General features: G+C 59.9%; 42 protein-coding genes and 1 pseudogene. 41 read left to right on the top strand and 2 right to left on the bottom strand.

Annotated elements, in window-relative coordinates:
- From LAT62_RS05645 to LAT62_RS05550, 20 genes and pseudogenes are all read left to right on the top strand, one after another.
- Positions 1-450 (top strand): annotated as a pseudogene (locus LAT62_RS05645) (hypothetical protein); the annotation flags it as partial.
- Positions 451-452: 2 nt separating this feature from the next.
- On the top strand, positions 453-3542 hold the full coding sequence (locus LAT62_RS05640; RefSeq protein WP_293380258.1) for an efflux RND transporter permease subunit: 3090 nt from the start codon (positions 453-455) through the stop codon (positions 3540-3542).
- Between the two features lie 99 nt (positions 3543-3641).
- Positions 3642-4001 (top strand): hypothetical protein, encoded by a 360-nt coding sequence (locus LAT62_RS05635; RefSeq protein WP_293380255.1) that lies wholly within the window; start codon positions 3642-3644, stop codon positions 3999-4001.
- Positions 4002-5330 (top strand): MFS transporter, encoded by a 1329-nt coding sequence (locus tag LAT62_RS05630; protein ID WP_293380252.1) that lies wholly within the window; start codon positions 4002-4004, stop codon positions 5328-5330.
- A 127-nt stretch (positions 5331-5457) separates the two neighbouring features.
- Entirely contained in the window at positions 5458-5895 is a 438-nt protein-coding gene (locus tag LAT62_RS05625; protein ID WP_293380249.1) for a hypothetical protein, read from the top strand.
- A 108-nt stretch (positions 5896-6003) separates the two neighbouring features.
- Entirely contained in the window at positions 6004-6651 is a 648-nt protein-coding gene (gene ccmA, locus LAT62_RS05620; RefSeq protein ID WP_293380246.1) for a cytochrome c biogenesis heme-transporting ATPase CcmA, read from the top strand.
- On the top strand, positions 6648-7307 hold the full coding sequence (gene ccmB / locus LAT62_RS05615) for a heme exporter protein CcmB (protein WP_293380243.1): 660 nt from the start codon (positions 6648-6650) through the stop codon (positions 7305-7307). The genes ccmA and ccmB overlap by 4 nt, the downstream gene beginning before the upstream one ends.
- Before the next feature lie 43 nt (positions 7308-7350).
- Positions 7351-8118 (top strand): heme ABC transporter permease CcmC, encoded by a 768-nt coding sequence (ccmC, locus tag LAT62_RS05610; protein ID WP_293380240.1) that lies wholly within the window; start codon positions 7351-7353, stop codon positions 8116-8118.
- A gap of 1 nt (position 8119) precedes the next feature.
- The gene (gene ccmD / locus LAT62_RS05605; RefSeq protein ID WP_293380237.1) at positions 8120-8296 is read left to right on the top strand and encodes a heme exporter protein CcmD; all 177 of its coding nucleotides are present in this window, start codon (positions 8120-8122) and stop codon (positions 8294-8296) included.
- Positions 8293-8766: a cytochrome c maturation protein CcmE gene (gene ccmE / locus LAT62_RS05600; RefSeq protein ID WP_293380234.1), complete on the top strand. Its 474-nt coding sequence runs from the start codon at positions 8293-8295 to the stop codon at positions 8764-8766. Before ccmD ends, ccmE begins: the two co-directional genes overlap by 4 nt.
- A 3-nt stretch (positions 8767-8769) precedes the next feature.
- A complete protein-coding gene (locus LAT62_RS05595) occupies positions 8770-10725 on the top strand; it encodes a heme lyase CcmF/NrfE family subunit (protein WP_293380232.1) in 1956 nt (651 codons plus the stop codon).
- The gene (locus tag LAT62_RS05590) at positions 10725-11252 is read left to right on the top strand and encodes a DsbE family thiol:disulfide interchange protein (protein ID WP_293380229.1); all 528 of its coding nucleotides are present in this window, start codon (positions 10725-10727) and stop codon (positions 11250-11252) included. Before LAT62_RS05595 ends, LAT62_RS05590 begins: the two co-directional genes overlap by 1 nt.
- On the top strand, positions 11252-11779 hold the full coding sequence (locus LAT62_RS05585) for a cytochrome c-type biogenesis protein (protein ID WP_293380226.1): 528 nt from the start codon (positions 11252-11254) through the stop codon (positions 11777-11779). The genes LAT62_RS05590 and LAT62_RS05585 overlap by 1 nt, the downstream gene beginning before the upstream one ends.
- Positions 11779-13005, top strand: a complete 1227-nt coding sequence (gene ccmI / locus LAT62_RS05580) for a c-type cytochrome biogenesis protein CcmI (RefSeq protein ID WP_293380223.1) — start codon at positions 11779-11781, stop codon at positions 13003-13005. Before LAT62_RS05585 ends, ccmI begins: the two co-directional genes overlap by 1 nt.
- Positions 13006-13109: 104 nt before the next feature.
- Positions 13110-16607 (top strand): chromosome segregation protein SMC, encoded by a 3498-nt coding sequence (gene smc / locus LAT62_RS05575; RefSeq protein ID WP_293380220.1) that lies wholly within the window; start codon positions 13110-13112, stop codon positions 16605-16607.
- Positions 16608-16645: 38 nt separating this feature from the next.
- The gene (gene zipA / locus LAT62_RS05570) at positions 16646-18142 is read left to right on the top strand and encodes a cell division protein ZipA (protein WP_293380217.1); all 1497 of its coding nucleotides are present in this window, start codon (positions 16646-16648) and stop codon (positions 18140-18142) included.
- Between the two features lie 7 nt (positions 18143-18149).
- Positions 18150-20195 (top strand): NAD-dependent DNA ligase LigA, encoded by a 2046-nt coding sequence (gene ligA, locus LAT62_RS05565; protein WP_293380214.1) that lies wholly within the window; start codon positions 18150-18152, stop codon positions 20193-20195.
- Positions 20192-20626 carry a hypothetical protein gene (locus LAT62_RS05560; protein ID WP_293380211.1) on the top strand — a complete coding sequence of 145 codons (435 nt, stop codon included), beginning with the start codon at positions 20192-20194 and terminating at the stop codon, positions 20624-20626. The genes ligA and LAT62_RS05560 overlap by 4 nt, the downstream gene beginning before the upstream one ends.
- Positions 20613-20888: a YheU family protein gene (locus LAT62_RS05555; RefSeq protein WP_293380208.1), complete on the top strand. Its 276-nt coding sequence runs from the start codon at positions 20613-20615 to the stop codon at positions 20886-20888. The genes LAT62_RS05560 and LAT62_RS05555 overlap by 14 nt, the downstream gene beginning before the upstream one ends.
- A 20-nt stretch (positions 20889-20908) precedes the next feature.
- A complete protein-coding gene (locus tag LAT62_RS05550) occupies positions 20909-21382 on the top strand; it encodes a DUF2489 domain-containing protein (RefSeq protein ID WP_293380205.1) in 474 nt (157 codons plus the stop codon).
- On the opposite strand, the gene rdgC is transcribed toward LAT62_RS05550, so the two are convergent.
- The gene (rdgC, locus tag LAT62_RS05545; protein WP_293380202.1) at positions 21352-22263 is read right to left on the bottom strand and encodes a recombination-associated protein RdgC; all 912 of its coding nucleotides are present in this window, start codon (positions 22261-22263) and stop codon (positions 21352-21354) included. The genes LAT62_RS05550 and rdgC overlap by 31 nt on opposite strands.
- 86 nt (positions 22264-22349) lie before the next feature.
- Between rdgC and LAT62_RS05540 the strand changes: the two genes are divergently transcribed.
- Complete coding sequence (locus tag LAT62_RS05540) at positions 22350-22952, top strand: rhomboid family intramembrane serine protease (protein ID WP_293380199.1); 603 nt, start codon at positions 22350-22352, stop codon at positions 22950-22952.
- 34 nt (positions 22953-22986) lie between these two features.
- Here LAT62_RS05540 and LAT62_RS05535 read toward each other — a convergent pair whose 3' ends face one another.
- Positions 22987-23850 carry a LysR family transcriptional regulator gene (locus LAT62_RS05535; protein WP_293380196.1) on the bottom strand — a complete coding sequence of 288 codons (864 nt, stop codon included), beginning with the start codon at positions 23848-23850 and terminating at the stop codon, positions 22987-22989.
- A gap of 106 nt (positions 23851-23956) precedes the next feature.
- On the opposite strand from LAT62_RS05535, the gene leuC reads away from it, so the two are divergent.
- The 20 genes from leuC (at position 23957) to gltX (ending at position 48529) form a co-directional block, all read left to right on the top strand.
- Positions 23957-25381 (top strand): 3-isopropylmalate dehydratase large subunit, encoded by a 1425-nt coding sequence (gene leuC / locus LAT62_RS05530; protein WP_293380193.1) that lies wholly within the window; start codon positions 23957-23959, stop codon positions 25379-25381.
- Between the two features lie 2 nt (positions 25382-25383).
- Positions 25384-26025 carry a 3-isopropylmalate dehydratase small subunit gene (leuD, locus tag LAT62_RS05525; RefSeq protein WP_293380190.1) on the top strand — a complete coding sequence of 214 codons (642 nt, stop codon included), beginning with the start codon at positions 25384-25386 and terminating at the stop codon, positions 26023-26025.
- Positions 26026-26205: 180 nt separating this feature from the next.
- Positions 26206-27285 (top strand): 3-isopropylmalate dehydrogenase, encoded by a 1080-nt coding sequence (leuB, locus tag LAT62_RS05520; RefSeq protein ID WP_293380187.1) that lies wholly within the window; start codon positions 26206-26208, stop codon positions 27283-27285.
- A gap of 7 nt (positions 27286-27292) precedes the next feature.
- Positions 27293-28414 carry an aspartate-semialdehyde dehydrogenase gene (gene asd, locus LAT62_RS05515; protein WP_293380184.1) on the top strand — a complete coding sequence of 374 codons (1122 nt, stop codon included), beginning with the start codon at positions 27293-27295 and terminating at the stop codon, positions 28412-28414.
- A 371-nt stretch (positions 28415-28785) separates the two neighbouring features.
- On the top strand, positions 28786-31602 hold the full coding sequence (locus LAT62_RS05510) for a FimV/HubP family polar landmark protein (protein WP_293380181.1): 2817 nt from the start codon (positions 28786-28788) through the stop codon (positions 31600-31602).
- A gap of 69 nt (positions 31603-31671) precedes the next feature.
- A complete protein-coding gene (truA, locus tag LAT62_RS05505) occupies positions 31672-32586 on the top strand; it encodes a tRNA pseudouridine(38-40) synthase TruA (RefSeq protein WP_293380178.1) in 915 nt (304 codons plus the stop codon).
- Positions 32583-33233: a phosphoribosylanthranilate isomerase gene (locus LAT62_RS05500; RefSeq protein WP_293380175.1), complete on the top strand. Its 651-nt coding sequence runs from the start codon at positions 32583-32585 to the stop codon at positions 33231-33233. Before truA ends, LAT62_RS05500 begins: the two co-directional genes overlap by 4 nt.
- Entirely contained in the window at positions 33226-34437 is a 1212-nt protein-coding gene (gene trpB, locus LAT62_RS05495) for a tryptophan synthase subunit beta (protein ID WP_293380172.1), read from the top strand. The genes LAT62_RS05500 and trpB overlap by 8 nt, the downstream gene beginning before the upstream one ends.
- 75 nt (positions 34438-34512) lie before the next feature.
- Entirely contained in the window at positions 34513-35325 is an 813-nt protein-coding gene (gene trpA, locus LAT62_RS05490; protein WP_293380169.1) for a tryptophan synthase subunit alpha, read from the top strand.
- A 43-nt stretch (positions 35326-35368) separates the two neighbouring features.
- Complete coding sequence (gene accD, locus LAT62_RS05485; RefSeq protein ID WP_293380166.1) at positions 35369-36232, top strand: acetyl-CoA carboxylase, carboxyltransferase subunit beta; 864 nt, start codon at positions 35369-35371, stop codon at positions 36230-36232.
- Positions 36222-37475, top strand: a complete 1254-nt coding sequence (locus tag LAT62_RS05480) for a folylpolyglutamate synthase/dihydrofolate synthase family protein (RefSeq protein WP_293380163.1) — start codon at positions 36222-36224, stop codon at positions 37473-37475. The genes accD and LAT62_RS05480 overlap by 11 nt, the downstream gene beginning before the upstream one ends.
- Before the next feature lies 1 nt (position 37476).
- Complete coding sequence (locus tag LAT62_RS05475) at positions 37477-38010, top strand: SPOR domain-containing protein (protein ID WP_293380160.1); 534 nt, start codon at positions 37477-37479, stop codon at positions 38008-38010.
- 25 nt (positions 38011-38035) lie between these two features.
- Complete coding sequence (locus LAT62_RS05470; RefSeq protein WP_293380157.1) at positions 38036-38524, top strand: CvpA family protein; 489 nt, start codon at positions 38036-38038, stop codon at positions 38522-38524.
- Positions 38525-38606: 82 nt separating this feature from the next.
- Complete coding sequence (gene purF, locus LAT62_RS05465; protein WP_293380154.1) at positions 38607-40124, top strand: amidophosphoribosyltransferase; 1518 nt, start codon at positions 38607-38609, stop codon at positions 40122-40124.
- 52 nt (positions 40125-40176) lie between these two features.
- Positions 40177-41355, top strand: a complete 1179-nt coding sequence (locus LAT62_RS05460) for an O-succinylhomoserine sulfhydrylase (RefSeq protein ID WP_293380151.1) — start codon at positions 40177-40179, stop codon at positions 41353-41355.
- A 31-nt stretch (positions 41356-41386) separates the two neighbouring features.
- Positions 41387-42292: a MoxR family ATPase gene (locus LAT62_RS05455; RefSeq protein ID WP_293380148.1), complete on the top strand. Its 906-nt coding sequence runs from the start codon at positions 41387-41389 to the stop codon at positions 42290-42292.
- 1 nt (position 42293) lies between these two features.
- The gene (locus LAT62_RS05450; RefSeq protein ID WP_293380145.1) at positions 42294-43283 is read left to right on the top strand and encodes a DUF58 domain-containing protein; all 990 of its coding nucleotides are present in this window, start codon (positions 42294-42296) and stop codon (positions 43281-43283) included.
- Entirely contained in the window at positions 43280-45322 is a 2043-nt protein-coding gene (locus LAT62_RS05445) for a DUF3488 and transglutaminase-like domain-containing protein (protein WP_293380142.1), read from the top strand. The genes LAT62_RS05450 and LAT62_RS05445 overlap by 4 nt, the downstream gene beginning before the upstream one ends.
- A gap of 3 nt (positions 45323-45325) precedes the next feature.
- Complete coding sequence (locus LAT62_RS05440; protein ID WP_293380139.1) at positions 45326-46951, top strand: diguanylate cyclase; 1626 nt, start codon at positions 45326-45328, stop codon at positions 46949-46951.
- An 81-nt stretch (positions 46952-47032) separates the two neighbouring features.
- On the top strand, positions 47033-48529 hold the full coding sequence (gene gltX, locus LAT62_RS05435; protein WP_293380136.1) for a glutamate--tRNA ligase: 1497 nt from the start codon (positions 47033-47035) through the stop codon (positions 48527-48529).
- Positions 48530-48644: the final 115 nt, after the last annotated feature.

Raw genomic sequence — 48644 nt, 5'->3', positions numbered from 1 at the left:
GTTTTCGCTCAATTGCCTGCTCATCATGCGCCCCTGCTGGAGGTCGGCATGCAGGCCACACTTGAAGCGGACGACGGCGCGGAGAAGACACTGAGGCTGCAGGGTTGGGAGCCGGTATCGCGTGGCGGCAGTCTGCGCCTGCGCTTCGCTGTCGAAGACCCGGACTCGCTGGCCGTGGCAGACCGCCATCATCGCCTGCGTCTCGCCTTGCCCGAAGTCTCCGATGTGGTTCCGGTGCCGGTCAATGCGCTGTATGAAAATCGATTTGTCTATTGGGTGGACGAGGATGTGTTGCAGCGGATCGAGGTGGAGGTGATCGGCTTTCGCGGCAATGGCACCACGACACAGGCCCTGATTCGCAGCGATGAATTGTCGGAAGACGATCGCCTGCTGCTGACCCGACTGGCCAATGCAGTCAGCGGGTTGCCGGTACTGGTCAGGGAGGACTGAGCATGACCGCAATCATTGCTGCGTTTGCCCGCCATCGGGTAGCGCCGAATGTTCTGATGTTTGTTGTCATACTGCTGGGCCTCTGGGCTCTGGAACGTCTGAATACCCAGTTTCTGCCGGACTTTGAGCTGAGCATCATTCAGGTTAGTACCGACTGGCCGGGCGCCAGTGCCGAGGATGTGCAGGAAAGCCTGACCATTCCGCTGGAAAACAGCCTGACCGGGATTGCGGAGATCGACACCCTCGAGGCGCGCAGCTTCGAGGGTGGTATGGCGATGGATATTGCTCTGGTCGAAGGCGTTGATGATCCGGACCGGGTGCAGCGGGATATTGAACGGGCGTTTGCCACGGTTGATCTGCCTTCCGGAGCTGACAGTCCGTTGGTAACGCCCTTCGTGTTTTTCGAGCGGGTTGCCGATGTACTTTTATATGGTGATCTGACGTTTGAGGAATTGCGCTACTGGACGCGCCAAGCCGAACTCAGCCTGGGCAATGCCGGCATCGCGCAGGTTGACATAGAAGGTGTGCCCGAGGCGGAGCTGCGCGTTCAGGTGCCGCCACAGCGCCTGCTCGATGCCGGGCTGACGGTTGGCGAGCTCGCCGATCGACTGGCCGCAGCCAATGTGAATGCGCCGGCGGGCCTGTCGGGTGAAGGATTTCTGGCCGCCCAGTGGCGGGTGCAGAATCGTGCTCTGGACATTCTTGGGCTGGAAAGCCAGGTGGTGCCGGTAAGCAACGCTCTCGGGTTTGCCCGTATCGACGATCTGGGCATGGTGAGCAGAGTCTATGTGGATGACCAGGTGCGTGTGTTCTATGACGGTCAGCCGGCATCCCGACTGTCCCTCAGCCGCACGCGCGGAGAAGACACCCTGCAGGTGGCGGAAACCCTCAACACTTGGCAGGAAAGCTTTGCATCCGAGTTGCCGGAGGGCATCTCGATGCATGTGTACAACGAGGACTGGCGCTTTGTGCAATCGCGCATCTCCATTATTCTGGAGAGCGGGTTGGGCGGCATGGTACTGGTGCTGCTGGTGCTGTTCATCTTCCTGAACCATCGGGTCGCCTTCTGGGTGGCGCTGGGTATTCCCATCTCGTTTCTGGCGACGCTGGTCTTGATGGAACTCACAGGCAACTCGATCAATCTGATTTCCCTGTTCGGCTTTCTGGTGGCCCTGGGTATCATTGTCGACGATGCCATAGTGGTGGGGGAGCAGACCTATACCGAGGTGGAAAAAGGGGCCGACCCCGAAGATGCGGCCGTGGCCGCAGCACGGCGTATGCTGCCGGCAGTGCTGGCCTCGAGTGTGACCACTATCGCCGCCTTCCTGCCGTTGCTGCTGGTCACGGGTCAGGCAGGCACCTTCACCATCAGCGTGCCGCTGGTGGTCATATTCGCCATCGTGGCATCGCTGATCGAGTGTTTTTTCATTTTGCCCGGCCACCTGGCACACAGCCTCAAGTCGCGCCGTGACGGCGCCAATCCACCCTGGGCGCCGCGGCGCTGGTTCGAGCAGGGTTTTAACTGGGTACGTCAGGTGCCGTTTCGCAGCCTGGTGCGTTTTGCCGTGGACAATCGCATGACCACCTATGCGACGGCTCTGGTTTTTCTGGTGCTGTCGGTCATGCTGATCGTGACCGGCCGGATCGTCTTCGTGTTTTTCCCTGATATTCAGCAGGAGCAGGTCACGCTGGAAGTCGACTTTGCAGAGGGCACGCCAGTAGAACAGGTGGACGAGTTTCTGGCGAACATGCAGCAGGCTCTGCTTGACGTGGAAGAGCGCTACCCGTTCCCGGTCGTCGATACCATGGTGCGTGAGCTGAATCGGGGCGCCCCGGAAAAAGGCGCCCTGTTTGTGTCCTTTGACGGCGCCACGGATCGGCCGGTCAGCAACGAGCAGATTCTGCGCGAATGGCGGGAGAGCGTGCCGGCCCCGCCGGGCATCATCGGTTTGCGCTTTGAACAGCCATCGCAGGGGCCGAGTACCAATGCGGTCAGTGCCCGCCTGCGCGGTGATGACCTGGACGAGTTGAAAGCCGCTTCGGATTGGTTGCAGGGCGAGTTGCGCCGCTTTGGCGGCTTGCGTGAGATCCGCGACAACCTGCCACTGGGCAGTGAGCAATTGGCTCTGCAACTGCGTCCGGATGCTCTGGCGCTCGGCCTAAGCCCGCAGGCTCTCAGTGACCGGGTCAATGAGGTAACGACAGGACGCACCGCCCAGGTGGTGCAACAGCAGGGTGATGACCTGACCGTCAGAGTCCTTTTGCTGGAAGAAAATACCCGCACCTGGTCCGACTTGCAGAATGTGCCGATCAGCCTCGGCAACGGCGAGTGGCAGCCGCTGTCGGCACTGGTCAATGTGGAGTATTCACGGGCCATAGACCAGTTCAACCGGATCAATGGCGAGCTGGCTGCCGAAGTGACGGCCGAACTGGGATCGGATGATCTGACCCTGGGCGATGTGAATCGCTGGCTGCAGAGCGACGCCATACCGGAGCTGGAAGACCGGTTTGCGGTCTTTGCTTCGCTGGAAGGTGATCAGGCCGGGCAGGCCCAGTTTCTGCAGGATGTGCAGTTCGGGGCCATTCTGGGGCTGATCCTGATCTTCGGGGCTCTGGCCTGGGTTTTCGAAAGCTGGGTCTGGCCGCTTGCCGTGCTTTCCGCGATTCCGTTTGCCCTGACCGGGGCTATTGCCGGCCACTGGATCATGGGGCTTGAGCTGTCGGCACTCAGTATCTACGGTCTGTTCGGGCTATCAGGTATCGTGATCAACAACGGCATTGTCCTGGTGTTGTTCTATCGAGACCTGAGAGCCTCCGGCATGCCGGTTCAGGAGGCGGTTGTCGAGGCCTCGGTGCGGCGTTTCCGGCCGGTTATCCTGACCTCGCTGACCACCATTGCCGGGCTCAGCTTCCTGCTGACCGAAACGTCTTTCGATGCCCAGTTTCTGATTCCACTGGCCGCCGGCATTGTATTCGGCCTGGCCTTCGGGACACTGATCATGCTGCTGCTTGTACCGGCACTGTTGACCAGCATCGAGCTCTGGCGCGAGCGTCTGCAGCGCTGGTTTGGTCGAGAGGGCAGGCTGGCGTGAAGCGATGAGGCCCGGAATTGGTTTCCGACGTTTGCCGGATGGCGAGCATGACGTTAAGGTGGGGAGCCATCACGACACGTTGCTTTTGGATAAATTGGCATGATCAATGGTTTTACACGCTGGGGGTACCGGCTGCGCGTCCTGGGGCCGGTATTTCTGCTATGCACGATAGGAACTGCTGTCGTGTTGGGGCTGGGTACCCTCAATGATTGGGGTGAAGTACTCTATCCGGCCCTGATCGGCTTCATGTGGAGCCTGCTCGGGCTCTGTTTTGTCTGGTGGTTTCAGCCACCCGGCCCCAACGCCGTCTTGCTGACCACCGCCTGGGGACGGTTCAAGGCCAAAATAGGCCGCTTCTTTTCCCTGCTCAAGTGCTGGATTTTCTTGATTCTGCTGCTGGGTACCATAGGGCTCACGGTGCGTTTCATTCTGCTCTGGCAGCAGGGTATCCCGCTGTAGATGTCGTCCTTCACAGATCCGGAGCCGCTGACGCGGGCCTACGAACGAATTGTCGGTGATGAGGATGCCCGGGTCTGCAAGGACATTCCCGATGCCGCCTGTCGTCACCAACCGCGCAATTTCTTTGGCTATCTCCTGGCCAACCTGTTCAGCAAACTGGCTGATGAGTTGTCATCGGCACGTTTGATCCTGCCCTGGTTGTTGGGCGCTCTGGGCGCGCCTTCAGCACTGGTCGGGTTTCTGGTGCCGATCCGGGAGGCGGGTGTCCTGCTGCCGCAGTTGGTGGTCGCCGCCTGGGTTCGGGGAATGCCCCGGCGCAAGCCGGTCTGGCTGCTGGGTGCACTGCTGTCGGGTGTGGCACTGGGCGCAATGGTTCTCGTTGGCATGGTTTTCGAAGGCACGTTAGCCGGGTTTCTGATTCTGGCCGCGTTGGTGGTCTACAGCCTGGCGCGAGGGCTCTGCTCGGTCGCGGCCAAAGATGTGCTGGGCAAAACCGTGTCCAAAGAGCGCCGCGGCACCCTGATGGGCTATGCCGCTGGGGCGAGTGGCGCGCTGGTCGCGGTGTGGGGTGTGTTGCTGTTGCTGGTTGATAGCGCGCAACCCGATGCCTGGTGGCTGTTTCTTATCCTGGGTGTCGCGGCTATTTGCTGGCTCGTTGCGTTGCCGTTTTTCAATCTCATCGTGGAAGAGGAGGGTGCCACCGAAGGCGGTGGCAATGCCTTGACGGTGGCCCTGACAAGCCTCGGCATTTTGCGCTCCGACCCGCAGTTTCTGCGCTTTGTGCTGGGCCGCTCAGCTCTGCTGGGCGTTGCGCTGGCGGCGCCCTTCCTGGTATTGCTGATCCAGCAGAATGACGGCACCCTGGCCGAGTTGGGCGCTCTGGTTTTGCTGGGCGGACTGGCCTCCATGATCAGTGCGCCCATCTGGGGGCGCTGGGCTGATCGTTCCAGCCGCCGAGTCATGCAGGCTGCGGCGCTGCTGGGTGGCGGCTTGTGCCTGCTGATTGCGCTGTTGTCGGCCTGGCAGCCGGACTGGTTGACCGCCTGGGGTGTGTTGCCACTGGCCTTCCTGCTGCTGTCACTGAGTCACAGTGGCGTTCGCCTGGGCCGCAAGGCCTATCTGGTTGACATGGCCACGCAGGACAACCGGGCCACCTATGTTGCGGTCAGCAACACCGTGGTCGGGGTGCTGATGCTGGTTGGTGGCCTGATTGGGTGGCTGGGTGACGCACTGGGTATTGCCTGGGTGCTGGGCTTGCTGGGGCTGCTGAGCCTCAGTGCCATCGTGCTGCTGCAGGCTTTGCCCGAAGTCACGGAACCTGACGCCTGACGATGCCCCTGGGCCCTTGGGGTCGGCGCCATTGGACATGCGCCGGGGGATAGGCCACCATGGTCCGGTGGTCAGAAAAGACCGCGCTGCCGCACAATGACAAAGCACACACAACAAAACAGGCCACATGTTCAAACGATACATTCCTGCGAGTATCTATAGCGCGCTGACAGTGCTGGGTCTGGCCATGCTGGCCGACGGTGCCCTGGGTCCTGACTGGGTGTTCTGCACCTGGACCAGCGCTCTCTGCGTTGGCGATCTGGGTCGGGTTGGCATTACCTTGCTGGCGCTCTATGGAAGCCTGGGCATGGCCATTGCCGGGGCTTTCGGGTTCATGCTGTATCGCGTCCTCAGGCTTGGCGGCGCACGCGTAACCGTGAACCACGATGACCGGCTACTGGTTAGTCGGGCCATCGGTGAGATCCGCGATCTCTGTCAGCAGGGTGAATATGGCAAGGCATTGTTTCTGGTCGAAACACTGCGGCGCAAGTATCCGGACAACCGGCAGTTGCGAGAGCTCGAAAAACGCCTCAACAAGGCTCTGGATCAGCGCAGCCAGACCTGAACATCACGTTTACGGCTCTATCATCACCTTTACGGCTCTATCATTGGCTTTCGGGCCCCCCGCCATTAGAATACGGCAGCCGAATGATCTGCCCCCGGAGATTGCCTGTTGTCCTCATCCGCCCGTCAGAACCACAATGATCCCGTACTTCGGGCGCGTGATCTGATCTGTGAGCGGGATGACCGTCTGTTGTTTCGTGACCTGCAACTGACGCTGACAGATGGCTCGGCGTTGCGTATAGCAGGGCGCAACGGCACCGGCAAGACCACATTGATGCGTGGGCTGGTGGGGCTGAACATCCTGCTGGAAGGCTCGATTGACTGGCGCCAGACGGACGCCAGTCCCTGGCTGTATGTCGGGCACCGGCCCGGCATCTCCGCGCATCTGACGGTACTCGAAAACCTGCGTTTTCTGGCGCGCCTGCGTGGTCTGGATCCTGATCAGGCGGCACTCCGGCAAGCGCTTGCAGCGGTGGACCTGCAGGCCTTTGATGACAGTCCGGGGCAGCAGCTGTCCGCCGGTCAGCAGCGCCGCGTCCTGCTGGCGATGCTCTATCTGCCCGGACTGCCGGACTGCTGGGTACTGGACGAACCCTTTACCGCACTCGACAAGCAGGGGGTGCTGGCGCTGGAGCATCACCTGGGCGCGCATTGCGCCAAGGGAGGCAGCCTGCTGTTTTCAACACATCATGAGCCGACCGTGTTCGACTATGCCACGGTGACTCTGGGTGAACACATGACAGAGGGCGCCACATGATGTTTCTGTTGCGCCGGGAGTGGCTGCTCAGCTGGCGCCGCCGCTCTGAACTGATCAACCCGCTGGTGTTCAACCTGATGGTGGTCGCCCTGTTCCCATTGGGTATCACGCCTGACCCGGACGAACTGGCGGTGCTGGCGCCTGGCATACTCTGGGTGGCGGCCTTGCTGGCGACCCTGCTGTCACTGGATCTGATGTTCCGTTACGATCATCAGGACGGCTCACTGGAGCAGGTTGCCACCAGCGGTACACCCCTGGCGGCCCTGATCCTGGCCAAGATACTCAATCACTGGCTGTTTACCGGGCTGGCACTGACCCTGATGTCGCCGTTGCTGGGGCTGATGCTCAACCTGCCGATCAGCCTGATGCCCCTGACCCTGCTGGTGCTGGCGCTGGGCACACTGGTGTTCAGTACCATAGGGGCGATCGGTGCCGCTTTGGTGGCCGGCTTGAGGCGCAGCGGGCTGCTGCTGTCATTGCTGGTCATTCCTTTATATATTCCTGTGCTGATTCTCGGTACAGGCAGCATCAATGCCGCGCTGGCCGGTGTGTCGTTTGTGGCACCCCTGTCGGCTCTGGCAGCGCTGGCCTGCATGGCGCTGGCATTGGCCCCCTGGGTGGCCGCCGCGGCCCTGCAGCTTTCGATCAATGACTGAGAGAGGACCTGCTGGCAGCAGGCCCGGGAGGACAAGACAGCAGATGGCGTTTTCGATGACTCCGGTGTGGCGCTGGTTCCACCGCTGGACTTCGCCACCCAACTTCTATCGTATCGCCCGGCCCTGGGCGCTGGGGTTGATGTTGGTCGGCGGGGTGGCCCTGCTGGTGGCCTGGATCTGGGGGCTGGTCTTTGCACCGGAAGATTACCTGCAGGGCAACAGCTACCGGATTATCTTTGTTCACGTGCCATCGGCCAGTGCGTCCCTTGCCATGTACCTGAGTATGGCCATTCTGGCGGTCATCAGTCTGGTGTGGAAAATCAAACTGGCCGACATGGTGCTGCGCCAGTGCATTCCGGTCGGTTTGACACTGACCGCGCTGGCCCTGATCTCCGGTGCCATCTGGGGGCGGCCAACCTGGGGAGTCTACTGGATCTGGGATGCGCGCCTGACCTCCATGCTGGTGCAGTTGTTCCTGTTTATCGGCATGTGGGCCATTCATACGGCCATTGAACAGCAGAAACTGGCCGACAAGGCGACCGCCATTCTGGTGCTGGTCGGCTTCGTCAACCTGCCCATCATCAAGTGGTCGGTGGACTGGTGGAATACCATGCATCAACCCGCCACCATCCGCATCACCGGAGAAACCACCATGGTCTGGGAAATGCTGGCACCCCTGCTGCTGAGCATGGCAGCCACCTATTGTGTGGTCGCCGCGCTGGTGCTTTACCGCACCCGCTGGGAAATTCTGTATAGAGAACGCAAAACACGCTGGGTCCAGGATGAGCTGGGCCTGCGGGGGCAGGCATAATATGGGCTACTTCGACAGCTTCTCCGATTTCATCCGCATGGGGAACCATGGGGTGTTCGTCTGGTCCGTATACGGGATCACAGTGTTCACAATACTGGGCCACTGGTTGGGTCTGCGCTTGCAGAAACGCCGTCTGGTCACTGAAATGCAGCGATTGAAAAAACGAGGACAGCTATGAATCCGGCGCGCCGACAGCGTTTGATACTTATTCTGATTGCAGTCACGCTGTTTACGGTGTCTGTCATTCTGCTGCTGATTGCCAATCGCCATCAGGTCAATCTGTTCTACAGCCCGACGGACATTGTGGAGGGCGAGGCGCCCTATGATCGCAGCTTCCGAGCCGGGGGCGTGGTCGTACATGATAGCGTCTGGCGCGATCATGAAACGCTGGCGGTGACCTTTACCGTGTCCGACACCATCAATGAAGTCACCATGAGCTACGTCGGTATTCTGCCCGACCTGTTCAAGGAGGGGCAGGGCGTTGTGGCTACCGGCCATCTTGACGATTCGGGTGTGTTCCGGGCCAGCGAGGTGCTGGCGCGTCATGACGAGAACTACATGCCGCCCGAGGTGGCGCGGGCGCTTGAAGAAGCCCATCGCCGGGGTCGGATTACCGACAGTCAGCTCGATACCATCAGGGAGAACTGAAGCATGTTGCCGGAGTTTGGTTTCCTGGCGCTTATTTTTGGCCTTCTGTTCAGCATCGCCCTGGGTGTCCTGCCCCTGGTCGGCTACTACCGTCAGCACGCCGGCCTGATGCGGCTGGCGCGGCCGCTGGGCCTGGGGTCCATGGCGTTTCTCGTGGTGTCCTTTGCTACCCTGACCTGGCTGCATCTGGCGGACGACTTCACCGTGCGCTATGTGGTGGACCACTCCAACTCCAACATGCCCTGGTATTACAAGGTCAGCGGCGTCTGGGGCGGGCATGAAGGGTCCATGTTGCTGTGGGTGATGATCCTGAGTTTCTGGATTGTTGCCGTCGCCGCGTTCAGCAAGAAACTGCCGCTGGACATGCTGGCCGTGGTCATGAGCGTCATGGGTCTGGTGCTGGCTGCCTTCAACGCCTTTCTGGTGTTTACGTCCAATCCCTTTGCCCGGGTGTTGCCCTTTCCGCCGGCCGATGGCCGCGATCTGAATCCGCTGCTGCAGGATCCGGGCCTCATTTTCCATCCGCCCATGCTCTACATGGGGTATGTCGGGCTGTCGGTGGCATTCTCCTTTGCCATCGCTGCCCTGCTGATAGGCCGGCTCGACAGTGCCTGGGCGCGCTGGTCCCGGCCCTGGACCAATGTCGCCTGGCTGTTTCTGACGCTGGGTATCGCGCTGGGCTCCTGGTGGGCCTATTACGAACTGGGCTGGGGCGGCTGGTGGTTCTGGGATCCGGTCGAGAACGCTTCCCTGATACCCTGGCTGCTCGGCACGGCGCTGATTCATTCGCTGGCCGCGACCGATAAGCGCGGGGTCTACAAGGGCTGGACGGTGCTGCTGGCCATAGCGGCGTTTTCCACGACCCTGCTAGGGACCTTCCTGGTGCGCTCCGGGGTGCTCAACAGTGTGCACTCGTTCGCCAATGATCCGTCCCGCGGCTTCTTCATTCTGATGATCTTTTTCCTCTTCACCGGCGGGGCGCTGCTGCTCTATGCCATTCGACTGCCAAAACTGCAGGTCAATGTGCGTTTCGAATGGTGGTCACGCGAGATGTTCCTGCTGGGCAACAACCTGGTGCTGACGCTCTACACCATCATCATCGTGTTGCTGACCTTTGCGCCCGTGGTCAATGACCTGCTGGGCATGCGCACCATTTCTATCGGGCCGCCCTGGTTCAATGACATCACGACTGTGCTGGCGCCCTTGCTGGTGATTTTGCTCGGGGTGGGGCAGTGGATACGCTGGAAGAAACATGATGAAAAGCCGATTTTGCGCTGGGCTGCCTGGGCGTTTCTGCTCTCGGTTGCCCTGGCCGTTGTCTGCAACTGGCTGTACGCAGGCCATATCAACTGGCGCGTCGTGCTGGGGCTCACGCTGGCCTGGTGGCTGGCGCTCAGTACCCTGAAAACCCTGTATGACAGTACCCGCAATGCGCCCAACCCCTGGCGTGGCCTGCGCAAGCTGAGCCGCTCCTACTATGGCATGATCCTCGGGCATGTCGGCCTGCTGGTCATGATCGTCGGCGTGACCATGGCCACCCAGTACGAAGAGAGCCGCGATGTGCGCATGTCGCCCGGCGACAGTCACACGCTGGGCAACTGGACCTTTACCTACCGGGAATATGACGAGCGCCCGGTGTCCAACTACGAGACCCAGATGGCCTTCTTCGACCTGTCGCGCAATGGTCGCGTGGTCGGGAACCTGCTGGCTGAAAAGCGGTTCTATCCGGTAGCGGGCCAGTTGATGACCCAGGCGGGCATCCTGGGGCAGCTCAATCGGGATCTCTATGTCTCCATGGGTGAGCCCATGTCGGCAGATCAGGAGACCTGGTCAATGCGCCTGCATGTAAAACCCTTTGTGCGCTGGATCTGGCTGGGCTCCATCATCATGTCGCTTGGTGCTGGCCTGGCCATCATGGATAAACGTTATCGTCGAATCAAACTGGGAGGGTCCGCCTGATGCGGTGGGTAGTGTTCGTTCCGTTTTTTGGCGTGCTGGTGGCGGCAACTGTGTTCGGCTACATGCTGTCGCAGGGCGAAGATCAGGGCAGTGCGCCCTCGACGCGCATTGGCAAGGTGCTGCCGACCCTGTCACTGCAAGACCTGTCGGATGAAGACCTGATCCGGGTCAACGAAGACCTGTATGGGTCGCCTTTTCTGCTCAATGTCTGGGGCTCCTGGTGTCCGAGTTGCCGTATCGAGCATCCGGTTCTCAACAAGTTGGCCGATGAAGAGAGCGTGCGCATTATCGGGCTGAACTATCGGGATACACGTGACGGCGGCCAGGAATGGCTGGTCGACCGCGGCGATCCCTATGAGTTTACGGTGTTTGACCCCATTGGCGAGTTCGGCTTCGATCTGGGTGTGGTCGGCGCCCCCGAGACCTACTTTATCGACGCGGAAGGTATCGTGCGGCACCGCCATGTCGGCATTCTCAGTGAACGCCACTGGGACAATACGCTGCGCGATGTCTGGGAGTCCCTGTAATGCGCTGGCTGCTCCTGTTCGTTCTGGTGCTGCAGAGTCCGTGGCTGATGGCGCAGACCATCGGTGAGGGCACCGGTCTGCTGACACCGGATGATCAGACCCTGGTGGAGCCATTGCGCCAGTTTTCGTCGTCTGATCTGGAGGAGCGGTTTCACCGCCTGAACTGGACGCTGCGCTGCATGCAGTGTGACAACCAGGCCATCGGCGATTCCAATGCGCCCGTATCGGCACAGATGCGCGATCGCGTGGCGCGACTGCTGGAAGACGGCTACAGCGACCGGGAAATAGTCGATTTCATGATCGAGCGATACGGCGAAGGTGTTACCTACCGGCCGCGTCTGGGCGGCCACACGATCTGGATATGGGTCGCCGGTTTTGCCCTGACGGCATTTCTGGTCGCCGTCATTCTGGGTATTCGCAAGCGCCACAGCGGCCCGTCTGATGACCCGGGCGACACGAAGTTGACAGCGGAAGAGCAGGCCCGATTGCGGGCGCTGCGTGAACGGTCACGAGGAGAGTCTGCCTGATGTTGATGGGTGTTGTTGTCGCCATGGTCATTGTGTTGTGTGCACTGGCTGCCGTATTTCTGCTCTATCCGGTGCTGTATGGCAGCAGACAGACCATAAAGCTGGCGCGCAATCAGGATCGACTCGCGGTCTATGAGGCGCGTACGGAAGAACTGGCTGATGAAAAGGCCAGGGGTCTGCTGGATGAAGCTCAGCATGAGGCGCTGCAGGCCGAGCTGGATCGGCAGATACTGGCCGAGACGGAGAGCGCGGAACAGTCCGTCCAGGCCGGAGGTCGTCTGGACTGGCGTTGGGCGCTGTTGACGCTGGCAGCAATGGCCATCATGGCACTGGTGATCTACCAGCCAACCGGAGCCCGGCAGGCGGTTGAACTGTATGAACTGACACAGGTTCGCGAACGCAGTCCGGAAGACTTTGAGCGCTTTCTGGTGGCTCTGGAAGATCATGTCGACAATCAGCGCCGCCCCGACATTGAAGACCTCTATATGCTGGCACTCAGCTATGACGAAGTGGGGCGTGCGGAGGATGCCATTAATACCTATGACCGGGTTGAGGCGGCCTACAGGGCACTTGATGAATATGACCCGGAAGACCTGTCAGTGGTCCTCAGCAATCGCGGGCAGACCCGCTTCATCCACGAAGAACGCCGGATGTCTGCGGCCACCGAGGCCGATTTTGAAGAGGCCCTGCGCCTTGACCCGATGAACACCCAGGCTCTGGCCACTCTGGGCATGGCGCACATGGATGCCGGGAATCCGCAGCAGGCGGTTGTCGTCTGGGAGCGCTTTCTGGAGGTGGCGGAACCGGGGCGCATGACGGAAGCCGTGGCGGGTGCTCTGGAGCATGCCCGGCAACTCGTCGACTCTGAAGCTGCCGGTGACCTGGAGGGCGTTCAGGTGGTGTTCTCGGCGCTGCCCGAGGAACTGGCGCCAGATGCCTTTATCTACATCGTTGCCCGTACTACAGAGGGCGGCAGTCTGGTCGCCCTGCAGCGCTATACCGTGGCCGACATGCCCTTGGCCCTGCGCCTGACCGACCGAGATCGTTCCGGCGATATGCCGGCCTTGTCCAGCCAGAACGAAGTCGAAGTGGTGGCCTTTGCGACGCCGCCCGGCGCTAATCTGAACGAGGCTACTCACAGCTCCCGGGTAGTCGTTGTACCTGTTTCGGGTGAAGATGCCGTGGCGACGTTGAGTCTGGAACTGCGGGGCAGTGCCGGGCCCTGAACGCCCCTTGGGCCGGTCGTGACACTGCCCGCACAATGGCGTTTGTGCGCCCGTCAAAACCCGATACAATGGCTGCCTGATTCAGGAAAGGAACCCCGAGCTGCATGCGCCTGAAGAGCATCAAACTGGCCGGCTTCAAGTCGTTTGTCGATCCGACCCAGATCCCGTTTCCGACCAACCTCACAGCGATTGTGGGGCCCAACGGCTGTGGCAAATCGAATGTCATCGATGCCGTGCGCTGGGTCATGGGTGAGTCTTCGGCCAAGCATCTGCGCGGTGAAGCCATGACGGATGTCATCTTCAATGGGTCTACCCGGCGCAAGCCAGTCGCTCAGTGCACGGTCGAACTGATGTTCGACAACAGTGACCACACCCTCAGTGGTCCCTATGCGGAATACAACGAGATTTCCGTCAAGCGCAAGGTCACCCGGGACGGGCAGTCCACCTATTTTCTGAATGGCAGTAAATGCCGTCGTCGCGATATCACCGATATTTTTTCCGGTACCGGGCTGGGTCCGCGCAGCTATGCCATCATCGAACAGGGCATGATCTCGCGGTTGATTGAGGCCAAGCCCGATGAGCTTCGGGTCACGATCGAAGAAGCGGCCGGCATCGCCAAATACAAGGACCGGCGCCGCGAAACCGAAAACCGCATGCGGCGCACGCACGAAAACCTGGAGCGGTTGACGGATATTCGCGAAGAACTGGACCGCCAGCTGGCGCATCTTGAGCGTCAGGCCAGAGCTGCCGAGAAGTACCGGGAATACAAGGCAGAAGAAAAGCAGTTGCGCGCCCAGCTTACGGTGCTGCGCTGGCGTGACCTGGACACCGAAGGTCAGCAGGTCCGGCAGCGACTGCTGGAAGTGGAACGCGATCAGGCCGAGCAGGAAGCGCAACTGCGTGACTGTGAAGCCGACATGGAAGCGCTGCGCCAGAACAATGAAGAGGCCGCAGAGCGTTTCCAGAAGGTACAGAAAGCCTACTACGAGGTGGGCAATGAGATTACCCGATTGGAGCAGCAGTCGGCGCATCAGCGCGAGCAGGTGCAGCGGCTGCAGCAGAGTCAGCAGTCCATCGAACGTGAGCGTCATGAACTGCGGCGTCATGAGGAAACGGATCGCGCGAGTCTGGAAAAGGTGCGTGACCAACTGGCACACCTGTCACCCGAACTCGACATCTGGCGGGAGCGGACTGAAGAGGCAACGCTGGAGCTGGAACAGCAGGAAGGCACCTTTCGTGAACATGAAGAGCGCTGGCTGGAATACAGCCTGGGTTCAGCCGAGGCTGCGCGGCAGACCGAACGCTGGCGCTCACGGATAGAACAGGCGGATCAGCAGTTGCAGGTGCTGGCCCAGCGACGGGAAAAACTGCGCCATGAACTGCAGACGCTGGAGGAAGATCCGGCCGCCGAAGAACTGCTGCGCTTCACCAGTGATCTGGAGGCCGCACAGGCGCGGCTGGAAGAAGCGGAAGCCCAGGGCCGAGAAACCGAAGAGGCCCTGCAGGGCAAACGGGAAGAGCAGCAGCAGCGTCAGCAGGCGGTGCAGACGCTGCGCAGCCGCCTGACCGACCAGCAGCAGGAAATCACCCGGCTGCGCGCCACCCTGCACGCGCAGGCCGGCGATAGTGCCGAGGTGCAGGATTGGCTCAGTCGCTGGCAGTTGCAGCGCAGCCCGCAGGCGCTGTCGGGGCTGACGGTCGAGTCACCCTGGGAGCAAGCCGTGGAGTGGGTGCTGGGGCACTGGCTGCAGAGCCATGTGCTGCCCGGCAGCGGCGTGCCCGATTCGGCCTGGTCGCACTTGCCCGACGCCCGCATGAGCTGGCTCAGTGAACAGGCGCCCCAGGTTTCACCGACACCCGGCACCCTGGGCGCCAAAGCCCGGGCACCCGGGGCTTTGCAGCCGCTGCTCAATCAGGTTTATCTGGCAGAGTCGGTGGAAGAAGCCCGAAAGAGACTGCCGGGCCTGCCCGAAGGCGCCAGCGTGATCACCACAGATGGTGTCTGGCTCGGCCAGGGCTGGACGCGGATTTTCCGCAGCCAGCAGGACCGGGAAGGGCTGCTGGCGCAGCAGGCGCGACTGCAGGAGCTTGAGGCCAGTGTCGATGACAGCGAATTCGAGCTGGAAGACGCAGAACTCAATCAGGAAGCGGCGCAACTCGGCCTGGACAGTCTGGAGCAACAGTGGCAGCAACAGCGGGCACAGGTTGACGACTGTCGACGACGGGTACATGAAATCGAAACCCGAATTTCAGCCCTGAGTGCCACCAGTCAGCAAATGAACCAGAGTCTGCAGCGCTATCGGAGCGAACTGGAAGAGGCGGATGCGGCCTATGAACAGGAAATAGCCGCGCAACAGGAAGCCCAGCAGGCGCTGGCAGAGGCCCAGGAAACGCACGGCCACAAGAGCGAAGACCGCACGGCATTGAGCAATGCCCGGGATGAAGCCCGCCAGGCGCTGGAAGACGCACGTGCCCGGCAGCGGGAAGCCAGTCAGCAAAAGCATCAGCTGGAACTGTCGGTGCGGGGTCTGGAGAGTCAATTGCAGTCACTGGAGGCGGCGGTGCAGCGTAATGACCAGCAGCACCAGCAACTGGCACAGCGTGAGCAGGCCCTGCATGCAGAGATGCAGTCACTGCTGGATCCGGACGACGAACTCACTGGTGAACTCGAGGACAAGGTGGCGCGCCAGTTGGCGCTGGAAAATGAACTGACAGAAGCGCGTCAGGCCGCCGAAACCTTTCATCAAGGGATGCGCGATCTGGACCAGCGCAAGGTCAGAATCGAGCAGGCGATGCGCGACCTGAGCCTGCGTCTGCAACAGCAGCAGATGGAACGTGAGCGCGTCGAGACACGCAAGACCACCCTGGAAGAGCAGTTGCAGGAGCAGAATTACCATCTGCAGACGCTGCTGGAGACATTGCCTGACGATCTTGATTTGCCCACCTGTGAGTCGCGAATCGAACAGCTTACACAGCGCATCCAGCGTCTTGGCCCGATCAACCTGGCCGCCATTGACGAGTATCGAGTGCAAAATGAGCGCAAAGAATATCTGGACCGTCAGAACGAAGATCTGGAACGGGCGCTGGAAACCCTGGAGCAGGCCATTCGGCGTATTGACCAGGAAACCCGTAACCGATTCAAGACCACCTTTGACAAGGTCAATGCCGGGCTGCAGGAGCTTTTCCCCCGCGTATTCGGGGGTGGCCATGCTTATCTCGAGATGACCGGCGAAGACCTGCTGGATACCGGCGTGGCCATCATGGCCCGGCCGCCGGGCAAAAAGAACGCCACCATCCACCTGCTATCGGGCGGTGAAAAGGCGCTGACGGCCATTGCTATGGTGTTTTCCATTTTCCGCCTCAATCCGGCCCCTTTCTGTATGCTGGATGAAGTAGACGCACCGCTGGATGATGCCAATGTGACCCGCTTTTCGCGTCTTGTCGAGGCCATGTCAGAGCAGGTGGAGTTCATCTATATCACGCACAACAAGGTCGCGATGGAAATTGCACATCAACTGATGGGTGTTACTATGAATGAGCCGGGCGTTTCGCGCCTGGTCTCCGTGAACGTCGATGAAGCCGTAGAGATGGCAACAGCCTGATTCGGCATAGCAGGACAACAGGATAGGGTATCGTTCCAATGGGTTTGCGTGAGTGGGTTATCGTTCTCGCGATCATCTTCATGGTGGTCCTGGCACTGGATGCCTGGCGCCGGGTGCGTCGGCAGCAGCGTTATCAAGGCAGTTATACAAGGCCCCGTTCATCCATGACGGCGGGGCAGACACGCCGACATCCGGACAGCAGGCCGACAGTAAAAAACCCGGATCTTGACGAGCCCGACATGGGGCCTGATGCCGATCTCTCGGAAGACTCGGCTGTACTCAAGGTAAGCCGTATAGACGCGGTGCCGGAGCCCGAACCTGTTTTCGACGAGCCCGAAGCGCAATCTGCAGCGGAACTCGAACCCGAACCTGAACTCGATCCGGTGAGCTCTCTGGCCGAAGATACGCGCATGGCAGAAGCAGAAGACTTCGCCGCCGAATGGCCGGAGATTGGTGAGCCGGAAGAGCAGCCACCGGTTCAGAAGCCAGCTGCCGCAGGGCCACCGCCCGAGCCGGACACTCGCCCCGGGGAAAAGGTCCCCATGCTGGTGGACTCGGTCGAGACTCCTGATGACGAGTGGTCAGAGGAAGCCGAGGCAGCAGAAGACCAGTACGAATTTGATCTGCAGGCGGCGCGTGAAGCGGCCGAGCAGGACAGGGATATGCCCGCCTGGCGAAACCCTCTTGTGTTCGGCAAAGCCAGATCCTCGACACCAGCTGAACCACCTGAGCGGACAGGTGCAGATGAAGCAGGCTCTGAACAGACCTCGGATGAGCCTGTGGACTCCATGCCTGACCCCTTCGCAGAGGCGCGTGAGCGCCTGGCGGCAGATGAAGAAGATTCTTTCAGCGCCACGCGTGACGAACCCGCCGCCGCTCCGCGCCGGTACAGCGATCCAGACGCCAGCCCCTTTGCAGACCTCTATGATGAGTTGGAGGAGGAGTCCACGGCGTGGGAAACCGACAGCTACAATGAAAAGCCTGTGCGTCCGACCAGTGTCGAGGAAGATGACACCTGGGACGAGCCCGACGAGGTTGTCGACCCGGTGCTGGAAGAGGCGGAGCAGCGCCGCATGGACGATGACGAAGCCAGTGGCCAGCTTCTGGCCGAGCCGGAAGAGGTGCTGGTAATTACCGTGCTGGCCCAGCCGGATGACGAATTTGACGGCACCTCGCTGCTGCAGATCATGCTGGCCTGTGGCATGCGCTTTGGTCGCATGAACATTTTCCATTCCACGGACGACGAGGGCCGACTGCAGTTCAGTGCCGCCAATGCCTTCAATCCCGGTACTTTCGATCTGGATAATGTAGAGCACTTTGCCACCCGGGGCGTTACCTTCTTTCTGCAGTTGCCCAGCCAGTCCGATCCGATGGAGGCCTTTGATGCCATGTATCAGACGGCGACCGTGCTGGCCACCAACCTGCATGGTGATATTCATGATGACAACCGCAGTGTCATGACCGCCCAGACACTGACTCATTACCGAGAACGCATTCGCGACTTTCAGCGCAGCCAACTGGTAAGACGAGCCTGACACTCTGATGAACCCAAGTGACCGTATTGCTGCCCTGCGGGCAGAGATCGAGGCGCACAACTACGCCTATTACGTGCAGGACAGCCCCACCGTACCTGATGCCCACTATGACAAGCTGCTGCGTGAACTCGAAGCACTCGAGGCTGAGCATCCGCACCTGGTCACACCCGAGTCACCTACCCAGCGTGTGGGCGCGCCGGCACAGGACGGGTTCGCCACCGTGCAGCACGAGATACCCATGCTGTCGCTGGGCAATGCCTTCAATGCTGAAGAACTGACACAGTTTGTGCAGCGGGTCAGTGATCGGCTGGACAAGGCCGGCAGTCAGAGCGAGCCGGCCTTCTGCTGCGAGCCCAAGCTCGACGGTATCGCCATTGCGCTGCACTATGAGGCAGGGCGCCTGGTGCGCGCGGCCACCCGAGGCGACGGTGCCGCCGGTGAGGACATAACGGCCAATGTCCGCACCATTCCCTCGGTGCCCCTCAAATTGCGCGGCAACGACTGGCCTGCATGGTTGGAGGTACGCGGTGAAGTCTATATGCCCAGGGCAGGCTTCACGGCACTGAATGAGCGGGCGTTGGCACACAACGAAAAAACCTATATGAATCCGCGCAATGCGGCGTCCGGCAGCCTGCGCCAGTTGAACCCGGCCATCACCCGTCAACGACCGCTGGAATTCTGTGCCTATGGCTGGGGGCTGATTCGAGAGCCCGTAAAACCCCTGCCGGACAGCCAGTTCGAACGCCTGCGCCTGTTTCACGAGTGGGGTCTGCGCATCAACCCGGAAATGCAGCGTCTGCAAGGGCTGCATGAGTTGCTGGCCTATTATGACCGGCTTGCCGAAGTGCGTGACGACTTGCCGTACGAAATCGACGGCATTGTGTACAAGGTGGATGCCATCATTCAGCAGGACCTGCTGGGCTTTGTCTCGCGCGCACCGCGCTGGGCCATCGCGCACAAGTTTCCGGCCCAGGAGGCGCTGACTGTGCTCGACAAAATAGATTTCCAGATTGGCCGCACCGGTGCTGTTACCCCGGTGGCACGTTTGCAGCCAGTGCAGGTCGGGGGCGTAACCGTATCCAATGCAACCCTGCATAATATGGATGAAATTGCGCGTCTCGACCTGCATGAAGGCGATACGGTCATTGTGCACCGAGCAGGCGATGTCATTCCCAAGGTATTGGGCGCGGTTGTCGAGCGGCGCCCTGCTGATGCTCGTCGTGTGCCCCTGCCAGACAGTTGCCCGATCTGTGACGCGCCGATTACGCGCGAAGAAGGCGAAGTGGTAGCGCGCTGTACCGGTGGTGTGACCTGCGGCGCCCAGCGCCTGGAAGCCCTGAAGCATTTCGTCGCACGCCGCGCCATGGACATAGATGGCGTGGGCGAGAAGTTGCTGCAGGCCCTGGTTGATCGGCAATGGGTCATGCATTTCTCGGATCTGTTTCGACTGACCCGCGAGCAACTGCTGGATCTGGAGCGCATGGGCGAAAAGTCAGCCGACAATGTGCTGAGTTCACTGGAAGCCAGCAAGCAGACGACCCTGCCTCGGTTTCTGTTCGCCTTGGGAATCCGGGAAGTGGGTGAAACCACGGCGCGCAATCTGGCCCGATATTTCGGCACGCTCGACCGCCTCATGGCCGCCGGCGTGGAGGAGCTTGAGGCCGTGCCGGACGTGGGCCCGATCATGGCCCGACATATACAGTCGTTTTTTCACCAGGAACACAACCGGGAAGAAATCGAGGCGCTGATCGGTCTGGGTGTACACTGGCCGGCAGAAGTAGCAGACTCGACAGTGGCACTGCCGTTGTCAGGTCAGACTTGGGTAGTCACCGGGAAGCTGGAGACGGCCAGCCGGGACCAGGTCAAGGCAGATCTGCAGGCGCTGGGTGCGCGGGTAGCGGGTAGCGTCAGTGCGCAGACCGATTGCCTCATCGCAGGCCCTGGGGCCGGCAGCAAATTGAAACGAGCCGAGGAGCTGGGCGTGGCAGTGATTGATGAGGCCACCTGGTTGGCCAGACGGGCAGACTACAGAGGTGAGGAAGCGGCGACATGAATCTGGATCAGGAATCGCTGGTGCATGGTGTTATCCGCACGGTTACCTCGGATGACCGACTGGAGAGCATGAATTTCCGGCAGATCAATCGTAATGCCATCCTGTCACTGGGCACCATGGATGACTTTCCGTATCTGACAATGGAAATGTTCCATCTGCCCGGAACACAGGAGTTGCAAGGCACCTATCTGACGCCGATGATCCAGTTCGCGGCATCCTATCGGGCGGTCGAGTATGAATGGGGCCAGTGGCTGGAGAAGTTCGAGTCTCTGCTGGCCTGCATGTACTGGCGGTCGGCCACGGTCTGGCTGGAGACCGAACTCAGCGGGCAGCATGTCTTTTCCTGGGAAAGTCAGGGTCAGTATCATCAGCCGGGCGATCGTATTCTGCAGGTGCGTTGCGAATGGGAGCATGAACTTGGATTCGTTTGATCCCGATCTGGACGCCCACGGTGAGCCGCAGGCAGAGAGCGCACCGATACGGATACCCTGGCAGCATCTGTCGCAGGACGCGCTGCACAGTGTGGTGGAGAGCTGTCTGGTCGCTCAATTGGCCGATCAGAATGTCGAAGGCTTTGATCTGCAGCGCGAATTGACTAAGGTACTGGCTGGACTGGACAGCGGAGACTGGGTGTTGATTTTCGATCCCGATACCGAATCCCCGGCGCTGCGCCGTCCGGAAGAACTCGACTAGCATTTTCCAGGGGTATTCTCATGCTGACCACCTTGACTATTGTAGCAATCGCCATTGTTGTGGCGCTGGCCGGCTATGCAGGTTGGTTGCACTGGCAGCTGTATCAGCATCGACAGCGTATGGCTGAACAGGCCGCAGAGTATGAGCGACAGAAGCTCGCCCACGAAGACTATCTTATCGACAGCATCCGCATTATCGCCAGCAACCTGCTGGAAGAAGACTTGAACCTGTCCGAAGGGGCGATCCGGCTCAAGTTTCTGCTGGATGGACTCGATTTGCCCGACTCGGAGCGGGAAAAGTTCAACGCGCTGGATGACCTTTACGAGCAGGTCAGGGAATTTGATACGCATGGTGCCCGCAAGGCCCTGGAGGCCAAAGAGCGCCTGCGCCAGGACCGGGCCCGGGAAGCGCACGAGCGCGACTATCGCAGTCGTGTGCTGGAGGTGGCCGTTACCTTGCGCAGCTACCCGTTTTCCGGACTGGGATCTGCCTGACACCACTGCAGCCAGTGGTCGGCGAATGAACGCAATGCGCCGACCATCAGGTGCAGGCCCGCTTCCCACTCGGCAATGGCATCGTCGCCGCCTTCGTTGGAGGCCTGCTCCAGCAGTTCATCTGCAAATCTCAGCCGCTTTAGCACACTCTTCTCATTGACCTGTAGTGTCACCTGATCCTGCCAGTTCAACAGCATTTGTTGGGGTCGATAGCCGGCGGCCAGCAACTGCTGGACTTCGTCGCTGTCCCAGCCCAGTTGCTTGATGCGCACGATGGCTTCTTCGGCCGGATGAAACAAGGTCAGTTCGTCCGCCACGTCGACACCATCGGGCAGGTTGCCCTGCTGCAGCCATTCCGCCCAGACACTCTCGGGGCGGCAGAGGGCGCCCAGTGGCACTATGGGTAGCTCGCCCAGGATGTCACGCAGGGCGGCAGTGAGTTCATCGGCGCGGCTCTCGCTGCCACTTTGCACGAACAGCCAGCCGGATTGGCGGTCGACGATGATCAAGTGCTGTTGTTTGCGCGTAAAGGCACGCGGCAGCAGTTCCTGAGTGATCTGCTCTTTCAGATCCTGGCGTTCGCTGCGGCCAATACGGCGGTCTTCATCATGCTGCAGCGCTTCGACCCGCTCCTGCAGTGTTTCATTGATCACACTTGCCGGTAGCAGACGCTCCTGGCGCTGCAGTTTCCAGACAGCAAAGTCGGTCTGTACCAGTTGCAGTTCGGTCAGTCCCCGGTGTGGGGGTACCAGCCCCATGCTGACGGGCTGGCTGGGCAGGCAGTCATTGAAGCCATGGCCCTCATGAAGGGCGTGCTGTCCCAGTCGCTGGATGAATTCAGGGTCTCGAATCTGGTAGATGAAGGTGCTCTTAAACCACACAATGAGGGTTCCTGCTGAAGTCGGGGCGGGTTTTGTATAGGATTCACGGCCAAAGTGCAATGATCCGCAAAGGAAATCCCTTGTTCATGACCCGCTTCGCCACTGCCGTTTATCGGGTACCTGCGCTGACGCCGCTGGTTTTGCTGTTGCTGTATGTGCCGGGCTGGTACTGGTCTCAGTGGTGGCAGTTCGACCGGCAGGCATTGGGCGCCACTGCGCCTGAATGGTGGCGCTGGTGGGGGGCGCATCTGGCGCATGGCACTGTCGAGCATGCGGTGTCGAATGCACTGGCGATTGTGGTAGCCGCCCTGGTGGCACCCCGCTGGATGAACCGGCTTCCGGGCCTGCTTCTGGCGGCATTTTTGATGGCCGGTGTGTCGCTTGGAATCTGGCTGAACAATCCGGATATCGATGTCTATCGCGGGTTTTCCGGGGTCGGACACGGCTGGCTGATGCTCGCCTTTGCCTGGTCACCCTGGTTCAGTCCCTGGACACGCATAGCCGTGGTGGTGGGCATCATGCTGAAGGTCGTGTGGGAAGAAAGTGATCTTTTCATGATTGCCCAGTGGAGCGGCTACTTCGCGGATGCGCCGGTACTGACGGACGCGCACTGGTATGGTGTTTTGCTGGCGGTACCGGGAGTGATACTGGCCTACCTTGCGCAGTTTATCCGCGAACGGATGAACTGACCGGGTGCTCAACGCTCGCCCGCTTGTTGTCCGTTCAGTCTGGCAGCCCGGCAAGAAAGGCCTGGGCGGCATTGGACAGTGTGCGTTCGCGCAACTGAATAATGCCCAGTTGGCGGTGCAGCGGCGGAGTGTCGACGGGCAGGGCGGTAAGGCGGTCGTTGAGCATGGACTCCGGCAGTACACTCCAGCCGAGACCGACAGACACCATCATGCGAATGGTTTCCAGATAGTTGACCGGCAGGGTGGTCTTCAGTGGCAGCTTGCGCTGCGCAAACTGCTGTTGAATCAACTGGTAGGTTGCCGAACTTTCATGTGGCAGCACGGCCCGAGTGTAGCATAGTTCGTTGAGCTGCAGGCGTTTCTTGCGCGCCAGAAAATGGTGCTGGGCCGCGACATAAACCAGCTTGTCCTGCCATCGTACCGACTGCTCAATGGTTCTGGGCGGCCGACTCACAAGGGTGACAAAGGCAAACTCGACTTCACGGCGCAGTATCGACTGATAGGCCACTTCGGACTCCTGAAAATGCAGGTCGAGTTCCACTTCTGGATTGCTCTCGATAAATCGACTGAGCAACTGGGGCAGTCGGTGCAGGCCGATGTGGTGGCTGGTGGCGAAGGTCAGGGTGCCGCTCACCTGCTGATTCAGGTTCTGCATGGTACGCTGGGCATTGTCGACTTCCTGCAGAATGCGCTGTGCTGCCGGCAGCAGCAGTTTGCCCGCATCGGTCAGATGAATGCGCCGGCCGTCGCGGTCGAACAGTGAGGCGCCCACCTGCTGTTCCAGATTCTGTATCCGCTTGCTGATCGCGGGCTGGGTCAGATGCAGCCTTTCTGCCGCGGCCGAAAAACTGCCGTGTGTACTGATCGCTATCAGGGCCTCCAGGCTTTGTATGTCCATGTCTTATATTCTCAAAAGTTATCTGCTATATAAATATTATAAATTTGTTTTATTCATTTCTCCAACATAGACTGGCGTTGTTAAATGACAACCGGAGTGCCTTGCCGTGGCAGGAAAAACGCTTTACGACAAATTGTGGGACGCTCATCTGGTCGATCTGCGCGATGACGGCAGTGCGCTGCTGTACATAGATCGCCACCTGATTCATGAAGTGACCTCGCCGCAGGCTTTCGAAGGTCTGCGCCTGGCGGGTCGCAAGCCCTGGCGCATCGGCGCCAACCTGGCGACGGCGGATCACAATGTGCCGACCACGTCAGCCGAGCGCCTCTCTGGTATCGACGGCATTACCGACGAAGTGTCGCGCCTGCAGGTCAAGACGCTTGATGACAACTGTGCCGACACCGGCATCGTCGAGTTCGGCCTGGGTGATGAACGCCAGGGGATCGTGCATGTCATGGGACCGGAGCAGGGCGCCACTCTGCCCGGCATGACCATTGTCTGCGGCGATTCGCATACGTCGACGCACGGGGCCTTTGGTGCGCTGGCCATGGGAATCGGAACGTCGGAAGTGGAGCATGTACTGGCCACCCAGTGCCTGCTGCAGCAGAAGATGAAGAACATGCTGGTACAGGTCGATGGTGAACTGCCGCCTGGCGTGACGGCCAAGGACGTGGTGTTGCATATCATCGGTGTGATCGGCACGGCTGGCGGTACAGGCCATGCCATAGAGTTTGGCGGCTCGACCATCCGGTCCCTGTCCATCGAAGGCCGCATGACCGTGTGCAACATGGCCATCGAGGCGGGTGCCCGAGCCGGCATGGTGGCGGTGGATGACACCACGATAGACTACTTCCGCGGCCGTCCGTTTGCACCCAAAGGTGAGCACTGGGACCTGGCGGTCAAGGCCTGGCGCGATCTGGTCAGTGATCCTGATGCGGAGTTCGATCGGGTAGTGACCATTGATGCTGCCGATATAGAGCCGCAGGTGACCTGGGGCACATCGCCCGAAATGGTGGCCGGTGTGCGGGGCCGTGTGCCCATGTTGGCCGATATGCCCAGTGAATCAGCCCGGCAGAGCCTGCAGCGAGCGCTCAAGTATATGGGATTGAAGGAAGGCCAGGCGCTGACCGACATCCAGCTGGATCGAATCTTTATCGGCTCCTGCACCAACTCGCGGATAGAAGATCTGCGCGCGGCAGCCACTGTGGTCAAGGGCCGCAAGGTGGCCTCTTCGGTCAAGGAGGCACTGGTAGTGCCGGGCTCCGGTTTGGTCAAGAAACAGGCGGAGCAGGAAGGTCTGGATACGGTTTTCACCGAAGCCGGCTTCCAGTGGCGCGAACCCGGATGCTCCATGTGTCTGGCGATGAATGCCGACAAACTGGGTCAGGGAGAGCACTGCGCCTCGACCTCCAATCGCAATTTCGAGGGGCGCCAGGGCTTTGGCGGCCGGACCCACCTGGTCAGTCCGGCCATGGCCGCGGCCGCTGCCATCGAAGGGCACTTTGTTGATATCCGCGCGTGGGGTAACTGAATATGCAGCCGCTTACCGTACATACTGGCCTTGTCGCTCCGATGGATCGGGCCAATGTCGATACCGACATGATCATTCCCAAGCAGTTTCTCAAGTCCATCAAGCGGACCGGGTTTGGCCCCAATCTGTTTGATGAGGTGCGCTACCTGGATGAAGGGCAGCCCGGGAAGGACAGCAGCCAGCGTCCGTTGAACCCTGACTTTCCGCTCAATCAGGCGCGCTACAAGGGCGCCAGTGTGCTGCTGGCGCGAGAGAACTTTGGCTGTGGCTCCAGTCGTGAGCATGCCCCCTGGGCACTGGAAGACTTCGGGTTCCGGGTGCTGATCGCGCCCAGCTTTGCCGATATCTTCTACAACAACTGCTTCAAGAACGGCATTCTGCCCGTGGTGCTGCCGGCAGAGGTGGTGGATCAGCTCTTCATGGAGCTGGACGCCACGCCCGGCTTTGAGCTGACGGCGGACCTGCAGAAGCAGGAAGTTCGTACCTCTGACGGGCGCCAGTGGTCCTTTGACGTGGACAGCTTCCGTCGCCACTGCCTGCTCAACGGCCTCGACGACATCGGCACGACTCTGCAGCAGGCTGACAGTATCAAGGCTTATGAAGAGAAGCGGAAAGCCGAGGCGCCGTGGTTGTTTACCGGTTAACTGAAGCCAGTATTAGTCGACAGTAGGGCTTGGTCGACGGTTGACGGTCGACAGTAGACAGTGAGGGTTCGACAGCCAGCAGTGGTTCGGCAACGATTATGCTGTCATCTGTCATCTGTCATCTGTCATCTGTTATCTGTCATCTGTGCACTGTTGACTACAATGTAAAGAGGAAACAAAGTGACAAAATCCGTTTTGGTCCTGCCCGGAGATGGCATCGGACCCGAGATCATTGCCGAGGCAACCCGCGTGCTGGACTCGGTCAACACCCGTTTCGACCTGGGCATTGAAACCAGCGAAGCGCTGGTGGGTGGCGCGGCCATTGATGCGGAGGGATCACCCCTGCCGGCCGATACACTGGCCCGGGCCAAAGCCGCTGATGCTGTTTTGCTCGGTGCTGTCGGTGGCCCCAAATGGGACAGTCTTGAGATGGCCCAGCGTCCGGAAAAGGGGTTGCTGGGTCTGCGCTCCAATCTGAACCTGTTTGCCAATCTGCGCCCGGCTCTGCTGTACCCGCAACTGGCCAGTGCCTCGACGCTGAAGCCGGAAGTGGTTTCCGGGCTGGATATCCTGATTGTTCGTGAGCTGACCGGGGGTATCTATTTCGGTGAGCCGCGTGGTGTGCATACTCGTGAAGATGGCGTGCGCGAAGGGTTCAATACCTATCGCTACAGCGAACCTGAAATCGAGCGCATTGCCAGAGTGGCCTTCGACGCTGCCATGAAGCGCAACCGCAAACTGTGCTCCGTGGACAAGGCCAATGTACTGGAAGTGACCGTCCTCTGGCGTGAGGTGGTGGAGCGCGTTGCCCGGGACTATCCCGAAGTCGAGCTGAGTCACATGTATGTCGACAATGCGGCCATGCAACTGGTCCGGGCACCCAAGCAATTTGACGTCATGGTCACCGGCAACATGTTCGGCGATATCCTGTCGGATTGTGCTGCCATGCTCACCGGGTCGATCGGTATGTTACCCTCTGCCTCCATGAATGACAGCGGGCAGGGTATGTATGAACCCATTCATGGCAGTGCGCCGGATATATCGGGACAGGGGAAAGCCAACCCGTTGGCCACGATATTGTCGGTGGCCATGATGTTACAATACTCGCTGCAGTCACCTGAGGCGGCTGAGGCCATTCGGTCTGCCGTGGGCAGGGTGCTGGACCAGGGGTTGCGTACCGCCGATATTGCCGGTCCGAATGACACCCCTGTGACTACCCGTGCCATGGGTGACGCTGTATTGAATGCACTCAAAGTGTGAGGACAACATGTTGAAAGTAGGTTTTGTTGGCTGGCGCGGCATGGTCGGCTCCGTATTGATGGATCGCATGCGTGCCGAAAACGACTTTGCTCGTATCGAGCCGGTATTTTTCAGTACTTCACAGACCGGCCAGCCAGGCCCGGATGTCGGCAAGCCAGTGGCGCCGCTGAAGGATGCTCGTGCCATCTCCGAGCTGCAGGAACTGGATGTGATTATTTCCTGCCAGGGTGGCGACTATACCGAAGAGGTTTACCAGCCGCTGCGGGATGCGGGCTGGCAGGGGTACTGGATTGATGCCGCCTCGACGCTGCGCATGAAAGATGAGGCCAAGCTGGTACTCGACCCGGTCAACCGGGGTGTGCTTGATGAGGCGCTGACGGAAGGATACAAAACGTTCGTGGGTGGCAATTGTACGGTCAGCCTGCTGCTGATGGCACTGGGTGGCCTGTTCGAGCGGGACCTGATCGAGTGGGTAACGCCCCACACCTATCAGGCGGCATCAGGCTCCGGAGCCCGGCACATGAAGGAACTGATCCAGCAGATGGGCGCTATCCATCAGTCGGTGGCTGATAAGGTCGACGACCCGGCGGCAGCGATTCTTGAGGTAGACCGGTTGGTGGCTGAAACCATGCGCTCTGATGATTTTCCGTCGGATCAGTTTGGCGTGCCGCTGGCGGGCAGCCTGATCCCGTGGATTGACAAGGCTCTGCCCAGTGGTCAGAGCAAGGAAGAGTGGAAGGCCCAGGTTGAAGCGAACAAGATACTGGGGCGCAGCGAGCAGCCGGTTCCGATTGACGGTATCTGTGTTCGGGTCGGCGCAATGCGTTGTCATAGCCAGGCACTGACGATCAAACTGAAGAAGAACATCCCGGTGGGTGAGATCGAGGATATTCTGGCGCAACATAATGATTGGGTTAAGGTGGTTCCGAATGATCGCGAATTGTCCATGAGTGAGTTGTCGCCAATAAAGGTGACAGGAACTCTCACGGTACCTGTTGGCCGTATTCGCAAATTGACCATGGGGCCGGAATACATTTCGGCATTCACCGTGGGTGATCAATTGCTCTGGGGCGCTGCTGAACCTCTGCGGCGCATGCTGGGTGTCCTCGAGGCACATCTTGAGTCATAGGCGATACATATCCGGGTCGATAATCAACGTGACCCGATGACTGTGTCGAGAGAAAAATGCCACCATATCGGTGGCATTTTTTTATCCATATGCAGCATAGCGAGTGAACAGTATCCAATGAATGTTGGTGGATATATGATCGATTATGGGCCGCGACGGGTCACTTCGGGGTATTATTTCATAAACGAATGTGCTGAAATGTGAATAATGCCTGATTTTTTGGCATAAAAGAGTTTTGTCATGCCCGAGGTTTGGGTACATTTGTCACGATCAGAATTGTCGCTGTGATCGGCGAAAGTCAGATGCCGGCGGATTACAAAACAATATTCAGAACAAGAGTTGGGCCCATCGAAGTGAAAGGAAACAGGATTATGTCGCGCACGCAAGCGGTGGTCAGCAAAATGCTGGCAGGGTTCGTGCTGACGGTTTTGAGCGCTGTCGCTGGTGCCGTCGGGCTGGGAGAGGTGACCTTGCGTTCAGCTCTCACCGAACCTCTGGATGCCGAAATCCGTATCACCAATCCGGAAGATCTGACCCAGGCCGAGCTGAATGTGAGCCTCGCCACCAATGCGGACTTCCAGCGCGCCGGCGTTGAGCGGCCTTTTTTCCTGAGTCAACTCGAGTTCAATGTTGTGCCAGACGGTGACGGTTTTGTCATCGAGGTCACCAGCAGTGATCCGGTGGAAGAGCCGTTCCTCGATTTTCTGGTCGAACTGCGCTGGCCCAGCGGCCGCCTGATTCGCGAATATACTTTGCTGCTCGATCCGCCGGTATTCGCCGAGGGTGACTCGGTTATGGAGCAGTCTTTCCCGGCAACCGATCCTTTTGAGGATCAACCGGCGCCAGCACCGGAATTGCCGGAAGTCGAAGCGCCGTCTCAACCGCAGCCTACTCAGCCGGAACGGCGCGTTGAAGACCTGCCTGACAGTCAGTACCGCGTCGCCAACAACGACACCCTCTGGGAAATAGCGCTGCGCGCTCGTCAGGACCCGAGCCAGACGCCGCAACAGGTCATGCTGGCCATTCAGGACATGAACCCTGATGCGTTCATCGGGGGTAATATCAATCGGGTCAAGGCAGGCAGCTTGCTGAACCTGCCGGATGCCGATCAGGTCGCGGTGCGGTCTGCCGCGGAAGCCAATCAGGAAGTATCGCGGCAAAATGCAGCCCTGACCGGCACGCCGCCGGCTACCGAGGCGCAGATCACTGCGACCGACGATACAGCGACCGGCCTTGCCGACGGCGATCCGGCGCGTGACCCGGACGGCTTCCTGGAAGTAGTCACCGAGCCCGGCGAGCCGGGTGAAGCCGCTGCCGCTGACGGTACAGATGAGTCCGAAATGGCACGCCTGCAGAACGAATTGGCGATACAGCAGGAGCTGAATGATGAGCTGCGGCGCCAGTATGATGAGCAGCAGTCACGTCTGGGTGATCTGGAAGAGCAGGTAGAACTGCTCAGCCGATTGATGGACCTGCAAAGTGAGTCTGCGGCACAGTTGCAGGCTGCTGCCGAAGAACTTGAGCGGCTGGAAGCCGAAGCGGAGCGTGAAGAAGCGCTGGAAGAGGAAGGCCTGACTGAAGATGATCAGCCAGTAGTGCCTGCACCAGAGCCGATTACACCACCGTCCGATCTGGCCGAAGCACCTGCTGATCCGGATGCGCCGGCAACCCCGGCTACCGAACCTGGTATGCCCGCAGAGGCTGAGGCACCTGCTGCCGAAGCGCCTCCAGCGACGACCGTTCCCGATCTGGATGCGCCCGTGGCCGTGTCACCCTGGACCATTGTCGACGATCTGGTTGACTGGTTCAGGAACCCGATGAATGCGGTACTCGTTCTGTCAGGCCTGGTGCTGATCCTTGGTCTGCTCAATCTGGCGCGCAAGCGTCGTGCGGCAAAGGCCGATGAGGAAGACCTGGATGTCGACGATGACTTGATTGACGACGACACCGATGGTGATGCCGGTTTGGATGAAACTGCGGACATGGATGACGACCTCCCTGTTGATGATCCGACGGTGGCCGAACAGAGTGCTTCTGTGGGGGGCGGTTCGGCTGCTGCGGAAGCCATTGAGAATGCCGAGCTTTATATGGCGTTCCAGCGGTACGACGAGGCAGAGAGCGCCCTGAAAACAGCTCTGGAGCAGGCGCCGGGTGAGCCTTCACTGCAGCAGAAACTGCTGGAATTGTATGCCGAAACCGGTAACCGGAGTGCCTTTGAAAAGCTTGCAGGGTCATTCTCCGGGTCGGCAGAGGCGCTCGACAATTTGCGCGCACAGATGCAAGGCCAGGGCTCGGACAGCTTTGGCTCGGATGATCTGAGCGAAGAGTTCGGTGCCGGTGAATTCGATGATCTGGATCTGGACCTGGACCTCGAACTTGATGAAGAGGTCGATCAGCCGACCGCACCGCGTCAGGAAGCGCCCTCTGATCTGCCGGATCTGGATGACGATTTTGAAGTGCCGGAACTGGACGATGCCCTCGAGGATGAGGGCGACGGCATGGATTTCGATTTTACGTCGGAACCTGCCGAGACAAAGCCTGAACCTGAGCCGGTTGCCGCGAGCCCGCGTGATGAGGGGATGGATCTGGATTTCGACCTGTCCGACTCTGAACTGCCCGAGAAGACACCGGAACCGGAACGTGCCGAACCAGCAAATGATCTCGGTGGTGATGACCTGGACCTGGACTTCGACTTCGGTGATCTGGATACAGGCGAGGCTGTAGACAGTGATACGGCCTGGGACCTGGACACCGACAGTGAGCCCACCTTGGGCAAGGATGAAGCACTTGACGATATTCCGGAGCTCGAGGACCCGTTTGCCAGTGGTGAAGATCCGACAGAGGACTGGGCAAATCTGACCGATGAAACGCCAGTGCCCGAAGAGGAGCTGCCCGAGCCACAGGCCTTTGATCAGGACTCGGACAGCGATCCGGCGCCGGCTATGGATGAACCTATACCGGAGCCGCAAGAGCCTGCCATGTCAGCAGCTGCCGATGACGAGGGCGAATGGGACGAAGATTTCGACTTCCTCGCTGGCACCGACGAGATCGCTACCAAGCTTGATCTGGCCCGAGCCTACATCGATATGGAAGATGGTGAAGGTGCCCGAGATATCCTCAATGAGGTGATCGAGGAAGGCAATGATCAACAGAAATCGGATGCACGCAAGCTTCTGGAGACCATTTGAAGCAGGCGTTGATTCAAACTAAACGATAGTGTTAAGATTGGCATCTCAAGTGATTGAGATGCCTTTTTTATGTCCGTCTCTACCCTTAAAAACGATACTCCGGAAGCGGATCAGTCTCCCGACCAGGCCGTGCAGGAAGTCTTCGCCCCGGACCGACCGGACTATCGTCATCGGTGGGCCGCTGGTGTTGAATACCAGGGCACTGCGTATCATGGCTACCAGATGCAGCGGGGTACTGCGCAGACCATCCAGCAACATCTGCAGGCCGCCATTGGCGCCGTGGCCGATCATCCGGTTCGCCTTTTCTGTGCCGGGCGCACCGACGCCCGGGTGCATGCCACTTCACAGGTCATTCATTTCGACACGCAATCCGAGCGCAAGCCTGTAGGTTGGGTTCTGGGCGCCAACACAAGGCTGCCTGATGACATCAGTCTGCAATGGGTCAAAGCGGTGCCTCATACATTCCATGCCCGGTTTGTGGCACGCGCCAGACGCTACCGTTATCTGGTTTACAACCACCCGGTTCCGAGTGCCGTCATGCGCTATGCGACTACCTGGGAAAAGCGCCCGCTGGATGAACGCCGCATGCAGCGTGCTGCCGACTATTTTACCGGTACTCATGATTTCAGCTCTTTCCGCGCCGCGGAATGCCAGGCGAAAAGCCCTGTCCGCACGGTCCACCATTGCACAGTGGCGCGCCGGGGAAAGTTGATCGTACTCGATATCCGTGCGGATGCCTTCTTGCACCATATGGTACGCAACATCGCCGGCGTCCTGATGGCGATTGGCGCCGGTGAGGCGCCGGTTCAGTGGGCAGCGCAGGTTTTGGCCAGTCGCAGTCGCAGTCAGGGTGGTGTGACCGCCCGGCCAGACGGTCTGTATCTGGTTGGGGCAGAATATGATGATGCATTTCAGTTGCCGGCACCGGCACTGGGCCCTGCTTTTCTGGCTCAGGAAATACTGCAACCCGAGGGCGTGTCATGAGCAGGGAAAGAATCTCCCGAACCCGCATCAAACTGTGCGGCCTGACCGCTCCGGAGCAGGTTATGCTGGCGGCAGAACTGGGCGCCGATGCCATCGGACTGGTCTTTTATGGTCCCAGCCCGCGTTACATTGAAACAGAAGCCGCCAGCCGCCTGGCCGCAAGTTGCCCGCCCTTTCTGTCCCTGACCGGCCTGTTTGTGAATCCGGCGGTAGCCGAGGTGGAGGCGGTATTGGATAAGGTGCCGCTGGACTGCTTGCAGTTCCATGGTGACGAAAGTGACGACTTCTGTCGCCAGTTTCGCCGCCCCTGGATCAAGGCGGTAAGAATGCGCCCTGAAATGAATGTTGAGCAGGTGCTGACGCAGTGGCCTGGGGCAAGAGGCCTCTTGCTGGATGCCTGGCATCCGGAGCACCCGGGAGGCACCGGGCTGACGTTCGACTGGCGCCTGATACCGGATGCCTGGCGCCATCGCATCATACTGGCTGGTGGCCTGACGCCGGATAATGTAGGCAACGCAATTCAACAGGTCAGCCCCTGGGGTGTGGATGTCAGTGGTGGCATCGAGGCCGGCAAGGGCAAAAAAGATTCAGCGCTTATGGCAGCCTTTGTGGCTGCCGTCCGAGAGGAGGACAACCGTCATGACTGAACAACGCGATTACTATCAGGTCCCGGATTTGCGAGGACATTTTGGCATTCACGGAGGGCGCTTTGCCTCTGAAACCCTGATGAACGCCCTGGAAGAACTGAGTGAACTCTATGGTCGCATGAAAAACGACCCTGATTTCCAGGCTGAGTTCGACCGGGACCTGGCCCACTATGTGGGTCGCCCCTCGCCGCTCTATTTTGCCGAACGTCTGAGTAAAAACTGGGGTGGGGCAGAGGTCTGGTTGAAGCGTGAAGACCTTAATCACACCGGGGCGCACAAGATCAACAACACCATTGGCCAGGCCCTGCTGGCCAAGCACGTCGGCAAGCGGCGCGTGATTGCCGAAACCGGTGCCGGCCAGCACGGTGTTGCCAGCGCCACGGTGGCGGCGCGTCTCGGATTGGACTGTGTCGTCTATATGGGAGCAGACGACGTCGAACGCCAGAAGCTCAATGTCTACCGCATGAAACTGCTGGGTGCAGAGGTAGTGCCCGTCACATCCGGCACCCGTACTCTCAAAGATGCCATGAATGAAGCCATGCGGGACTGGGTCACCAATGTGGATGACACCTATTACATTATCGGGACCGTAGCTGGTCCGCATCCCTATCCGATGCTGGTGCGTGATTTTCAGGCCGTTATCGGTCGGGAAACGCGGCGCCAGATGCAGGCCCAGGCCGGTGCCCTGCCGGATGCCCTCGTCGCCTGTGTTGGCGGTGGCTCGAATGCCATCGGCCTGTTCCATGAGTTCCTGAATGACCCCACAGTCGCCATCTATGGTGTGGAAGCCGGTGGTCTGGGGCTGGAAACCGGTCAGCATGCCGCGCCCCTGTCAGCGGGAAAACCCGGGATACTGCACGGGAATCGCACCTATCTGATGGCTGATGACAATGGTCAGATTCTGGGTACTCACTCGGTCTCAGCCGGCCTGGACTATCCCGGCGTTGGTCCGGAGCACAGCTGGCTGAAAGACGAAGGTCGGGCGCAGTATGTCTCTGTCACTGATGACGAGGCGATGGCCGCGTTTCGCGAGCTGACCCGTACCGAAGGCATCATGCCGGCACTGGAGACCGCCCATGCACTGGCCTACGCGAAGAAACTCGCACCGGAGATGGGGCAGGGCAAGCGTCTGGTGGTGAATCTGTCGGGACGTGGTGACAAGGACGTGCACACAGTGGCCCGTATGGATGGCATGGACATCTGAGGAAGCACTCTACATCGGGCTGCGCGCAATTCACTGCGTTGCGCGCTGCTTCCCTGAACAGAAAGGAGATTCAAGATGAGTCGATTGCAGAATACCCTGGCCGAGTTGAAGGCTGCAGGCCGCAAGGCCTTGATTCCGTACATTACCGCCGGGGATCCTGATCTGGACACCACGCTGCAACTGATGCACGACCTGGTGGCCGCCGGTGCGGATATCATTGAACTGGGCGTGCCGTTTTCCGACCCAATGGCTGATGGCCCCACCATTCAACTCGCCTATGAGCGGGCACTGTTGCACAACGTGGGTCTGCGCGACGTGCTGGCGCTGGTCGAGCGCTTCCGGTCTCATGACAACAAGACTCCGGTCGTGCTGATGGGGTATATGAACCCGATCGAGTACATGGGCTATGAGACCTTTGTTTCTTCGTCTGTGCAGGCCGGAGTAGACGGTGTCCTGGTCGTTGACCTGCCACCGGAAGAGTGCGAAACCTTGACCGCCATGCTGCACGAGCAGAATCTGGATACCATCTTCCTGCTCACGCCGACCACATCGGACCAGCGGGCTGCGGAAATCTGCCGCCACAGCAGTGGCTATGTCTATTATGTTTCGATCAAGGGTGTGACGGGCGCCAATACGCTGGACGTGACCGACGTGAAGCGTCATGTCGATCGTCTGCGTCGTGCCACCGATCTGCCGATTGCGGTCGGCTTCGGTATCAAGACTGCCGACGATGCAGCGGCGGTCAGTCGGGTCGCTGACGGTGTCATTGTCGGGTCTGCGCTGGTCAACATCATAGCGCGCTCGGGCCAGGGAGACACTGCTGTTGAAATTTCATCACAAGTGTCTGCGCTGGTCTCGGATATGCGTAAAGGTATGGATGCCGCATAATCTGCGTTATCATGACGCCACCCGGAACAGACAGGAGTGATCCATGAGCAGCTGGCTGGACAAACTGGTCCCTTCCATTATTCGGTCGGAAACCCGAAGCAAGGCGAATGTGCCGGAAGGTATCTGGGACAAATGCGACAATTGCGGTGCGGTACTCTACCGGCCGGAACTGGAAAAGAATCTGAATGTGTGCCCCAAGTGCGAGCACCACATGACGTTGTCCGGTTCACGGCGTATCGACTATTTTCTGGATGCTGACGGGCGGGTTGAAATCGCCGCCGATGTCGAGCCGGTCGATCGGCTCAAATTCAAGGATTCGAAGCGGTATCGCGACCGCCTGTCCGCCGCGCAGAAAGCGACAGGCGAGAAGGATGCACTGAAAACCGTGAAGGGCACCGTCGAGCAGGTGCCGGTTGTTGTAGCGGCGTTCGACTTCCCGTTCATGGGCGGGTCGATGGGCTCGGTTGTCGGTGAAAAGTTTGTGCGCGCCGTCAATGTCTGTCTGGAACACAGACTGCCGCTGGTTTGCTTCCCTACGTCGGGTGGTGCGCGCATGCAGGAAGCCCTGTTTTCTCTGATGCAGATGGCCAAGACGTCTGCAGCGATCGAGAAAATGAAACAGGAACGCCTGCCGTTCATCTCCTGCATGGTTGATCCCTGCTACGGTGGCGTATCCGCGAGCCTGGCCATGCTGGGTGACATCAATATGGCCGAGCCTGCAGCCCGCATCGGTTTTGCCGGCCCGCGAGTTATCGAGCAAACGGTTCGCCAAACCTTGCCGGAAGGCTTCCAGCGCAGCGAATTTCTGCTCGAGCATGGTGCTCTGGACATGGTGGTGGCGCGTCAGGACCTGCGTCCGGTCATTGCCCGGCAGCTGCGCAAGATGATGCATCTGGATGCCGCCTGAAGCCTGGTCTGACCCGGCCCGGCCGCAACCACTCTCGGCCTGGCTGAAACGACTGGAGGCTCTGCACCCGACCGATATAGATCTGGGTCTGGATCGGGTGCGTGCGGTCTGGAACAGGATGGGCGCGAGTCTTGAGCAGACCCGAATAGTGACGGTTGCCGGCACCAACGGCAAAGGCTCGACGGCAACTCTGACGGCACAGCTGCTGCAGGCCCACGGACACCAGGTGGGCCTCTACACCTCCCCCCATTTCCTGCACTTCAATGAGCGTATCGTCCTTTCCGGTGATCCGGTATCGGACGCTGATCTGGTCGCCGCCCTGGTGCGTGTCGAGCAGGCACGCGGCTCGATATCGCTGACCTATTTTGAATTCACCACGCTGGCCGCTTTTGAACTCTTCTCCCGTGCCGAAATCGATTTTGCAGTGCTGGAAGTCGGGCTTGGCGGGCGTCTGGATGCGGTGAATCTGCTGCCGACAGACTGCGCCGTGGTGACCACGATAGGACTGGACCATACCGATTGGCTGGGGGATACCGTCGAGGCCATTGCACGCGAGAAAGCGGGCATAGCGCGGCCTGGAAAACCACTTGTCATTGGCGCTCGAGAGGCCAGGGGCACATTGCTGCAGGTGGCGGATGACCTGGGTGCCGACCCGCATCTGTTCGAGCCGCCTGAGCTGGCCGCAGATGGCACCTGGACACCACAGCATCCGCACCCATTGGCAGGTGAACGACTGCCCGAGCCTGTACTGCCCTTGCCGTCAGCCCATCTGGCGCTGCAAATCCTGCATCTGTTGGGTCAATCGGCTGATCTGGCTACCGTGACATCGGTATTTGCCCGAGCGTCCATGCCGGGCCGTCTGCAACGCCTGTCATGGCAAGGCCTGGACCTGTGGCTGGATGTTGCTCACAACCCACAGGCCGCAAGCTGGGTCGCCCAGCGCTTGCATCGGCACGCCCGTCAATGGACGATAATTTTGGGCATGCTCGGCGACAAGGACGCGCCCGGTGTAGTACAATCGCTCGCGCTTTTGGACCCGCGCTGGTACCTGATTGGGCTGGAGGCCGGCAGTCGTGCACTGACTGCGCCGAGCCTGCAGGAGCGCGCTGGTCTGCCGAACGCAGTGTGTTGCTCCGGGGTGGTAGATGCTCTGCAGAAAGCATCGGAAACCGGGCGACCGGTGTTGATATGCGGTTCTTTCTATACAGTATCTGCCGCACTCGAATTCTTGACTACGGGATGACATGACTACAGCCATCAAAAAAAGACTGATCGGTGCGCTGGTGCTGGGTGTCTTGTTGCTGCTGTTGTTGCCGGTACTGTTTTCCGGGCAGGGACGTCTTCCCGAGGCCCGGATAACCGACATCCCTGACGCCCCGGTGCTGAGTGAAACGCCCGTCATGGGTGAGGACAGGGAGCGGCCGCGCCCGGAACAGGCGGAAGAAATTCTGGCTCCGGCGCCCCCGGTGGATGACGCAGACGAGGTGCCGGCGCCCGAGACCGATGTACCCTATGCGGTAGATGAGTCAGGACAGATTCAGGCCTGGAGCGTGCAGATGGGCAGCTTTCGCGATGCCACAAATGCCAGGCGACTGCTGGAGCGACTGCGCGAGGCGGGCTATGAGGCCTATACCAAGGAGAGTTTGCTGTCAGACGGCAGCACACTCACCCAGGTGATGGTCGGGCCGGATACGGACTACTCGGCTGTGCAGGCTCGCAAGGATGACCTGTCGGAAGAGTTCGATACGCCGGCGCTCGTGGTACGCTTTCAACCATGATTGAGGAACGGGCTGGAACAGCGACATGGTGGTAGTGGACTGGATCATAGTGGTCGTCGTTGTCTTGTCGGCCCTGATCAGCCTGAAAAGAGGCTTTGTCAAAGAACTGCTGAGCCTGGCGACCTGGGTGGCCGCTCTGGTTATTGCAGTGATATTCAGCGAGCGCCTGGCCGGCTTGATGGTCGGCCTGATTGCCACCGAGAGCTGGCGACTGGCTGCGGCATTTGCATTGTTGTTCATTCTGACCCTGATCGTGGGGGCCATGGTGAACCACTTGATCGGCGAACTGGTCCGCATGACTGGATTGTCCGGTCTGGATCGAACGCTGGGTATTGTGTTCGGCCTGCTGCGGGGCGTCATCATCGTCATTGCATTGCTGGCCATAGCCCGGCTTTTTGCCCTGGATGGCACCTGGCAGGGGTCCGTATTGGTGCCCTGGCTTGAGCCGCTGGTCAACTGGGCCGGCGGCCATGTACACAGCGCCTCAGAGCGCGTTTTTGATATCAGACGGTAGGGTGCGGTTGGAATCGCTTTAGGCACCATAGGTGCTGACGTGTTCGAAGCTGCCCAGAAGCCACGTCCGGAGTAATCATAGTATGTGCGGCATTGTCGGAATCTACGGGTATGGCCCGGTTAACCAGTCTCTCTATGATGCGATGACTGTCCTTCAGCATCGCGGACAGGATGCAGCCGGCATCGTGACCGAAGAGCATGGCAAGTTCTATCTGCGCAAATCAAACGGCCTGGTACGCGATGTTTTCCATACCCGTCATATGCAGCGCCTGACGGGCGACAAGGGTATCGGTCACGTGCGTTATCCAACGGCCGGCAATTCAAGCTCTTCTGAGAGCCAGCCTTTCTATGTCAATTCCCCCTACGGCATTGTGCTGGCCCACAACGGCAACCTGACCAATGCCGACGAACTGGCACCCAGCCTGTTCAAGAGTGACCTGCGGCATATCAACACCACGTCCGATTCCGAGGTGCTGCTGAATGCGCTGGCGCACGAACTGCAAAAGCGGGGCAAGCTCAAGCCGACCCCAGACGATATCTTTGCTGCCGTCAAGGGGCTGCACCAGCGGTGTCGCGGCGCCTATGCCGCCGTGGCGCTTATTTCCGGACATGGCATGCTGGCCTTTCGCGATCCTTATGGTATTCGCCCGGCGGTATTCGGCAAGCGCACCCTGGCTGACGGTCGTGTGGAGTATATGGTCGCCTCGGAAAGCGTCGCCCTGGATGCCGGCGGTTTCGAGATGATCGACGATGTGCAGCCTGGTGAAGCCATCTATGTGGACAAGCAGGGGGATTTGCATCGTCACCAGTGTGTGCCCAGCCAGGTGTTGGCGCCCTGTATTTTCGAATTCGTCTATTTTGCCCGCCCTGATTCCATCATTGACGGCATCTCGGTGTACAAGGCACGATTGCGCATGGGCGAAGTCATGGCGCGCAAGATCAAGCGCGAATGGCCTGACCATGACATAGATGTGGTGATCCCCATCCCCGACACCAGTCGCACGTCGGCCCTTGAACTGGCCAATGAACTGGGGGTCAAATTCCGCGAGGGCTTCATCAAGAACCGGTACATCGGGCGCACCTTCATCATGCCGGGCCAGCAGCAGCGGCGGAAATCGGTCAAGCAGAAACTGAACCCCATCGGGCTGGAGTTCATGGGCAAGAATGTACTGCTGGTCGATGACTCCATAGTGCGCGGTACCACCTGCGAGCAGATTATAGAAATGGCCCGTGATGCCGGAGCGCGCAAGGTTTATTTTGCCTCGGCAGCCCCGGCCATACGACATCCCAATGTCTACGGTATCGACATGCCGGCAGTGACCGAACTGATTGCAGCCGGTCGCACTGACAGCGAGGTGGAAACAGCCATAGGTGCCGACCGCTTGATCTATCAGGATATCGATGATCTGATCCAGGCCACCCAGACCAGCAAGTCCGATGTGCGTCAATTCGAGTGTTCGGTCTTCAACGGCGACTATGTGACGGGCGATATTGACGAGGCTTACCTGTCCAGGCTGGAAGAGCGTCGCAACGACAAGGCCAGGCAGAACAGGGACCCGGTGGATGACTCCGGTCTGATTGACCTGCACAATGATTACTGACCGCTGATGAAGTAGCGGGCCTGCCCCAAGGCAGGCAGCAGGGGAGCGAATTATGAAATGGCAGGACAAGGGTCAGGCAACGGCAGCCATCAGAGCCGGGGTGCCTCGTTCGCCACAGGGCGAGCATTCGGAAGCGCTGTATCTGACCTCCAGCTTCGTGTTTGATTCGGCGGCGCAGGCGGCAGCCCGGTTTTCCGGCGAGGAAGCGGGCAACGTCTATGCCCGCTATACCAACCCGACCGTCACCACTTTTGAACAACGCCTGGCGCTGATGGAAAGCACCGAAGCCGCTGTAGGCACAAGCTCCGGCATGGCGGCGATTCTGAGCACCTGCATGGCCCTGCTGCAGTCGGGTGATCATATCGTTGCATCACGCAATATTTTCGGCTCGACGATGGTGCTGTTCAACAAGTATCTGAGCAAGTTCGGCGTTGATGTGACCTATGTCGACCTGACAGATCTGGAGGCCTGGGCTGCGGCCATGACCTCTCGCACTCGCCTGTTGTTCGCAGAGACACCCTCCAATCCGCTCAATGACGTTGTGGATATTGCAGCGCTGGCCGGTATCGCTCATCAGCATGAGGCCTGGTTGGCCATAGACAACTGCTTCTGTACGCCGGCCTTGCAACGACCTGCGGAATTCGGTGCTGATCTGGTCATTCACTCGGCCACCAAGTTTATCGATGGGCAGGGCAGGGCCATGGGCGGTGCCGTCTGCGGACGTGCTGAGCAGATTGACGAAGTGGTCGGTTTTTTGCGCTCGGCCGGGCCCACCATGAGCCCGTTCAATGCCTGGATTTTCCAGAAAGGTCTGGAGACCCTGGCCCTGCGCATGCGTGCCCACAGTGATCATGCCGGTCAGATTGCGGCCTGGCTGCAACAGCATCCGGCAGTAGAAAAAGTGCACTATTGCGGGTTGCCAGAGCATCCGGGTCACGATTTGGCTCGTAAGCAGCAGTCTGGCTTTGGTGGTGTGCTGTCCTTTGTCGTGCGGGGTGGTCAGGAGAATGCCTGGAAGGTCATAGATGCGACAGAGTTCCTTTCCATCACTGCCAATCTGGGTGATGCTAAGACAACCATTACCCATCCGGGGACTACCACCCACGGTCGCCTGTCTGATGAAGACAAGGCACTGGCGGGAATCGAACCCGGCCTGATTCGCGTGGCTGTAGGCCTCGAAGATCCGGTCGACATTCAACAGGATCTGGCTCGCGGCCTGGACACTCTCTGAGTTCTCCGGTCCGCCTGGACAGGAGTGAAGTTTGAGTATTGATCGTACCCTCAGTGAAGCCGCCCGACGGGTCCGCGGCAAGCCCCATCAACTGAAACTGGCTCTGGCGAGCGCTCTCGCCGGAGGCCACCTGTTGATCGAGGATGTCCCCGGGGTGGGCAAAACCACGCTCAGTCAGACCCTTGCCCGCGTGCTGGGCCTGACCTATCGCCGTATCCAGTTTACTTCGGATCTGGTGCCTGCGGACATCCTGGGTGGCGCCGTCTACAGTCCGGAGACACGCAGCTTTTCCGTCGTCAAAGGGCCGATCTTTGCTCAGGTGCTGTTGGCAGACGAGCTGAATCGGGCATCCCCCAAAGCTCAGTCCGCCCTGCTCGAGGCCATGGAAGAGGAGCAGGTCAGCCTTGAAGGCGAAGCCTATCTGTTGCCGCAGCCGTTTCTGGTGATGGCGACGCAGAACCCCATGGATATGGCCGGCACCCACGCGCTCCCCGAATCCCAACTGGACCGGTTTCTGATCTCCATGAGCATGGGCTACCCGGATGCCGAGGTGGAACGTGAGCTGCTCGCGGGTCAGGCGAGTCAGGTGCATTATGACGATCTGCAGCCCATCCTTTCCGCAGAGGTGCTGCAGGACCTGCGCCGACAGGCCATGGAGGTGCATCTCAGTGCCCCGTTGCTCGACTATCTGCAGCATTTGGTCCGTGAAACCCGCGAGCACCCCGATGTGCGGCTTGGCCTTTCACCGCGTGCTGCGCTGGGCCTGACTCGAGTCGCCCAGGCCTGGGCGTTGATGGCCCGTCGGGACTATGTGCAACCTGATGACCTGCAACAGGTCTTTGTGCCGGTGGCCCGCCATCGACTGCAGACCCGTCAGGGCAATGACGGACAGCGAGTGGCAGAGCAGATTCTGGCAGATACACCGATCGGAGGCTGACGTGGGCATTCTGCATGACGCGGTCGAGGCCACACTGGAGCGCTGGATTCGATCCCGAACCCCGCCCCAACGTGAGGTCAGCCTGGGTCAGCGGCAGATTTTCATTATTCCCAATCGTTACGGACTGGGCATGCTGGTGCTGGTGGTGGTGCTGTTTGTCATGGGCACCAATTATCAGAACAATCTCGTCCTGGCACTGGCCTTTTGGCTGATTGCACTCTTTGTCCTGTCGATCCACCTGACCTACCTAAACCTGTCCGGTCTCACCCTGCATGTTGGGCACAGTGACTCGGCCTTTGTCGGAGAGCCAATGCAACACACGGTACACCTGCATACCCGGCGTCCGCGCTATGGTCTGCTGGTATCCGGTGATGAACAGCCTGAGAGGATGCTGGACGAGTTGCCGGCCGGAACCCAGTGCCCTCTGCAGTTGCGTCGCACGGCACTGATCCGAGGACTGCAGGCGGCGCCCCGGATGCGACTGGAAACCCGCTTCCCTTTTGGCTGGATTACGGCCTGGACTTACTGGTCGCCTGACCAGAGCGGCCTGGCCTGGCCAGCGCCGGTAGATCATGGACTGGATCGGATATCGGCTGACGCCGAACCTTTGCGGCCACGAACCCCACAGCGCACCGACCCGGACGCGCTGGATGATGTTCGCGATTATGCGGCCGGTGATCCGTTGCGCCGTGTTCTCTGGCGGCACTATGCCCGGCGCGGGGTGCTGGTGGTCAAGGCGCCGCCGCGACGCAGTGGTGATACCCGGCAACTGGATATCCGCCAGGTCGCCGAGTTGCCGCTGGAGCGGGGGCTGGAGCAATTGACCTACTGGTTGCTCGCCAGTGAAAACGCCGCCGAGGACTGGTCGTTGCGGCTGCATGACAGCTGGTTACCCCCCGGGCAGGGGGCAACACAGAAGGTTCAGGGGCTGGATGCTCTGGCCCTGACTGGGCCACCCGGAAGCGTTCGTGATCAGGAGGGCCGACCATGACCGAAGCTCGCTTCCTGCGCAGTGGTCCGCAATTGACCGCGCCACAGTGGCAGCGCGTCCTGATGATGCTGCTGGTTGTCCAGCTGATGCTGATTCTACCCATTGTACTGATGTTGCCTGGCTGGCTTGCCGCTGTACCGTTACTGACGGGTGCCTGGCAGTGGCAGGTTATTCGGGGGCGCTGGCACCCGCCGGGCCGGGCCGTTCGCTGGACCCTGGTTCTGGCACTGCCGGCGCTGCTGCTGGGCAGTGGGCTCAATCCCGGTGCACTGGATTTCTATGTCGCCCTGTCCTTCATCGGGGTGGCGCTGAAATTGCTGGAAATGCAGACCTATCGGGATGCCTGGCTGGTCAGCATGCTGGCGTTCTTTGTGCTGGCCGCCTTGTTGCTGCTCGATCAGGGCATCTTCTACACCTTGTATGTATTTCTGGGCGGCTCGGTTGCTCTGGCGGCCCTGCTGCGACTGCATGCCCCCAATGGCATCAGCCTGGCAGGGGCCTGGCGCAACAGTGCCCGAGCAGTGCTGATGGCCGTACCGTTCATGCTGCTGCTGTTTGTGGCCTTTCCCCGCCTGCCGCCGATCTGGCAGATGCCGACCATGTCGGATCAGGCGCGCACCGGTTTGTCGGACAGCATGAGTACCGGCTCCATTTCCGAACTGGTGGAAAGCAATGAGCTGATTTTCCGCGCCCGATTTGATGGCGACAGACCGTCTCAGTCTGCATTGTACTGGCGCGCCATGACACTCACTCACTTTGACGGGGAGCGCTGGCGCCAGTGGCCGAGTCGCAGCCCCCTATCTGATCAGTTGTTGCAGCGGCCAGAGCTGCCGGTGGCGCAGCCGGGAACAGAGCTCTGGAACTATGAGGTGGTGCTGTCACCCACCTGGCAACCCTGGGTGGCCACCCTGGAAAACCTGACCGGTTATCAGAGTGCCGATGCACAGTGGGCGCGCGACAACCGACTGGTATGGCGCGAGCAGTTGCGCCGTCCCACCGGGTTCACCGCGCAGGCAGCGGCCCGGGTGGAAAATCCATCCGAGCTGAGTGAACAGACGCGAGATGCGGCCCTGCAACTGCCTGAAGAGGGCAACCCCCGCTTGCGCGAACAGGCCGCAGAATGGTTTGCAGACGTCGGCAGAGAACTCGATATGGCAGACCGCATCATGCGTTTTTTCGCCGAGTCTGGCTTCAGCTACAGTCTGCGACCGGGCGTCTACGAGGGGCCCGACGGCATCGATGAATTCCTGTTTTCGCGGCAGACTGGCTTTTGTGCCCACTATGCCGAGGCCATGGTGCTCATGCTGCGCAGTGTCGATATCCCGGCACGCGTGGTAACCGGCTATCTTGGCGGGCAATGGAACGAGGACAACAACTATCTGGTGGTGCGTGCCCGCGAGGCTCATGCCTGGGTTGAACTGTGGACCGAAGAGCAGGGCTGGGTGCGCTATGATCCGACCGCTGTCGTGGCCCCTGATCGACTGACCGGCTCCCTGTCCGATGCGCTGGGCGATGACGAAGAATCTTTGTCGGGCGCCGGCTGGGGTGATGCCAGTGCGCCCGGCTGGCTGCAGCGCCTCTATTGGCAGTGGGACAATGCGCAATACCAGTGGCAGCGCTGGGTGCTGAATTTTGATGCTGATGATCAGGCGTCCTTGCTGGATCGCTGGTTCGGGCACTGGTCTCCGATTGACTTTGTACGCTATGCCGGTTTACTTGTAATAGCACTGTTCAGCATATGGTATGGTATCCAACTGTTTCAGCGTTATGGCAAATTCTGGGGTTGGTCACGATTTGAACTGCTGGCGCGCCGACATTGCCGTCGCCACTGGCCTGATCTGCCAGCCAATGAAGGCCTGACCTTGTGGGCGGACCGGCTGGAGGGTCGAGCACCTGATTTTGCTGCTGAATTGAGAGAATTTGCTGCAGATTGCCTTGCTGCGCAATATGGCCCACCCGAGCACCAGGCAGAGTGCCGTCGGCGGGCCCGCAAGAGCTGGCAGAGATTACGGCGCCAAAAGGCCTCCGATACAGGGTAGGTGATGGACAAGAGTAAAGTCAGAGAGCTGCAGAGCCATTTCGGTCGTCGTGTTGTCGGTGACGCCCGCAGTGTGGTCGATCAGTGGTATCAGTTGCAGCGTCAGGGCTGGCATCGTGCCTGGTATGAACTGCTGGTCAGCCGGGCAGAGCGGCTTGAAAAATCAGCGCGGCGCTACAATCGCGAAGCGTTGGGGGACGCCGCCGCCCAGCTATTGCAGGATCTGACTGCCTGTCGCGCCGAGCGACCTCCACAAAGCAGCCTGCTGAGTCAGTTGGCTGATCAGATCAGTGCCATCGGTCAGCAGGCACTGCGCCACTCAGACCGGGAGTGGCCGGGGGCATCGGCCTTCATGCAGCAGGAAGTCTACATCGCCATTGAAGATGAAACGCTGGCGGCCGACCTGCAGCACCAGCTTGAGTCTTTCGGTATTGCCTCGGAACTCACGCTGACTCTTGAAGCCCTGCAGGAAGCCAGAGCGCGCCGGCGTCCGGCAGCGATACTGATGGATTGTCATTTCAGAGGTGAACGCGAAGGCTTTGCCTTGGCAGAAGAAATCCAGCAAGAGGGCTCGGTACCCCTGCCGGTCATCTTCTATCAGCAGGAACCACCGGACATGGACACCCGCCTGCAGGCCATGCGGCTTGGCGGCAAGGCCTTTCTGGATGCCGAGGGTGGCCTGTTGCGGGTCGTGGAACGTCTGGAGCGGGAAACCCGCACCGTCATTCCGGAATTGTATCGCGTGCTGATCGTGGATGATTCCAAAACCCAGGCGCAGCATAGCGCTCAGGTGCTCAATGGGGTAGGCATCATCGCCGAGGTTTTGAATGAACCCATGGCGCTGCTGCAGACCATTGACGACTTCCAGCCCGACCTGATTCTGATGGATATGTACATGCCGCGCTGCACCGGCGTTGAACTGGCTACCGTCATGCGACAGCAGCCCCAGTATGACCGTTTGCCCATTGTATTTTTGTCGGCCGAGGAAGACATGGCCAAGCAGATGGCAGCGCTGGCCGAAGGTGGCGATGACTTTCTGACCAAGCCGGTGCACCCGTCCGTATTGACGGCAACCGTGCAACACCGCTGCAAGCGCAACCGGGCCATGCGGTTCTGGATGGAGCGGGATGCCCTGACCGGCCTGTTCGACCACACGCACCTGTTTCAGCGCCTGCAGCAGGAAGTCGTGCGGGCCGAACGCCAGGATCAGCCACTGACCTTTATCATGATCGACCTGGATCGTTTCAAATCGGTCAATGATACCTGGGGTCACGGTGCCGGCGACCGCATACTCAAGAACCTGTCCCTGCTGCTGCGTCAGCGCCTGCGTAAAACCGATATCATCGGCCGCTATGGCGGCGAAGAGTTCGCCATCATCATGCCGGACACCACTGTTGAGGCCGCCAGTCAGGTGATACAGGAACTGCTGGATGCCTTCAGTGATGTCCGCCACGCCGTTGAAAACGATGACATCCGCCAGTTCATTACCTGTACGTTCAGTGCCGGCCTGGCGCAACTGCAGACCGAAGAGTCACTGACTGACCTGTCGGGCCGGGCTGACCAGGCGCTTTACCAGGCCAAGGCTGATGGCAGGGCCCGTCTTTCGCTGGCGCCCGACGGCGATCAGTAGCAGGCCACTTTTGCCCGTCTTCGGTTGTCTATATAATGCCGGCCTCGGTAACCCACACCACCTGACAACCAGAGAGGATCCATGGCCAGAGTCCGCACCCGCGTAGCGCCTTCACCCACCGGTGACCCGCACGTCGGCACCGCCTATATTGCCCTGTTCAATCGTGCCTTCGCCAAGAGTCAGGGTGGCGACTTCATATTGCGTATTGAAGACACTGACCAGGCGCGCAGCACGCGTGAGTCTGAAGAGGCCATTCTCAAGGCTCTGCGCTGGCTGGGGCTGGACTGGGATGAAGGTCCGGATGTGGGCGGCGAGGCCGGCCCCTACCGGCAGAGCGAGCGCTCCGAGATCTATCGCGAGTATGCCGATGAACTGGTCGACAAGGGCCATGCCTTCCATTGTTTCTGCACCGCCGAGCGACTGGACAGCATGCGCCGCGAGCAGCGTCTGAACGGCCAGCCTCCGGGCTATGACGGCCGTTGCAAGGGTCTGAGCAAAGCTGAAGTGACCGAGCGATTGGCGCAGGGCGAGAAATCCGTGGTGCGCATGGATGTGCCGCGCGAAGGCGCCTGTGAAGTGCGTGACATGCTGCGTGATCCTATCGAGATCGAGTGGAAGCAGGTCGACATGCAGGTGCTGCTCAAATCCGATGGTCTGCCCAGCTATCATCTGGCCAATGTGGTGGATGACCATCTGATGGGCATTACCCATGTGATCCGCGGTGAAGAGTGGATTTCGTCCACGCCGAAACATATTCTGCTGTACCGATATTTCGGCTGGGAGGCTCCTGAGTTCTTCCACATGCCGCTGCTGCGCAATGCCGACAAGTCCAAGCTGTCGAAGCGCAAGAATCCGACCTCCATCGATTACTACTACCGTCTGGGCATCTTGCCGGAAGCCCTGGTCAACTATCTGGGCATGATGGGCTGGACAATGCCCGACGGCGAAGAAAAATTCACCGTCCAGGAGATGGTCGACAATTTCGATATCAGCCGGGTATCACTGGGTGGCCCGGTATTCGATACCGAGAAGCTGGACTGGCTGAACGGCCGCTATCTGCGCGAAAGTCTGAGCGACGAGGAATTTGCTCAGCGCCTGATGGACTGGTCCTACAATCGGGATTACATCATGCAGTTTTTGCCACTGGTGCGCGAGCGGGTAGAGCGCCTGAGCGACGTCGCACCGCTGGCGGCTTTCTTCTTTGCTGGCATGCCGGATATTGAAGCAGCCGATTTCGAGCACAAGAAGCTGGATGCCGACACGATCCTGAAGATTCTGCAGCTCAGCCTGTGGAAGCTGGAAACCCAGCGCCATTGGGACAAGGAGCACATCATGGCCGACGTGAAGGCGGTCGGCGAGCACCTGGGCCTGAAGCTCAAGGATGTGCTGTTCCCAATGTTTGTCTCGGTCACCGGTTCGCCACGTTCGGTATCCGTGCTGGAAGCCATGGCCATCCTCGGCCCCGACATGGTGCGGGCGCGCCTGCGCCATGCCATCGAGGTGCTGGGCGGCTATTCCAAGAAGCAGCTCAAGGCGCTGGAAAAGGAATTTTCCGAGATCGGCACCTTTCTCGACTGAGTAGGGTCTTGTCGGGTAGCTTCCTGCTCCCGGCAAGACTCACGCCAGGCACATCGGGGACCGGGCAACAGGCCGCAAACAGTGGTGCCTTGTTTCCGCCGCTCACTGGTCCCGG

It is taken from the genome of Natronospirillum sp. (assembly GCF_022565775.1).
In the GTDB taxonomy this organism is placed as follows: Bacteria; Pseudomonadota; Gammaproteobacteria; order Pseudomonadales; family Natronospirillaceae; genus Natronospirillum.
The sequence above is the reverse complement of the archived record's forward strand: the minus strand, read 5'-3'. Positions and strand labels throughout refer to the sequence as shown.

Excerpts from the sequence above, each read along its gene's own strand:
- LAT62_RS05640 (WP_293380258.1), top strand. The coding sequence starts at position 453 with ATGACCGCAATCATTGCTGCGTTTGCCCGCCATCGGGTAGCGCCGAAT.
- LAT62_RS05635 (WP_293380255.1), top strand. The coding sequence starts at position 3,642 with ATGATCAATGGTTTTACACGCTGGGGGTACCGGCTGCGCGTCCTGGGG.
- LAT62_RS05630 (WP_293380252.1), top strand. The coding sequence starts at position 4,002 with ATGTCGTCCTTCACAGATCCGGAGCCGCTGACGCGGGCCTACGAACGA.
- LAT62_RS05625 (WP_293380249.1), top strand. The coding sequence starts at position 5,458 with ATGTTCAAACGATACATTCCTGCGAGTATCTATAGCGCGCTGACAGTG.
- ccmB (WP_293380243.1), top strand. The coding sequence starts at position 6,648 with ATGATGTTTCTGTTGCGCCGGGAGTGGCTGCTCAGCTGGCGCCGCCGC.
- ccmC (WP_293380240.1), top strand. The coding sequence starts at position 7,351 with ATGGCGTTTTCGATGACTCCGGTGTGGCGCTGGTTCCACCGCTGGACT.
- ccmD (WP_293380237.1), top strand. The coding sequence starts at position 8,120 with ATGGGCTACTTCGACAGCTTCTCCGATTTCATCCGCATGGGGAACCAT.
- ccmE (WP_293380234.1), top strand. The coding sequence starts at position 8,293 with ATGAATCCGGCGCGCCGACAGCGTTTGATACTTATTCTGATTGCAGTC.
- LAT62_RS05595 (WP_293380232.1), top strand. The coding sequence starts at position 8,770 with ATGTTGCCGGAGTTTGGTTTCCTGGCGCTTATTTTTGGCCTTCTGTTC.
- LAT62_RS05590 (WP_293380229.1), top strand. The coding sequence starts at position 10,725 with ATGCGGTGGGTAGTGTTCGTTCCGTTTTTTGGCGTGCTGGTGGCGGCA.
- LAT62_RS05585 (WP_293380226.1), top strand. The coding sequence starts at position 11,252 with ATGCGCTGGCTGCTCCTGTTCGTTCTGGTGCTGCAGAGTCCGTGGCTG.
- ccmI (WP_293380223.1), top strand. The coding sequence starts at position 11,779 with ATGTTGATGGGTGTTGTTGTCGCCATGGTCATTGTGTTGTGTGCACTG.
- smc (WP_293380220.1), top strand. The coding sequence starts at position 13,110 with ATGCGCCTGAAGAGCATCAAACTGGCCGGCTTCAAGTCGTTTGTCGAT.
- zipA (WP_293380217.1), top strand. The coding sequence starts at position 16,646 with ATGGGTTTGCGTGAGTGGGTTATCGTTCTCGCGATCATCTTCATGGTG.
- ligA (WP_293380214.1), top strand. The coding sequence starts at position 18,150 with ATGAACCCAAGTGACCGTATTGCTGCCCTGCGGGCAGAGATCGAGGCG.
- LAT62_RS05560 (WP_293380211.1), top strand. The coding sequence starts at position 20,192 with ATGAATCTGGATCAGGAATCGCTGGTGCATGGTGTTATCCGCACGGTT.
- LAT62_RS05550 (WP_293380205.1), top strand. The coding sequence starts at position 20,909 with ATGCTGACCACCTTGACTATTGTAGCAATCGCCATTGTTGTGGCGCTG.
- LAT62_RS05540 (WP_293380199.1), top strand. The coding sequence starts at position 22,350 with ATGACCCGCTTCGCCACTGCCGTTTATCGGGTACCTGCGCTGACGCCG.
- LAT62_RS05535 (WP_293380196.1), bottom strand. The coding sequence starts at position 23,850 with ATGGACATACAAAGCCTGGAGGCCCTGATAGCGATCAGTACACACGGC.
- leuD (WP_293380190.1), top strand. The coding sequence starts at position 25,384 with ATGCAGCCGCTTACCGTACATACTGGCCTTGTCGCTCCGATGGATCGG.
- asd (WP_293380184.1), top strand. The coding sequence starts at position 27,293 with ATGTTGAAAGTAGGTTTTGTTGGCTGGCGCGGCATGGTCGGCTCCGTA.
- LAT62_RS05510 (WP_293380181.1), top strand. The coding sequence starts at position 28,786 with ATGTCGCGCACGCAAGCGGTGGTCAGCAAAATGCTGGCAGGGTTCGTG.
- truA (WP_293380178.1), top strand. The coding sequence starts at position 31,672 with ATGTCCGTCTCTACCCTTAAAAACGATACTCCGGAAGCGGATCAGTCT.
- LAT62_RS05500 (WP_293380175.1), top strand. The coding sequence starts at position 32,583 with ATGAGCAGGGAAAGAATCTCCCGAACCCGCATCAAACTGTGCGGCCTG.
- trpB (WP_293380172.1), top strand. The coding sequence starts at position 33,226 with ATGACTGAACAACGCGATTACTATCAGGTCCCGGATTTGCGAGGACAT.
- trpA (WP_293380169.1), top strand. The coding sequence starts at position 34,513 with ATGAGTCGATTGCAGAATACCCTGGCCGAGTTGAAGGCTGCAGGCCGC.
- accD (WP_293380166.1), top strand. The coding sequence starts at position 35,369 with ATGAGCAGCTGGCTGGACAAACTGGTCCCTTCCATTATTCGGTCGGAA.
- LAT62_RS05480 (WP_293380163.1), top strand. The coding sequence starts at position 36,222 with ATGCCGCCTGAAGCCTGGTCTGACCCGGCCCGGCCGCAACCACTCTCG.
- LAT62_RS05475 (WP_293380160.1), top strand. The coding sequence starts at position 37,477 with ATGACTACAGCCATCAAAAAAAGACTGATCGGTGCGCTGGTGCTGGGT.
- LAT62_RS05470 (WP_293380157.1), top strand. The coding sequence starts at position 38,036 with ATGGTGGTAGTGGACTGGATCATAGTGGTCGTCGTTGTCTTGTCGGCC.
- purF (WP_293380154.1), top strand. The coding sequence starts at position 38,607 with ATGTGCGGCATTGTCGGAATCTACGGGTATGGCCCGGTTAACCAGTCT.
- LAT62_RS05460 (WP_293380151.1), top strand. The coding sequence starts at position 40,177 with ATGAAATGGCAGGACAAGGGTCAGGCAACGGCAGCCATCAGAGCCGGG.
- LAT62_RS05445 (WP_293380142.1), top strand. The coding sequence starts at position 43,280 with ATGACCGAAGCTCGCTTCCTGCGCAGTGGTCCGCAATTGACCGCGCCA.
- LAT62_RS05440 (WP_293380139.1), top strand. The coding sequence starts at position 45,326 with ATGGACAAGAGTAAAGTCAGAGAGCTGCAGAGCCATTTCGGTCGTCGT.
- gltX (WP_293380136.1), top strand. The coding sequence starts at position 47,033 with ATGGCCAGAGTCCGCACCCGCGTAGCGCCTTCACCCACCGGTGACCCG.